The 56,779-nt window shown below is 67.8% G+C and carries 54 protein-coding genes and 5 pseudogenes (1 of these 59 cut by a window edge); 42 read left to right on the top strand and 17 right to left on the bottom strand.

From position 1 onward, the window contains the following. From tap to ACWCP6_RS28655, 3 genes are all read right to left on the bottom strand, one after another. Positions 1-763, bottom strand: the 5' end (the start) of a protein-coding gene (gene tap / locus ACWCP6_RS28665; protein WP_450935468.1) for a telomere-associated protein Tap. 1,346 nt of this gene lie to the left of the window's left edge; the window shows 763 of its 2,109 coding nt (coding positions 1-763); the start codon lies at positions 761-763; the stop codon falls past the left edge of the window. A gap of 247 nt (positions 764-1,010) precedes the next feature. Next, complete coding sequence (locus ACWCP6_RS28660; protein ID WP_450935467.1) at positions 1,011-1,673, bottom strand: nucleotidyl transferase AbiEii/AbiGii toxin family protein; 663 nt, start codon at positions 1,671-1,673, stop codon at positions 1,011-1,013. Next, entirely contained in the window at positions 1,670-2,032 is a 363-nt protein-coding gene (locus ACWCP6_RS28655; protein ID WP_450935466.1) for a hypothetical protein, read from the bottom strand. Before ACWCP6_RS28655 ends, ACWCP6_RS28660 begins: the two co-directional genes overlap by 4 nt. Positions 2,033-2,322: 290 nt before the next feature. On the opposite strand from ACWCP6_RS28655, the gene ACWCP6_RS28650 reads away from it, so the two are divergent. Further along, a complete protein-coding gene (locus tag ACWCP6_RS28650) occupies positions 2,323-3,204 on the top strand; it encodes a S41 family peptidase (protein WP_450935465.1) in 882 nt (293 codons plus the stop codon). Positions 3,205-3,405: 201 nt separating this feature from the next. Here ACWCP6_RS28650 and ACWCP6_RS28645 read toward each other — a convergent pair. Beyond that, positions 3,406-3,584: pseudogene (locus ACWCP6_RS28645) on the bottom strand (IS5-like element IS4811 family transposase); the annotation flags it as partial. 265 nt (positions 3,585-3,849) lie between these two features. Here ACWCP6_RS28645 and ACWCP6_RS28640 point away from each other — a divergent pair. After that, on the top strand, positions 3,850-4,959 hold the full coding sequence (locus ACWCP6_RS28640; protein WP_450935464.1) for an outer membrane protein assembly factor BamB family protein: 1,110 nt from the start codon (positions 3,850-3,852) through the stop codon (positions 4,957-4,959). 659 nt (positions 4,960-5,618) lie between these two features. Then, complete coding sequence (locus ACWCP6_RS28635) at positions 5,619-5,783, top strand: hypothetical protein (protein ID WP_450935463.1); 165 nt, start codon at positions 5,619-5,621, stop codon at positions 5,781-5,783. A gap of 242 nt (positions 5,784-6,025) precedes the next feature. Here ACWCP6_RS28635 and ACWCP6_RS28630 read toward each other — a convergent pair whose 3' ends face one another. Further along, complete coding sequence (locus tag ACWCP6_RS28630) at positions 6,026-6,547, bottom strand: NUDIX domain-containing protein (RefSeq protein ID WP_450935462.1); 522 nt, start codon at positions 6,545-6,547, stop codon at positions 6,026-6,028. A gap of 109 nt (positions 6,548-6,656) precedes the next feature. Here ACWCP6_RS28630 and ACWCP6_RS28625 point away from each other — a divergent pair. The 5 genes and pseudogenes from ACWCP6_RS28625 to ACWCP6_RS28605 form a co-directional block, all read left to right on the top strand. Further along, positions 6,657-6,761 (top strand): annotated as a pseudogene (locus tag ACWCP6_RS28625) (ATP-binding protein); the annotation flags it as partial. 105 nt (positions 6,762-6,866) lie between these two features. Next, entirely contained in the window at positions 6,867-7,169 is a 303-nt protein-coding gene (locus tag ACWCP6_RS28620; protein ID WP_450935510.1) for a hypothetical protein, read from the top strand. Positions 7,170-7,811: 642 nt separating this feature from the next. Next, a complete protein-coding gene (locus tag ACWCP6_RS28615) occupies positions 7,812-8,288 on the top strand; it encodes a DUF7919 family protein (protein WP_450935461.1) in 477 nt (158 codons plus the stop codon). Positions 8,289-8,841: 553 nt separating this feature from the next. Then, complete coding sequence (locus ACWCP6_RS28610) at positions 8,842-9,219, top strand: hypothetical protein (RefSeq protein WP_450935460.1); 378 nt, start codon at positions 8,842-8,844, stop codon at positions 9,217-9,219. Continuing rightward, positions 9,213-10,061, top strand: a complete 849-nt coding sequence (locus ACWCP6_RS28605; protein WP_450935459.1) for an ATP/GTP-binding protein — start codon at positions 9,213-9,215, stop codon at positions 10,059-10,061. Before ACWCP6_RS28610 ends, ACWCP6_RS28605 begins: the two co-directional genes overlap by 7 nt. A gap of 209 nt (positions 10,062-10,270) precedes the next feature. On the opposite strand, the gene ACWCP6_RS28600 is transcribed toward ACWCP6_RS28605, so the two are convergent. Further along, complete coding sequence (locus ACWCP6_RS28600) at positions 10,271-10,819, bottom strand: hypothetical protein (protein WP_450935458.1); 549 nt, start codon at positions 10,817-10,819, stop codon at positions 10,271-10,273. A 447-nt stretch (positions 10,820-11,266) separates the two neighbouring features. Between ACWCP6_RS28600 and ACWCP6_RS28595 the strand changes: the two genes are divergently transcribed. Further along, positions 11,267-12,814 (top strand): hypothetical protein, encoded by a 1,548-nt coding sequence (locus ACWCP6_RS28595; RefSeq protein ID WP_450935457.1) that lies wholly within the window; start codon positions 11,267-11,269, stop codon positions 12,812-12,814. A gap of 263 nt (positions 12,815-13,077) precedes the next feature. Here ACWCP6_RS28595 and ACWCP6_RS28590 read toward each other — a convergent pair. Beyond that, positions 13,078-13,182, bottom strand: a pseudogene (locus ACWCP6_RS28590) (DUF6009 family protein); the annotation flags it as partial. A 638-nt stretch (positions 13,183-13,820) separates the two neighbouring features. On the opposite strand from ACWCP6_RS28590, the gene ACWCP6_RS28585 reads away from it, so the two are divergent. Then, entirely contained in the window at positions 13,821-14,180 is a 360-nt protein-coding gene (locus ACWCP6_RS28585; protein ID WP_450935456.1) for a hypothetical protein, read from the top strand. Positions 14,181-14,733: 553 nt separating this feature from the next. Here the strand turns inward: ACWCP6_RS28585 and ACWCP6_RS28580 are convergent. From ACWCP6_RS28580 to ACWCP6_RS28555, 6 genes are all read right to left on the bottom strand, one after another. Beyond that, positions 14,734-14,994 (bottom strand): hypothetical protein, encoded by a 261-nt coding sequence (locus ACWCP6_RS28580; RefSeq protein ID WP_450935455.1) that lies wholly within the window; start codon positions 14,992-14,994, stop codon positions 14,734-14,736. Positions 14,995-15,687: 693 nt separating this feature from the next. Continuing rightward, entirely contained in the window at positions 15,688-15,933 is a 246-nt protein-coding gene (locus tag ACWCP6_RS28575) for a hypothetical protein (RefSeq protein WP_450935454.1), read from the bottom strand. A gap of 184 nt (positions 15,934-16,117) precedes the next feature. Further along, positions 16,118-17,416 carry a hypothetical protein gene (locus tag ACWCP6_RS28570; RefSeq protein ID WP_450935453.1) on the bottom strand — a complete coding sequence of 433 codons (1,299 nt, stop codon included), beginning with the start codon at positions 17,414-17,416 and terminating at the stop codon, positions 16,118-16,120. 659 nt (positions 17,417-18,075) lie between these two features. Then, on the bottom strand, positions 18,076-18,213 hold the full coding sequence (locus tag ACWCP6_RS28565) for a hypothetical protein (protein WP_450935452.1): 138 nt from the start codon (positions 18,211-18,213) through the stop codon (positions 18,076-18,078). Positions 18,214-19,797: 1,584 nt separating this feature from the next. Beyond that, a complete protein-coding gene (locus ACWCP6_RS28560; protein ID WP_450935451.1) occupies positions 19,798-19,944 on the bottom strand; it encodes a hypothetical protein in 147 nt (48 codons plus the stop codon). A gap of 3 nt (positions 19,945-19,947) precedes the next feature. Further along, positions 19,948-20,247, bottom strand: coding sequence for a hypothetical protein (locus ACWCP6_RS28555; RefSeq protein ID WP_450935450.1), 300 nt, complete (start codon positions 20,245-20,247; stop codon positions 19,948-19,950). Here ACWCP6_RS28555 and ACWCP6_RS28550 point away from each other — a divergent pair. From ACWCP6_RS28550 to ACWCP6_RS28515, 8 genes and pseudogenes are all read left to right on the top strand, one after another. Next, positions 20,241-21,035: a hypothetical protein gene (locus ACWCP6_RS28550; RefSeq protein WP_450935449.1), complete on the top strand. Its 795-nt coding sequence runs from the start codon at positions 20,241-20,243 to the stop codon at positions 21,033-21,035. The two genes, ACWCP6_RS28555 and ACWCP6_RS28550, sit on opposite strands and share 7 nt — an antisense overlap. A gap of 546 nt (positions 21,036-21,581) precedes the next feature. Beyond that, entirely contained in the window at positions 21,582-21,884 is a 303-nt protein-coding gene (locus tag ACWCP6_RS28545; protein ID WP_450935448.1) for a hypothetical protein, read from the top strand. A 518-nt stretch (positions 21,885-22,402) separates the two neighbouring features. Further along, a complete protein-coding gene (locus tag ACWCP6_RS28540; RefSeq protein WP_450935447.1) occupies positions 22,403-23,608 on the top strand; it encodes a hypothetical protein in 1,206 nt (401 codons plus the stop codon). Continuing rightward, positions 23,608-24,840 (top strand): cytochrome P450 family protein, encoded by a 1,233-nt coding sequence (locus ACWCP6_RS28535; protein WP_450935446.1) that lies wholly within the window; start codon positions 23,608-23,610, stop codon positions 24,838-24,840. Before ACWCP6_RS28540 ends, ACWCP6_RS28535 begins: the two co-directional genes overlap by 1 nt. Positions 24,841-25,113: 273 nt before the next feature. Continuing rightward, the gene (locus ACWCP6_RS28530) at positions 25,114-25,722 is read left to right on the top strand and encodes a hypothetical protein (RefSeq protein WP_450935445.1); all 609 of its coding nucleotides are present in this window, start codon (positions 25,114-25,116) and stop codon (positions 25,720-25,722) included. 327 nt (positions 25,723-26,049) lie between these two features. Next, positions 26,050-26,658, top strand: coding sequence for a DUF6545 domain-containing protein (locus ACWCP6_RS28525; RefSeq protein ID WP_450935444.1), 609 nt, complete (start codon positions 26,050-26,052; stop codon positions 26,656-26,658). 344 nt (positions 26,659-27,002) lie between these two features. Then, complete coding sequence (locus ACWCP6_RS28520; protein ID WP_450935443.1) at positions 27,003-27,635, top strand: hypothetical protein; 633 nt, start codon at positions 27,003-27,005, stop codon at positions 27,633-27,635. 9 nt (positions 27,636-27,644) lie between these two features. Beyond that, positions 27,645-27,731: pseudogene (locus tag ACWCP6_RS28515) on the top strand (AAA family ATPase); the annotation flags it as partial. Between the two features lie 21 nt (positions 27,732-27,752). Here the strand turns inward: ACWCP6_RS28515 and ACWCP6_RS28510 are convergent. From ACWCP6_RS28510 to ACWCP6_RS28500, 3 genes are all read right to left on the bottom strand, one after another. Next, a complete protein-coding gene (locus ACWCP6_RS28510) occupies positions 27,753-28,223 on the bottom strand; it encodes a hypothetical protein (protein ID WP_450935442.1) in 471 nt (156 codons plus the stop codon). Positions 28,224-28,639: 416 nt separating this feature from the next. Further along, on the bottom strand, positions 28,640-29,251 hold the full coding sequence (locus tag ACWCP6_RS28505; protein WP_450935441.1) for a nucleotidyltransferase domain-containing protein: 612 nt from the start codon (positions 29,249-29,251) through the stop codon (positions 28,640-28,642). A gap of 366 nt (positions 29,252-29,617) precedes the next feature. Next, on the bottom strand, positions 29,618-29,884 hold the full coding sequence (locus ACWCP6_RS28500) for a hypothetical protein (protein ID WP_450935440.1): 267 nt from the start codon (positions 29,882-29,884) through the stop codon (positions 29,618-29,620). A gap of 710 nt (positions 29,885-30,594) precedes the next feature. Between ACWCP6_RS28500 and ACWCP6_RS28495 the strand changes: the two genes are divergently transcribed. The 24 genes from ACWCP6_RS28495 (at position 30,595) to ACWCP6_RS28380 (ending at position 55,007) form a co-directional block, all read left to right on the top strand. Continuing rightward, positions 30,595-31,530, top strand: a complete 936-nt coding sequence (locus ACWCP6_RS28495; protein WP_450935507.1) for a conjugal transfer protein — start codon at positions 30,595-30,597, stop codon at positions 31,528-31,530. After that, entirely contained in the window at positions 31,527-31,868 is a 342-nt protein-coding gene (locus ACWCP6_RS28490) for a hypothetical protein (protein WP_450935439.1), read from the top strand. Before ACWCP6_RS28495 ends, ACWCP6_RS28490 begins: the two co-directional genes overlap by 4 nt. After that, complete coding sequence (locus ACWCP6_RS28485; protein ID WP_450935438.1) at positions 31,865-32,443, top strand: hypothetical protein; 579 nt, start codon at positions 31,865-31,867, stop codon at positions 32,441-32,443. Before ACWCP6_RS28490 ends, ACWCP6_RS28485 begins: the two co-directional genes overlap by 4 nt. After that, positions 32,440-35,136 (top strand): ATP-binding protein, encoded by a 2,697-nt coding sequence (locus ACWCP6_RS28480; RefSeq protein ID WP_450935437.1) that lies wholly within the window; start codon positions 32,440-32,442, stop codon positions 35,134-35,136. The genes ACWCP6_RS28485 and ACWCP6_RS28480 overlap by 4 nt, the downstream gene beginning before the upstream one ends. Continuing rightward, positions 35,136-35,492, top strand: a complete 357-nt coding sequence (locus ACWCP6_RS28475) for a hypothetical protein (RefSeq protein WP_450935436.1) — start codon at positions 35,136-35,138, stop codon at positions 35,490-35,492. Before ACWCP6_RS28480 ends, ACWCP6_RS28475 begins: the two co-directional genes overlap by 1 nt. Position 35,493: 1 nt before the next feature. Further along, complete coding sequence (locus ACWCP6_RS28470; RefSeq protein WP_450935435.1) at positions 35,494-38,118, top strand: hypothetical protein; 2,625 nt, start codon at positions 35,494-35,496, stop codon at positions 38,116-38,118. Positions 38,119-38,153: 35 nt separating this feature from the next. Beyond that, positions 38,154-39,266 (top strand): C40 family peptidase, encoded by a 1,113-nt coding sequence (locus tag ACWCP6_RS28465; RefSeq protein ID WP_450935434.1) that lies wholly within the window; start codon positions 38,154-38,156, stop codon positions 39,264-39,266. Continuing rightward, positions 39,263-39,877, top strand: a complete 615-nt coding sequence (locus ACWCP6_RS28460) for a hypothetical protein (protein ID WP_450935433.1) — start codon at positions 39,263-39,265, stop codon at positions 39,875-39,877. The genes ACWCP6_RS28465 and ACWCP6_RS28460 overlap by 4 nt, the downstream gene beginning before the upstream one ends. A 667-nt stretch (positions 39,878-40,544) precedes the next feature. Further along, positions 40,545-40,796 (top strand): hypothetical protein, encoded by a 252-nt coding sequence (locus tag ACWCP6_RS28455; protein WP_450935432.1) that lies wholly within the window; start codon positions 40,545-40,547, stop codon positions 40,794-40,796. Between the two features lie 65 nt (positions 40,797-40,861). Then, a complete protein-coding gene (locus tag ACWCP6_RS28450) occupies positions 40,862-41,431 on the top strand; it encodes a hypothetical protein (RefSeq protein WP_450935431.1) in 570 nt (189 codons plus the stop codon). Between the two features lie 13 nt (positions 41,432-41,444). Then, positions 41,445-42,101: an OmpA family protein gene (locus tag ACWCP6_RS28445; RefSeq protein ID WP_450935430.1), complete on the top strand. Its 657-nt coding sequence runs from the start codon at positions 41,445-41,447 to the stop codon at positions 42,099-42,101. A gap of 253 nt (positions 42,102-42,354) precedes the next feature. Further along, positions 42,355-43,248 carry a hypothetical protein gene (locus ACWCP6_RS28440; RefSeq protein WP_450935429.1) on the top strand — a complete coding sequence of 298 codons (894 nt, stop codon included), beginning with the start codon at positions 42,355-42,357 and terminating at the stop codon, positions 43,246-43,248. Positions 43,249-43,674: 426 nt separating this feature from the next. Further along, the gene (locus ACWCP6_RS28435) at positions 43,675-44,202 is read left to right on the top strand and encodes a hypothetical protein (protein ID WP_450935428.1); all 528 of its coding nucleotides are present in this window, start codon (positions 43,675-43,677) and stop codon (positions 44,200-44,202) included. Beyond that, positions 44,199-45,044: an ATP/GTP-binding protein gene (locus tag ACWCP6_RS28430; protein WP_450935427.1), complete on the top strand. Its 846-nt coding sequence runs from the start codon at positions 44,199-44,201 to the stop codon at positions 45,042-45,044. Before ACWCP6_RS28435 ends, ACWCP6_RS28430 begins: the two co-directional genes overlap by 4 nt. Positions 45,045-45,113: 69 nt before the next feature. Further along, on the top strand, positions 45,114-45,779 hold the full coding sequence (locus tag ACWCP6_RS28425; protein WP_450935506.1) for an SAF domain-containing protein: 666 nt from the start codon (positions 45,114-45,116) through the stop codon (positions 45,777-45,779). Further along, positions 45,776-46,597 (top strand): hypothetical protein, encoded by an 822-nt coding sequence (locus tag ACWCP6_RS28420; RefSeq protein ID WP_450935426.1) that lies wholly within the window; start codon positions 45,776-45,778, stop codon positions 46,595-46,597. Before ACWCP6_RS28425 ends, ACWCP6_RS28420 begins: the two co-directional genes overlap by 4 nt. Further along, entirely contained in the window at positions 46,587-48,098 is a 1,512-nt protein-coding gene (locus ACWCP6_RS28415; protein ID WP_450935425.1) for a CpaF family protein, read from the top strand. Before ACWCP6_RS28420 ends, ACWCP6_RS28415 begins: the two co-directional genes overlap by 11 nt. Next, positions 48,095-49,054 carry a type II secretion system F family protein gene (locus tag ACWCP6_RS28410; protein WP_450935424.1) on the top strand — a complete coding sequence of 320 codons (960 nt, stop codon included), beginning with the start codon at positions 48,095-48,097 and terminating at the stop codon, positions 49,052-49,054. The genes ACWCP6_RS28415 and ACWCP6_RS28410 overlap by 4 nt, the downstream gene beginning before the upstream one ends. Next, positions 49,051-49,935 carry a type II secretion system F family protein gene (locus ACWCP6_RS28405; RefSeq protein ID WP_450935423.1) on the top strand — a complete coding sequence of 295 codons (885 nt, stop codon included), beginning with the start codon at positions 49,051-49,053 and terminating at the stop codon, positions 49,933-49,935. Before ACWCP6_RS28410 ends, ACWCP6_RS28405 begins: the two co-directional genes overlap by 4 nt. 39 nt (positions 49,936-49,974) lie before the next feature. Then, the gene (locus tag ACWCP6_RS28400) at positions 49,975-50,178 is read left to right on the top strand and encodes a hypothetical protein (RefSeq protein WP_450935422.1); all 204 of its coding nucleotides are present in this window, start codon (positions 49,975-49,977) and stop codon (positions 50,176-50,178) included. Positions 50,179-50,180: 2 nt separating this feature from the next. Next, entirely contained in the window at positions 50,181-50,609 is a 429-nt protein-coding gene (locus ACWCP6_RS28395) for a TadE/TadG family type IV pilus assembly protein (protein WP_450935421.1), read from the top strand. Then, entirely contained in the window at positions 50,606-51,070 is a 465-nt protein-coding gene (locus tag ACWCP6_RS28390) for a TadE family protein (protein ID WP_450935420.1), read from the top strand. Before ACWCP6_RS28395 ends, ACWCP6_RS28390 begins: the two co-directional genes overlap by 4 nt. Next, positions 51,070-51,552 (top strand): pilus assembly protein TadG-related protein, encoded by a 483-nt coding sequence (locus tag ACWCP6_RS28385; RefSeq protein WP_450935419.1) that lies wholly within the window; start codon positions 51,070-51,072, stop codon positions 51,550-51,552. Before ACWCP6_RS28390 ends, ACWCP6_RS28385 begins: the two co-directional genes overlap by 1 nt. Continuing rightward, positions 51,552-55,007 carry a LysM peptidoglycan-binding domain-containing protein gene (locus ACWCP6_RS28380; protein WP_450935418.1) on the top strand — a complete coding sequence of 1,152 codons (3,456 nt, stop codon included), beginning with the start codon at positions 51,552-51,554 and terminating at the stop codon, positions 55,005-55,007. The genes ACWCP6_RS28385 and ACWCP6_RS28380 overlap by 1 nt, the downstream gene beginning before the upstream one ends. A gap of 536 nt (positions 55,008-55,543) precedes the next feature. Here the strand turns inward: ACWCP6_RS28380 and ACWCP6_RS28375 are convergent. Continuing rightward, positions 55,544-56,779, bottom strand: a pseudogene (locus ACWCP6_RS28375) (hypothetical protein); the annotation flags it as partial.

The raw sequence follows: 56,779 nt of genomic DNA, 5'->3' as shown, positions 1-56,779 counted from the left end.
TGAGCTGCCACTTCGCCTGGGTGATCTGCTTGACGACTGGGTGGTCCTCGGGGAGGCGCAGGGAGCGGCGCTGCTCGTGGCCCTCCAGGCGCTCGGGCAGCCCGACCTTCACGGCGGCCTCGGCGGTGAGCACGATCAGCGGGTCGGAGTCCTTGCCGTTGCGGTGCAGCTTGGCAGAGCCGAGGCCGGATTCCTTGAGAGTCCACTCCACTAGCTCCGGGATAGTGGTCGCGGGGCAGTCGAGCACGATGCCGCCCACTCCATACGCGGAACCGTCGCCGTCCAGCACGGCGAGCGGGCCGTGCGGGAAGCGTGGGTCGACGGCGGCCTTGGCGGCCTTCTTCGCGGCCGGACGGTGCGACGACGACGGGCGGCGCGAGGCTTGCCGCCCCAGCGCGGCCGGGGCGGCAGCTGCCTTCGTCGGGGCGACGGTCTTTGCCTCGGGCGCGGCCGTGCCGGTGAACATCTCGGAAGTCGGCTGGGGTTCGGCGGTAGCGGCGGGAGTGGCGCCGTGCGGGGGGTACTTCGCTGCCCAGCCGTTCAGCAGCCGCTGGTACGCGGACAGACGTGGCTCCTTGGGTTCGGAGCGGCCGTTCTCCCAGTTCTTGACGGTCTGTGTCGTGGACTTGAGAGCCTTGGCGAGGCGAGCCTGGGTGATGCCGGCGGCCTCGCGCAGGCGGGCGCGTTCCGCGGGGGGCGGCAGCTGAGGCTCCTCCTCCAGCAGGGCGTCCACGCTCGCGAACAGCTCTTCCTCGGATGCCATGTCTTCCTCCCACCCGAAACCCTACCAGCCTTTCCCCTAGATTTAGCCTTTACATTAACCCGATCTGAAAGTGTCGGTACGGTGCTTGCCACGCCCTGGGCGAAGGTGTCGACGTCCGAGCCGTGGACTGTGTTGCGCTGCTGGCCCCAACCGCGCGCCTCACAACATCGTCCAGGCCATCGGCAGGGCACTGCGGCACATGACCTGGCCCGAAGCCAGGCGTGCACGAACCGCAGCAGTCTCTCTGTCAGGCCCCGTCGTCTGCGCCGAGCCGCTGATCAAGGTCGTTCGCCCAAGTCTGCGCCCAGGCGCGCAGGTGTGTGATCTTCTCGGATCCGAGTCCGTAGGCGGCGAACTCCTCGTCGTCGTACCACTCGGTGCCGACGAGGCGGTCGCGGAGTTCGTGGAGGCTGAACTCGTCACGGCCGTGCCGCTCTCCGAGCCGTTCAAGGTCGGCGGTGGCGTGATGCTCTGCGGCGGCGTGCACGTCGATGAGGTCTCTCACGGCGCCTCGGTCCGCCAGCGCGCGGACTTTGGTACCGATGACGTCGTCGAGCGCGAGGACAGGGCCGTACTCGGTCTCCTTGGGCGGTGCCCAGAGGTTCTCCTTGAGGACGTCCACCTCGCAGTCTTCGCCGGTGGCGGGGTCAGCAGCCACCAGCCGCGCGGAGAGCGGGTCCGCACTGATGACCGTGACAGCCCAGCCTCGCCGGGTCAGCCCCTGCTCAAGATCATGGACGATGTCCCTCATCGGGGCCGGATTCTCGGTGGCGACGTCGAGGTCCTGGCTCAGGCGGTCGACGAGCCCATGGGCCTGGACGGCATACCCACCAGTGATCACCAGCGGATAGGGCGTGCCGATGGCCAGAACATCTCTCAGGAGCCGGCGGTGCAGGTCACTGAGGTTCACGCGGCGGCCGATGTCCGCCGGAGCGCGGGAAAGGCGTCCTCCCACACCAGACGGATGTGCCGGCTGACCAGTGTGCGCAGCACAGGCCACTGGGCGAGCAGCAGGTCCTGGTTGAGCAGGGTCGTCAGGTCATCGCGCTGGCCTTCGGCCAGGACAGTGCGGTACAGGCTCATCCGAAGGCGGGGCCGGTCCAGGTCGTAGGTGCGAAGACCGGACCAGGCGACATGCAGCGGCAGCATGACCTCGCCATGCACGGGCCCGGTGAGGTCATCGAGCGACCTGGGCAGACGCCGTGCATACCGGTCCCGCAGCACGTCCGCGGTGGCGAGCGAAGGGACGGGTGAGGACTGTGCAGCCATGGTCCCGATTATCTCAGCTCCACCCGGCGCCGTTACCTGACCTCCACCACGAACAAGTACCTCTTTCTCATCTGGGAACTCATCGGTGGCTGATCGCTAACCTTGGGGTTGCTGCTGCAAGAGGCCTGGGGGGATGGATGGGTCGGGGACGTTCACTGCGTATGTCTGCCTGCGCTGGGCTGGTCGGATTCGTCGTTGCAGTGTCGGGGTGTACGAGCGGTTCACAGGATGCGTCCAGCGACGGCATAACGCCCGCAGCGCGGACGTACTTGTCGAAGGCGCTGACCATCATGGAAGAGCACTCCCTTGCCCGTCATCAGGTCGACTGGGCAGACCTGCGGAGCAAAGCGTTCTCGCAGGCTCGCGGGGCGCGGAAGCCGGCGGACACCTATGGGGCGATCTACTCGGCATTGCGGACTCTGGGCGATGGGCACAGCACCTTCTGGGAGCCGGAGCAGGCCAAGGCGAACCTGGGGCCGTCCGCGGTGTCTTTTGACGGTCTCCAGGGCCGTTCCATGAAGAACGACATCGGGTATGTCTCTCTGCCCGGAGTGAACGGTTCCCAGAAGACGTACGACAAGTACGTGCGGCAGGGCCGCGACGCCGTAGCGAAGGCGGACCGCACGGGAGCCTGCGGCTGGGTGGTCGATCTGAGGTCGGAGACCGGCGGCGGCATATGGCCGGTGCTTGCCGTCGTCGGGCCCATTCTGGGCGATGGCAAGGCGGGCATGTTTGTGGACGCGGACGGCAAGAAGTCCGTTTGGTCGATCAAGAACGGCGCCCCGTACGAAGACGGCAAGTCGGCCGGCTGGAGCGACAGCCGACCCGTCGCCAGGAGCAGGCCACCAGTCGCTGTCCTGACCAGCAAAAAGACGGCCAGTGCGGGTGAAGCGGTCGTGGTGGCCTTCCACGGACGTCCGGACACCCGGTTCTTCGGCGAACAGACCCGCGGCGTCCCGACGGGAAACGACGCATACCGCCTCTCCGACGGGGCCATGCTGATCCTCACAGAAGTCAGAGAGGCGGACCGGACGGGCCGTACATATGACGCAGCGATCCCGCCGGACGAGGAGATCGTCAAGGACCCGCGCCCGGTAGCTCGCAACCGGGACGCAGTACTGGACTCGGCCCAGAGCTGGCTGCTCAAGCAGGCTGCCTGCCGGCGACCGTGATGCTGCCGGTCAGGCACCTCGAAGATCTCGTAGCTGAGTGATGCGAAGAATTACGGGTCTTTCCACTCGCGTCAGGCGGCGGGTTATGAGACGGCTTCGGGCTGGTGAGGGGCGAGGTGACGACAGGCGCCTCCCAAATGATCAGTCCGGTTGGGTTGCGCGGTAGTCCGGCTGGCCGCTTCTGCGGGAGGTTCGGCAGGCGATTCGCCCGGCCATGAGCATGATGGCCGCCCAGGTGATCAACGACTCAGAATGCTGGATAGCCGTTCATAGTCCGGCGCATGTTTGCGGGCATGCATGATCCAGGCCAGAGGCTGCTCGACCGCCCATCGGCGGGGAAGGACGACGAACCTGGCGGTTTTGTTGGGCCGACTGGCGGAAGGCCGACGTGCGCTGCTGCCCCGATTAGGGTGATCGTCTGTCGGTTTCCTGGAGAGCGGGGACGCTATGAGGCACGCACAACTAAGCAGCGCGGCAAGGTGGTTGACCGTCGCGGCAGTCTTAACGGCTGCTGTTACAGGGTGCGCTGATGACCGAGGCCATCCAAAGGCGACTGCGCCCACAGCCAGCAAGTCGGCTCCCAGGCCCCGTCCGGTCCATGATCCGCCAGCACGGTTCGCTGTCGAGGCAGGCAACGTGATGCCCATGGAGGCGACGTCCGGGCGGCTGACCCTCGGCGGCACACTCGATAGCAAGATTCCCGTTGCTCTCTACAAGGCCACGGCGTACGTGGCGGCACCCGACCGTGTGCAGGCTGTCGACACGGCTACCGGGCACATCACGGCCACCATCCGACCGCAGGGCGAGCCGCTGAGCGCGGTCGAGACCATGGGCGATGACAATCCGGCCCAGGCGCCTGCCGTCGTCACCCGGGGCACTCCCACCGTGGTTGCGCCCTTCCTGATCGAACAGGCCGGCACTGGTACCCAGGCGGACCACATAGCGCTCGAAGTCACTGGCAGCAACGCGGACACTGGTACAGCGCTGTGGCGGATGTCGCTGAGACTGCCCGCCTGGGCCGACGGAGCTCTTGATCTGCACACTGCCGTCGCCGGGACCAGCGGCGGCATGGGCGCTGTCGTAGTCGCCGGCACGTACCACTCGATCACCTACGGAATCGACCTGGCATCCCACCGCCAGGTTTGGGCGAAGGACGGGTTCGAGGCAGCCTCGGTCGCCGGCTCCACCGTTGCAGGGACAACCCTCGAGGCAGTCGACGAACATCAGAGGGCTGTCGGATACGACATCACCACCGGCAAGCACCTTTGGGATGGCCAGGACAGCTTCGAGCTGGCAGCGTATCCAGCCGGTCCGGACCTCGTCCTGGTCCAGGGCCGCGACTACGGCAGCGGCAACCACTACCACCGCCTCCTCGACGCTCGCACCGGCGCAACCAAGCAGGACATGCCGGCCGAACTCGCCGGATCCAGCTGCGACTACGACCTCAAGCGCACCCTCGTCTGCTCGGGAACGGGCTCACCAGCCGAAGTCGCTTACGCGTTCGACGCCACCAGCGGTGCTGCCCTGTGGCATCTGCCAAACAAACAGGCCGACCGCATCGCCCCGGAGGTCACCGCGGCCTGGCACGGCCGGGTGTACGGCCGCACCAAGAACGGTCCCGTCGCCCTCGATGCCCGCACCGGCAAGGACACCCCCGCACAGCCAGACCTCGCACCCATCCTGGTCGACGAATCCGCAGGACTCGCCCTCGACCATGCCGGCGACAATCTCATGGCCTACCCCACCACCGGCTGAGCTGCTCCAGCGCCGCGAGAGGAACACAGCGGCGCTGCACGGGGCACAGCCGGAGGCGTCCATACGCTCCGGCTGTTCAGCCAGGCAAGTTACGTGGCCAAGGCGCCAGCAGTGACGGCGGTGCCACTTCGTGGCCGTCGGCTTCGGGCTGCTCCCTCCGGCAATGCAGCTCGACGGCGACGGCCCTGGCCCACGGGCGTCATCGTGGTCGCTCACGGTGTAGGTGGCGACGTGGCTGGAACCAAACGGCTGTGTGGTGCACCCGACGGGAAAGCCGCTGCGAGCACTCGCATCACGATCGAATTGGGGGAGCTGCGATGAGTCAGTTGCAGAAGATGAAGGTGTGGCTAGGTCTGCCCGCGTTACTGGTGGCACTGGCCATCGCGGTCGCCGGCTGCACCCCCTGGCCAGGGGGCCGACACAAAGGAAAGGTCCAGGGGGCCGTGCCTGTGTCGAGGGAACGGTGGACTGCCATGACGACCAAGGGGTTGAAGAGAGTCCCTGACGGCTTGCCCGGCTCCAGCACGAGGGCTACCTCGGTTTCCTCGACCTGGATACATCCGATCCAAGCCCGGCCGGGCGGTCCATGGCGCCGGCAGCGGCGCTGCCCCCACTGGCCCCGTCGCTCTCGCCCTCGACCGTCACCGAAGGACTCGGCCATGACCGACGCCCGCACCAAGCGCGCCCAAACCCTCGCTGCCGCTGCGAAGGCGGGGTCGCAGGCCAAGACGGAGGCGGCGGAGAAGGCGATCGGCACTCTGGTCAAGCGAGGCGAGCCGATCACCTTCCAGGCCGTCCAGCGTCTCCCACTTCTTCCTCTATAGCCGCCCCGACCTGCATGGTCGTATTGAACGTCTGCGGGCCCGGGCTCGTCCGCTCCCCGCGCCGGCGCCTCCGGCCGATGAACAGAGCCCCCTCATCCTTGCGCTAACCAGCGGATCGGCCGCCTGAAGAAGCGACGCCGCGAAGAAGTACAAGCTCTGCGGGACGTGCTCGAACCAGCCCAAGGCGAGAATCTCGACCTCACCCGCGAACTCGCCCGCCGTGGAGGAACCTCACCAGTCCCTCAGTAGCGGCCCAATCGATCAGCCAACCATGCGGCATGCTGACGGATTCGGGATAGATCGTCGGGAAAATAGCTCTCCCAGCTCTCGTCCAACCTCTTCCAAGCCACCGGCTGCCCGGCCTCCGGGACAAACGAAGCCGCTGCATCAACGACAGCGGCATACGACAGCCCGAGAGTGACCGGCAAGTCCGGGTGATAAGAGCGAACCGCAACCGCTGCCGGCTCGGGCAGCAGTTCCGCCCGGAGTCCCGTCTCCTCGACAAGCTCTCGGGTCGCACCCTCCCGCGGTGTCTCGCCGGCCTCGACCTTCCCACCCGGAGGAACCCAACCCCGCCAACGGTGCTTCACCAACACCAGCCGGGCAAGATCCTTGTCGAACACCCAGACCTCGGCCGCAAGAGGCTCCATCGGTCCCTGCCGAGCAGCAGCCAGCCACCGGCAGGCCCCGTCGAACTCGGCTATCGCCTGTTCGGCATCGTTCACGGCTGCTTCGACGGCCCGCTCGTCGACTTTCTGAACCATCGGGCCAACATCCGTGGCTGCACTGACATCGCAGCCACGTCACATCGATCTCATGAAGGTCCCACCAGTGACAACATGCCGAATCGAATCTCGAACCGAACCCTCGATAACGCCAGGAGTCGGCAAGACCCACATCGCGGTTGCTCTCTCAGGCGCCGCCTGCCGGGGCGGCTTCTCCCTCTACCTCACCAGCCTCGACGACATGGTCCGCAGTCGTCGGCACCTTGGTCCTGAATCGCGCGCCAGGGCTGATCGTCAGTGGTTGACTGCTCTCCCGCTGCCGCTACAGCGGGAGTCCGTACTCATGTGGGGAGAGAAGTTGACCGCCGAACAGAATCGGGAGAAGTCCACCGTCGCCGACTGGTGGTGGATCGCAGCAGCCATCCTGAGCTCGGGAGCCATCGCGCTTGCCAACTTTGGCGGCAATTCCGGGGAGCGCGCCGCATGGGTGCTGTATCCGGCGGCATGGCTGCCGACGATCGCCGGCGTGGTGTGGTGCCGAAGGAACAATCGGTCGGACAAACTGCGCGATGTCCGGCAGATCATCGCGTTCCTGATAGTGACGGCGGCGTGCTCGCCCTCTTACACCGTGACGCCCTGCCGTTCTAGAACCCCGAACTGAAGGTTCGGATCCTCAACCCTCTCTGTCGATGCGGCCAAGGACATCACGGTCTACTTTTCCTCAATCTGACAACCAGTGCAGATCGCCTTCTGCTCCCCGCACCTGCGGAGATGGCCCGCCAGCCGGGATGCGGGAGGTAGAACTCCTGTTCCGCACATTTGCGAGGACGGCCCCGCCGGCCACCTTCTTGCCGCCTTCGCCGAATCTGCCCCCGCTGCCGTGGGGATGGCCCTCGACGTCCAGAACGGCGGCGCTCGGAACCCTCTGCTCTCCGCGCCGCGAGGTGGTCCCGCCGGAGCAACACCCTCGCGTTCCCCCATTGGAGCTGCTCCCTGGCACTCGCGGCGACACCGTCCATTTCCCGGACCCGGGGATGCCTCCAGGTAAGTCAGGTCGCTGATCACGCCGTTCGAGTGCTCCCCGCCCCTGTGGAGACCTGCGCCACATTGTCGGCACCCTCGAGGCTGACCACCCCACCCGAGCCGTCGCTGACAACCTCGACGCCCGCCGAACCGCCATACCGGCCGCCTGAAGGACGCCCACGCGCCATTCCCCCGGCCTGCGCCGCTACAGCGCCAACGACGACTACTGGCGCGCCCAAGTGGTTATGCCCCCGCCGACCTGTTCGGGGAGGATGCCCCAGTGTTCTACGAAGATCTCAGCGAGTACGACTACCTGGACGATGACACTTTCATAGACGGGGAGTCGGGCCTCTACGCGCTCTGGTACCGCCCGGAGTACACCCGGCTGAACATCGGATGGCTTGAGGCTGGCAAGCCGTACTCGACCGGAAGTGTCCCCACTGCGTTCGTGGAAAAACTGCAGGCGGTTCAGAGGACTCAGTGGATGAATGTCTGCCTCGGGGTGCACGAGTGCGACCTGTGTCCTGAGGACGAGGCTCCGGAGGGGAATGGCGAGATCCGGATCCCGGGCGATGCCAGCATCGCCTATGCCGCACCGTTCCTCATCACCCACTACGTCACCGCCCACAGCTACCGGCCGCCTCAGGTCTTCATCAATGCCGTTCTCACCGTTGACCTCGACGCGTGGGCTGCCGCGCGGTGGCCGGACGTGCCCTTCCCCTGGGTTCCGCATAACGCAGAACGCATGCTGGAGTAGAGGAGAGGGAGCTTGACGCGTGCCGACGAGGAGAGCCACGTGCCTGGCCATCGGACGCGGCCTACTTCTCGGGCGATGACTCACAGGACATCACTGCGCGTGTGGCTCACCACGGAGGGTTGCAGCTGCCCTCCGCGCGGGCGCGGCGCTTACCCGGCTCAGCCCATGCGGGCAAGCCGGTGCGGGTTGCCGATACCTCTGCGTACGCGATGCCGTACGCGGAGGTTGTGCACCTGGGCGGCGGGCGGCGGGTGTTTGCTCAGCTACTCCGAGATCTTCTGTGACTGGTCTCGTGCTGCGCGTTACGGTCATCCGGTTCTGTTCGCGACTGCACGGAGGTGGTCCGATGGTGGCGGCTCGACAAAGGCACGGTGCAGTGGCGCTCTGCGGCACTGTGGCGCTGGCTTTCGCGCTCGCGGGATGCGGTGGCAGCGACGGGGACGGGAAGGCCTCTGAGGACTCCTCGGCGACGCGTGCGGCATCGGCTGACGTGTCGCCGTCGGCTGGTCCTCAGAAGACGGACAAGGTGGCGGTGCTGGCTGTGTACAGCTCCATGTCTGCAGAGCAGATGAAGGCGTACCGGAAGGCCTCAGCCAAGGGCACCGAGGTGGAGAAGTACGCAACGGCCGAGGCGCTCGGACAGATCCGCAACGATCTCGCCCGGATGAAGGAGGCCGGGACTGTGGTGCGCGGGGAGATCAGACACCACGCGAAGGTGACCGGGCTCGACATGGAGGCCACCACCCCGAAGGCCACGCTGGCGGACTGCGTGGATCTGTCGAAGTACCAGACGTACGACATCAAGGCGCGGAAGGTGATCCCGCTGCCCTCCGCCCAGCCGCTGCGGTACGTCATGACCGCGAAGGCGGAGCGGTGGCACGGTCGGTGGATGGTGACCAGCCTCAATCCGCAGGGCGGGCCCACATGCTGAGGAAGGCGGCAGCGGCCGCAGCGCTTCTGGTGGGCGGTCTCGTGCCTGTCGCGTACGGGGCCGATGGCCCCAGCGCGGGCGTCTGCCGGGGTGCCACGCTCTTTGTCAAGGTGTGCGCCCAGGACGGCGGCAGCAGCCCAGCAACGGGCCGGCTACGGCGGGCCGGCGCTTCGGGCAGGGGCAAGTCGTCGGGGCCCTCCTGCACGTACACCAAGCTCGTTCCGCAGCCTCCGCCGGAGAACATGTACTGGCACGGGCACCAGAGCGAAAAGGGCGCGGTCTACGGGGTGAGCTGCCCCGGCACGGACACGGCGCGGACCGTTTTCATCCCGGCCGGGACCAAGGCACCGACCGGGCCGCAGATCGATCCGCAGGTGCTGGCCCGCCGGGCGGCTGACTCCATGAAGCTGGCGGGCCCGGACATCGCCAGCCCGAGGACCGGCGGTCGGTACGTGGTGGGCATGCCCATGTGGCTGTGGGTCAGGAAGTCGGCCACGACGTACGGACCGAACTCCGCGTCGGCGACGGCCGGCGGGGTCACGGTCACCGCCACGGCCAAGGTGTCGTCCATCGCCTGGGACATGGGCGACGGCACAACGGTCACGTGCACCGGCCCCGGCACCCCCTACGACGCCTCCCAGGGCAAGAACCCGTCACCCGACTGCGGCCACCTCTACAAGGCCGCGTCCATCGGGCAGAAGGACGAGAAGTACGCGGGGAAGGCCACGGCCACATGGACCGTCCAGTGGCGGGCGGCAGCTCTCGGCGACGCCGGAGAATTCACCGAGACCCGCACCACCCCGTTCAGCGTCGCCGTCCAGGAAGTGCAAGTCGTCAACTGACCGGCCAAGGCACACGGGATCCGGCGCCTTGATCCACTCGGGCCGCGTCTGGACGTGCAGCTGACCCCGCTCCCGGCAGCCGGGCCCGCCCCCGGGCTCCCTGGTCGATTCGAGTCCTGACAGTCCGCTGCCCGGGGTGGGGGGACATCCGGGCTTTCAGTTGGCCTCGTCCTGTCCTGGGCGGACAAAACCCCACGACAACAAGGGGTCTATTCGATTGCGGATGTAGCTGATGGCTTGGCAACGTTCGGGGCACCGTCCGCGTTTGAATCAGCAGCAACGACGAAGACCTCCTTGCCCGGGAGAAGGCGGTTGCCAAGGCCAAGCACGCCCGCTCCGGCTGCTCGTACCGGCTGACCATGCGGCGGCGGCTGCGGAAGGCCGGCGAGGAACCGGTGGCCCGCTACCTGATCCGCATCTCCGTAGACAGCTACCCCGGCGACCCCGAGCAGTCCAACGCGCATTGCCGTGTCCACCCGTTGCCCTTTCTGCCCCAGATAGGTGCGGATCGGATGGTCAACCATGTTCCATAGGCCGTGGGCGTCAGCGGCGCCCAGGGCGGAGCGTCGTCGAACAGTCCCTGCAGTGCGGTGCCGACGATGTCGCTGGCGGCGGCGAGGGGTCATGATGACCAGGCACAGTGCGGCCAGCGCGCAGATCGCCTTGGGCCAGTTCGCCGCGCCGTGCCATCCGGCGTGCCGGGCCTGCCGGAGGTCTTCCCACCGGCGATAGAGCACGCCGCCCTCGGCCCAGCCCAAGTTCGGACACACACCTGACTCACCCAAGGAGGAGGCGCACTCAGTGAGCAGAGTACGCGTTGCGGCGATCCCGCCGCTCCATCCACCGGGCAACGCCGCGGCGCCCGGCCATGCCACGCCTGACCAGGCCGGTGCCGTGCTGACGGCCCTGCCCTGACATGCCTGTGGCCGTCCCTTGGCGAAGGAACGGCCACAGTGACTCGCCCGAGTCAAACGCACCATCAGTGATCAAGGACCGAACCCAAACCCTGAGGGTGCTCCAGACGGCGTGTGCGACCACGCCGCTGCCAAGGATAAAACGTACCGACCGGTTTTCCATCTCACAGACCAGTCACAATGCGCGACCCTCGGCACTGGAGACCCCCTCGCTAGCCCGAAGGGGGAATGCCACGTGCATCTGCTCCGCCCCGCTCCCCGACCGGCCCCGGCCGGTACGGAGGCGCGCCCATGAACGACGCCCGAGCACGCAGCATCGCCCAGATGCTCGCCACCATCCGCGCCCAGGACACCGACACGGATCCTTTCGAGGTCGAGGCCGAGGACGAGCTGCCCTACGTCCAGCTCGGCCACTGGATCGGCCTGGCCGACGTCAGCGCGAAGGCCAAAGAGCTGTACTGGATCCTCGCCATGCACCTCAACTACAAGCGCGGCGACCGCTACGTGTGGCCCAGCACGGAGATCCTTGCCATGCTGCTCGGCTACTCACGCGGCGACAAGATCACCAGCTTCGCCCGGGAGCTCGAAGCCATCGGCGCTCTCAAGGTGATCAAGGTGCCCGACGGCAAGGGCCCCCAGAAGAAGAACGTCTACAAGCTGCGCCGCACCCCGCCCGACGGCTACACCGGTTCCCGGTCCCTCAGCGAGTTCTACGAGCGCCTGGGCAGGGCGTACGACGGTGCCGTCCTCGATGGGATCCAGCACGCCAACTCAATCAAATCTGCAGGTCAGAACGTATCCCCCGGATCGGGGGGATACGTCTCCCCTCAGTTGGGGGCAGATGTAGGCCCTCAGTTGAGGGGCCACGTGACCCCTCAGTTCGGGGGGATAACTACAAGAACCCTTAACTACAAGAAGGAGAACGAGCAGGCGCCTTCGGCGCGAAGCGCCGGTGACGCCCGCAGGGCTACTACAGGTAGTAGGACGTGCGAGCCCAGCGGCTCCGCCGTGACGAACGACGTCAAGGCACCTGAGCAGGCCACCAGCAAGAAGAACCAGGTGCGGATGACCCGGGAGCAGGCTAGGGCAGTCAAGCTCGTGGAGAGCGCCTACCCTGCCTCCCTCGTGGCCAAGATGCCCGCCTATCGCCCGCCGACGGTACGAGACGCGATCCTCGCGACCCTGGGGACCGGACCGGCTCAGCGCACCGCCGAACAGATCGCCGCCCGCCTCGAACGGCGCTGGTACGCCTGGAGCTTCGCGGACAAGGACCGGCAGGGCGAGATCAGGAGCTACCCCGGCGTTGTCGTACGGCTGATCAGCTCGCAGCCCTGCGGCAATGCACGCTGCGAGGACGGGATCGACATCGACGACGGCGAGCCGTGTCGGGCCTGCCCGGAACGGCAGCACGACCGGCGCAGCCGTCCGAAGAGCCCGGTCCCCGGCCCTCGGCAGCAGGAGGCCACCCGAGTCCGATGGGAATGCGCGGATGCCGACTGCCGCCGGCCAGGCAGGGGTGAGCTTCCGGCCGACGGACTGTGCCCTGACTGCCGGGAGCGTGCAGCCAAGGCCGCAGCCGCAGCCCAACGACTTGCCGGGGAACTCGCCCGCCAGAACGAGACGCGACGCCACCAGGCGTCGGAGGCTTGGCAGAAAGTCCTCGATGAGGCCTACGCCGAACACCAGGAACGCAAGAAGGAACAAGGCCGACGCCAGGCCAAGGAAGCCGAGGAAGTCGTGGCCACCGCTCAGCAGGAGTCGGATCAAGCGGAGACCCTGCGATTGCGCGAGCAACTGGCCCAGGAGTACCCCGAACTCGCTGAATACGCCCGCCGGTAGGCACCGGCGGGGTGGGGCAGGTGACTGCCCGCTGAAAGTCGCAGAGTTCCGGCGGCGTGGAGGGGACATGAAGTGTTGCGCAACCCCCTCCGCGCCGCGGGCCGGCGACCCCCGGGACAGCCACCTCCAGGACCACGGAGGTGGCTGTCCCACTACTTTGCAAGCCGCTGAACAGTCCCTCAGGCGCCCGCAGTCGGCGGCGCACGCGCCACGTAAACCGGAGACCTTGACCGGCGACTCAACGGTCCCAGATGTGTGGGGGCTCAGGACGCCGCAGGTGCTATGGCCGCCAGCCCCCGCTGGGAGCGAGGTGTTCTGACGCCGGGTCTCCGTGGCTCGATGGTCCGCGGGTCGACAGCCTCGCCGGGGGGATTCGTTGTCGATCAGTACGTGTTTCCGAACTGAGGGTGCTCCATGGGTAGCTGATCGTCAGTATTCGGTTCTCACGAACCGCGCCGGCAGACCACGGGGGATACAAGAAGTCCATCTGGTCGATCGAGCACGGCAGCCCGTACAGGGATGGCAAGTTGGTCGGCTGGGGCGACAGCCATGCGATGGCCAAGAGCGCCCCATCGGTCGCCGTTCCCACAGCCGGTGGGGTCATGTCGATCTCAGCGTCGGCGTCGGCGTCAGGGCCGGACTCAGGGCCGGCATCCAGCACCTCAGAGCCTGCGTCCCTCCCTCCCTGGGTCAACGCCGACGGAACCGTCGACAACAGCAAGGTGCCCGACACCGTGCCCGTCGTAGGGCAGGGGGGAGCCACTCAAGGACGCCCAGGGCAGGGAGCTGCACGTCAACCCGCGTTCCTTCGAACCAGGGATGGCTCCTTCGGATAAGCGGGCCGCCCCCGGCGAGAAGCGTTGGGCTAAGAAAGACGAGGACGGGCGAACGGTTGAGCACGTAGAGGACGAACCGACCGTGCCGGGCCGCTGCCAACTGATCCTACCGGCGCGGGACCGGTATAACGTCTCTGTTATACCGGTCCCGCGTGTGGGGAGCTTTCGCGATGTTCGTGGTGCCGTTGCTCGCTGGCCTCTGGATTCTCTTGATAGCGGTCGGCGTGATTGTCGAAGCGGTTTCCAGCAGTGCGTTCACCGTTGCGCTATTCCTCGTGGGGAGTGCGCTGATCGTCGCGGGAGTCCGTATGGCGGCAGGTAACGCGTCATCGGTGCGGTTGGCGCGTCGCAGCGCGGCATTCGGGCTGGCTGTTGCGATGTTTCCTGTCGTCCTGGTCGTGTTGACCTTTGCTTTTACGCGTGATGTGGAGCGTCTGTCGCTTGCTTCCGGCGTCCTGTGGTGGGGCGCTGCTGGAACGGTCCCGGCCCTGGCCGTCTTGCTGACATGCCGGGAGAGACGGGCGAGCTAGAGACCGCCCTAGCACTCCAGCCGGACTCCTGTATTTCTGCTGGTCAGCGGCCTAGCGGTGAGGAGCACGGCGAGGGTGTGCGGGTGTGCCATGCGTGGGACGGACTTGGGCAGGTTGCCCCACCAACGTGGGCCTGCGCCGCATGTAGTGACAGCGTCAGGCACGGGCCCGGTGGCGGCGGCGCCATCGGGACCAGTTCAGCACGTGGTCGCGGCGTGCAGGACGGTGGCGGGGTTCGGCTGCCAGCAGACGACGGATTTCGGCTGGTGTGAGGTCCACGAGGTCGGGTGTGTCGGCCGACTCACCCCTTTTTCGTACGGCCATTACCGCGAGGAACGCGTGGGCGAGCATGGCCAGGGTGATGTGCCGGTGCCAGCCCACGCCTTCCTCACCGGCCTCGCCGCCGATGCCGCAAAAGGGGCTGCAGAAACGCCCCCACCAACAGGGTTATTCCGCTCACCGTGGCAGAGATCCGCCGTGGTGCTGTCCATCGTCCGCTCCCGGGGTTGTTCTGGTCTGGTGGCCTGCCGAAGAACCTGACCTGGCGCAGCGGTCAATGCGCCTGAGTGATCATCCTGGCGATCCCCCCGGCGATGTACCACAACGCCCACAGCGCCGGGAGGGCGGCCACATACGCGAGCGGTCGTTCGTGGACCGGCCTGACCTCGGCCAGAGGCGTTCCGCTCCGGGGAACCGGATGCGGGAGCCTGGTGAACTTCCGGTAGGCGCGCAGGTTCGCCAGGAGCGTGAAGGGTGTGAATGCGATGAGCGAGATGGGGCTCCACCATCCTTGCCAGAGCGTCTTGGTGGTCATGTCCCGCGTCAGTGAGATCCCGCAGCTTCGGCAGAACGGTCCCGGCAGGGTGTGGAAGCGCATGAGGACAAGCAGCCCCTGGTGAGCCCGGATATCCGCATCGGCGGCTTCCAGAGCACCGCATATCTTGCACCCAACCCGCGGTGCGTATGGGAGTGCGGGGAGGGGCGAGGTGGTTCCCGCAGTCCACGAGGCGGTGCTGCTCTGAGCTGAGTGTGCGTGATAGCTGGGCGGCGCTGTGTAGGCCGGGCCGGGTGTGGGGGTGTCAGGGCGCGCATTGGGTGTGCTCGGCATGCAGGTCTCCTGTGCGGGTCTGCGGAGGCTGACCGCTGGTCTGGTGGAAGTGATGGTCAGGCGGCGTGAGGCGGAGGGCCGTCGGCCGGACAGTGGGGCTGGCGGTTGCTGCAGCTGTCGGGCGTAGTGCTGGGATCAGCTTCGCGGCCGGAGGTACGACACTTCGACCCGCCGATTCTTACGGCGGCCCCTTCGGCTGAATTGCTGGCCACCGGGTGCTGTTCGGCGTAGCCACGAAGCTGGGCACGCGGCTGGCCGCGGGCGGCAGCTTTGTGCTGGCGGCATCGGCCGGGGTGGTGGTTGCGCCGATGACAGTTGCGGCCACCAGCATGGATGCGGCAATGGCGGTTGGCGCGGTGCGGGCCCGGCGAGCGTGTGGCGGTCTGGTCCATGGCTGTCTCACTCGGCAATCGTGATGGTGCCGGCAGCGAACTGGGGCAGTTGGAAGGACACTTGCACAGGTACGAAGGGACACCTTTGCACCGCGTGCGTACAAGTTGGCGCCGCTTTGGAGGTCGGCGATGCATGCTTCTTGTCGTCGTTGTGGCCGCAGCCGGCCAAGCCGACGGCCAGTCCGACGGCGATGGTGACGGCAATCAGCCGCTGGCGTGTGGTCGTGATGGATCGCATGATCGTGAAGTCCATCTCTCTTTTTGAGTGCGTGGTGCCGCCCTCTGCCCTGGCCGTCAGCGGCATGGCGAGGACGCCATGCCGAGCGGCGGGCGGTTCAAGAGCGTGGTGGCCAACAGACCTGCGCTGTAAGGCAGGCGCAGGATGCTGCCCCAGCCGACGTGCTCGGGATGGGCTGGAGGGGCGGGAGCGGCGGAGCTCAGGATGGTTGTCGTGCAGCCCCCTGGTACAGCCCCAGGCGTTCGGCAGACCGGATGACCCGGTAGTCCTTGTCCACCGCCCGGCGCGTTGAGGCGGCCAGAATGAGCTCGCCGGCAACCGTGGCGGAGTCGACGGTGCGAGGCACCCGGGCCCCCGGATGCAGGTCGCCTACGACCGCCGCCACGGTGGGCAAAGTGATGATTGTGCGGAGCATCCGCTCATCGAGGACCCCGCCGTCCGGCGCGATCAGTGAGACACGCGCGATGTGGGGGCGCACCGAGCGCGGGGCAGCCGGGGGCAGACCGTGGAGGATCGCTTGGACTGTGTCGCCCACGTGGTCGCGGCCGGTGAGCATCCGCAGGACCGCGTCGGCCGCGGAGAGAGGTGGGGCCATCTGGGCACGTTCAAGGACGGGTCCGTGCCTGTCGGTGAAGGTGACGTGGCTGCGGACCGCTCCGGCCGCCACGCCCAGCGTGTCCAACACCCGCAGCAGGTAGGGGTAGAGGGAACGGGGGACCAGGCCCCGGCGGTCGAGGAGGTCGGACCGGTCCTGACACCCCTCGCGATTCCTGGTCTCGGCCCATATCGCGGTGATGGTGTGTTCCCGGGCCCCGTCCAGGCGGCGTCCCGTGACGGAATCGACCACGTACCGAGAGCCTGCCAGGACCTCTTGCACGACGACGCCCGGGTTCATGCCGTGGCGGAGGGCGGAACGCCGGACGTCCTGCCAGGCATCGGCGATGTTGCTGCTGGTCCGGCACAGACGGGCCGGTGCGTCGACGGCGGTGTCCGCCGGGGCCACGAGGTATGCGGGCAGTCCGGTCTCCTCCGCCCAGCTCAATACCGCGGTGAGACTGCTGGTACGGATGCTGCGGGGTGCCGGGATGCCCGCGCGCGTCAGGACCTCGGCCTGGAACCCGCGGTCCATCCGCACCAGCGAGGTCGCCGGGCTGCCGCCGGGAAGACCGAGGTGCTGCGCCAGCTGGTCAGCGAGCGCCACTCCGGCGGGGCTTCCTGCCACCACGGCGCTCACGCCATGGGTGCGGAGCGTCCGGGCGGTCTGCCGCAGGGAACTTGTGTGCTGAACGTGCACCAGGTGTGGGCCATTGGCAGAACGTGCCGTGGTGTGCGCCCGGAGACGCGAGGGCGGTGCGGGCGTGACCACGATGCTCTGCCAGCCGTGGAAGGCGGCCTCGCGCGCATAGGCGTCGTCGCCGTCGGGCGCCACGATCGCGGCGACACCAGGGGACGACGAAGTGTCAGCAAGAGCTGCGAGGTCAGTGGTGGGTAACACCATGGACAGGGCTCCCGAGTATAGGGGGCGACGCCGCTCAGCGGGTGCAGCTGGTCGCGTGGATGGGACAGGCGATGCGCGTCGTATCTCGGTCAGCCACTCCGCGCAGCCGTTTGGCGCACGCCGCGACGACCCCGTGACGAGACGGTCGTCGATGCCGGCGTGCGGCGGAGTCGATACCGGCCGGCCGATGGCCTGGTCCTCACGAATCGCTCCGGCCACGGCCGGTCGGTGGTGGCGCCGAGCGCCGAGCGCCGAGCGCCGAGCGCATCTCAACCCTCCCTGCTGCGGCCGGGTGGCGGCAGCCCGTGTCCCGGGCCCGGTCGGCGTCGTCGGGTATCACGTTCGCGATCACGGCGGAGATCGGGCGCGGGGCGTTGTAGAACGGCCTGGCGGGATACGTCCGACTCTGAAGAGGCACCCGACAGAGCCCCAGAGCATCGCGGCGAGCCGGGGCACGGTCACGGGAGCCCGGGGTGCCGTCGACCAGCGGCACCCCGGGCGGGCCGGACATCCGCACCACGGGATGGGTGGCGGGATTGCGCGCCACAACGACGTTGGCGGCCGGCCGGCCCCGGTCCGATGCGGGGGACACCGACCAGGGGATCAGGAGAAGGCCAGTCAGCTAGCGGCTGAGCGGGCCCGAACGGTAGGGCCGCACGTCACATGTAGCGCCCCGGCGCCGGGTAGGCGGAGTAGATCCAGCCATGGGATTCTCCGCCGAAGCTCCCGTAGTACCAGACGTTCCCGTGGTGGTTGGTGGCCTGGCACGTGACGTGGATTCTCCAGCCGAGTCCCATCCCGTACTGCTTGCGGAAATGGGTTCCCCGGGCCGAGGCGCGTGTAGGTCTGTTCGACGGCGTGCCGCCAGTGGTTGGCGATGTTCTTGTCGCACATGTCGCTGCCGTGGGCAGCGGCACCGGGCGCCGTGGCGAGTGAGCCTCCGAGCAGCAGCGCGGCCATGGCCGCCGCAGTGCTCAGGCCTTTCAACAGGCGTCGTTCGGCAGCCTCACGCCTGTGCGGGTGCTGTGCCCCACACCTATCGGGAACGGCAATAGCAAGTGGTGACATGGTTCACCCCTCGTGTGGACGAGGTGCCCTGGCCCCCACGGAGACCTGGATCTTGCCGGGGAATAGTGCCCGGCGAGACCTGGGCAGGTCTAACCTGGGTGTGGCGTGGTCGCACACGCCTGCTAGAGCACCCCAGTGTTCGGGTTTTCGGTCCTTGATCTGGTGGTGCGTTGACTCGGGCGAGTCCGTGATGGCCGTCCCTTCGCCAAGGGACGGTCTTTCACGTTTTGTGCCGGTGGTGCTTTCCGCCGAGCGACCGGTCGCAACAGTCTTCGAGCGGGGGTGCTTACGGTTCAGCCGCCGCGTGCGGTCGTTGCCTTCGACCGCACGCGATGCCTGGTTGGTTCGGCTGTGCTGGCGTGCCCTGTACGGCATCCTTCTGCAGGTGCCGTGAGTCCCATCCGGCGTCCCCCCGGAAGAAGCTGACGGGCAAGCCTCTGCCCGGCGCCCTCGCGAATCGTGGCCGCGAGGACCGAGCTCCCCTGAATGCCGTGTGTCACCTCAATCTCCCCGTACGCGCTGTCGGCAGCTGCCGATGTAGGCGCCCGTCGAGTAGGCCTGCACGGGCAAGGAGATGCACCTAGGCAGGTTGGTACGTCGTCGGGCTCGTACGACGGCCAGCTCCAACATCGATAGATCCTCGTGCAACAGCGGCCACAGTGTCAACAATTGCAGACACCTTGGGTGTTGGTGAGCCTTGAGACCACTCGGCCGGCGCCGAGAGTGGTGGACAGAGCCAGCGATGATCGGGGCATAGCGGCCCGAAGCGAGTGTGGACTCGCCAGTGAAGAGACTGCCGCCCACGGCAACAAGCCCCCACCGAACCCCGTCCTGGATTTGACATCGCGAACACAAATGATTCGCTCCGAAGTGAGCCAAGAGGCCACGATCCGGACCCGGTTCTTCCGATGGCCGAGACAAGATCACGACCAGACTGCAGAGCGGCACCGACGATCTGACCTCCCCCGACGCGAAAAATACTACTCAGGATTACCAGGGGATCACGCTAACCTCTGTAGTCCCAGAAGCTCAAGGCTAAGGTGCTGCAAGCACAGCTAGACAGGGGGAGTTGCTGCGTGATCACACATTCGGAGACTCCAGCTCCGTTGACTGGCGGGGAGGTTGCCCTTCGATGCGCACTGACCCCGACACACAGCTACGACATTGCCATTGCAACCATCGCTCGTATGCTGGACCCAGCGAGATCCGGCCGGGCCCGCGTGCTGCACCCGCAATGAGGGAGTCCCGTACGGCGAGGCCGGTGCTGCTCTGCCCGCTGATGCTGGTTGCCGATCTCCGGTCCGGGCGGCGCGCTACCGCTTCAAGCCGCTGGAGGCCCGGGTGGCCGGGACCGCGAGGGTGCCGTACCCAACGGTCTTGCGGACGGTCGAAACCAGGCCCTGGGAGACAAGGAAGTTCAGGCCGGCGCCGAGAAGCTGCGCCTCCAGATGGAAGGACACTGATCACGTGTATACGCTCACGCTGGTTGACGACATCATCCCCGGCGCGAATGCCACGAAGATCGACGGACTGACCGGTCCGGCCAGCAAGCTGTTCGGTACGGGCTGTGGCTGCTGGTCCTGGCGGGTGCCGGTGGCGTCGGCTTCGGTGTCTGCAAGCCGCCCATTGCGGACAAGAGCCGGCACGGCGGCGGCAGCAAGCCGTTCAAGTGGATGGGTGGGGGCATCGCCCCGATTCTGCTGGCCGGGTCGCTGATCACGATTCTCGACGGCATCGCAGGTTAGGGGGAGCGTACGTGTCACGCACCAGGGGTATGTGGAACACCAGGGGGATGTGGGCCGCGGGCGGAATGGTCGCGGTGGTCATGGCTCTGACGGGCTATCTGGCGCTGAACGGGGACGACGGGGGTTCGGACACGGCCAAGGGCGGCGGGAAGCCGGATGCCTCCGGTTCCCCGAGCGCAGCCCCGACCTACCAGGCACCGGACGGCTGGACCGAGCCGGACCGCTGGACGGTGCTTCCTCGAGGATTGCGGACGGACAGGCACGGCAGCCCAGTCGGCTTCCCGCACACCACCGAGGGCGCCGCAGCGATGATGGCGGCAGCGAACAACACCGGCATGGAGGGCAACAAGTCCGCCGAGGACGAGCAGCTGCGGATCTACAACTCCTACGTCGACAAGACCGACCAGACGTCGGACAACGCCGAGCAGATCGAGCTCCAGGCCATCCAGACCGACAAGCAACTCCACATGGACATGGGCGTCAAGCCCAGCGGACCGCTGCCGCCCGGGGCGTACGCGCGGAACACCGTGATCGGCTACAAGATCATCAAGAGTTCGCCGGACGAGGTCAGCGCGTGGGTGCTGGCCCGTGTCACCCAGAAGAACAGTGAGACGGCCAAGGAACAGAGCAGCTACACCCGCACCCTGGCGGGCGTCGTCTGGTCGGACGGCGACTGGAAGCTCTCCGGCGCCGCCACCAAGCGCGCCATGCAGGAGACCGCGAACAAGAGCGAACCGAAGATGGTCGCGCCCGGCGACGCCGCCTTCAACAGTGCTGGGTGGACCGCGATCAGGCAGGCGTCGTGAGGCGCAAGCTGGCGGCCCTGCTGCTTCCGCCGGTCACGTCTTCGGGATGTCGGTGTCCGCACCGCACCGCATTGATGCAGCGCATCCACCCGTCGAGCCGCCCACATGTCGCCGCCCGCTCGGCCCGACTCGTGGGGTGACTGCAGCCGCTTGCCCGTCCTGCGGGCTTTCGGCACGGCCAGTCTCCGGCTGTCTCAACGAACCGAGTCCACGTGCCTCATTCAAGCCGATCCACGCGGTCAGCGGCATTCGGCCGACTAACTTCTGAGACAGGGCAGCCAGGCCCTTCGCATCCCAGCGTGCGCGGGGAGCAGGCATCCCTCGTCTGGTCTCCCCCTCAACGGCGCGTCAGGGGCAGCGTCACCGCCCTGGTCTCCGGCCCCTCCTACAGGAGGCGCGGGGAGGGTTTCAAGCGGCAGCTGAAGAGGGTGAGAACGGCCTCGCGGTCCGTCGCCGTGAGTCGGACAACCTCGGGGTGGGCGACCGCGTCTCTGGCAACTGATCAACGATCGCCAGCACGACCAACAGCGAAGGGGCGAGGAAGCAGTGTCGGACAGCGCGGTTGAGAAGAACGAGCCGGAAGTGGTGCCGTTCATCGCGTACTTCTGGGCGACGGTGCTGACAGGCGGCGGCGCCTTCGCGCTGACGGTCCTCGACAACTCGGGCTGGCACCTCTATGTGCATCTGCTCGGGTTGGCGGGCGGCCTGATCGGCGTGCACGAGTGCGTGACGAAGGCACGCAAGGCACGGCACGCGGGATTGTCTCAGCCTTGGCTTCCGCCGACGGTTCTGGTGGGGTACGCGGTGGCTCTGGTCGTGGTGGTCGTGGTGGTACTGGCGCGACGCTAGGTGTTCTGCCCTCCCGGTGTGCATCACCCCCGCCCGAAGTACGAGGGCCCCGCCCACTACGGCGTAATCGGTAGGGCATCGGTCCGGGACGGCCAAGCCCGGCCCGACAGCGGGCAAGGCATCCGAAGGGAGGCCGACGGTTCAATGCAGCCCGACGAATGAGCACACGGATCGCGCCGAGCTCCGTTCGCTTCACGGCCGCGGGCCGCGAAGCGCCTTCTACGGCCGACGGCCCCCGTCCGCCCTGGAACGAGTTCAGGGCGGACCTGCGCTGACCAGCTCACACCCGCCTGCACATCGTCTTCAATTGTTGACACCCGGCTGAGGGTGCAGCAAGATCTCGGACGCAGCCGCCACGGAGCTTCCTCTGTCTGTAGCCGCCCTGGCGTCCAGGACGACTTGAGAAATTCGGTGTCATGACTGGCTTCCCTGACCCCTCCATATCTACGCCTGAGGAGCCGTTACCTCCGGCTTCCTGTCCTGCACACGGCGGAGCATGGCCCCTGACCAGCGCTGATATGCGTGAGGAACCGCACGAGCTGTACCGGCGGATGCGGGAGCTCTACGGCAATGTGGTGCCGGTGACGCTGAGCGGGGTACCTGCCTGGCTCGTCATCGGCTATGCCGAGATCAAGGAAGTGGTGGGCGGGGAGCCGTACGCCTTCAGCCGGGACCTGGGCTTGTGGCGCGAGCGGGACCAACTCCCCGAAGACTGGCCCCTGGAACTGCACACCCGGCCGATGAAGAACGCCCTCTTCGCGAGTGGAGGTGAACACCGACGGCTTCGTGGGGCTCTGGCAGAGAGCCTGACACGGACGAGTACTGCGCGAGTCATCCGGTACACCACGGATACGGCGCACCACCTGATTGACGGCTTCTGCGAGGCAGGGCAGGCCGACCTTGTCGCCCAGTACGCAGCGCCCCTGCCTCTGCTGGTCCTTATGCGGCTCTTTGGCTTCCCCCTTGCAGACGGAGAGCTGCTGTTGTCGCAGATCCCGGCGCTCCTGGAGGGCGGCGAGGAGGCTGCGGAGGCAGACCGGCAGATCCAGGCGATCATCGGGGCCCATGTGGACCGTCGCCGCGTCGAACCTGCAGCCGACGCGATGTCCTGGCTCATCAGCTCCGAGGCGGCACTGAATGACGAGGAGATTCGCGCGCAGGTCTGGCTGGCGCTGAATGCCGGAATGCCGTCCGCGTCCAACTGGATCGCCAACACCTTGGAACAGCTGGTCACGACGCTGAAAATGCAGCAGGAACTTCTCGCAGGGTGGATGGCCATCGAGGGCGTAATGCAGCGGACGCTCTGGGAGAGGCCACCCGTGCAGAACGTCCTCGGTCGCATCGCCGTGCGCGATGTCCGCCTCGGTAAGGCTGACATTCAGCGTGGGGAGCTGCTGATACTGGGCCTGGCCGCCGCCAACATCGACCCGCGGCTCAACTCGCCCAGCCAGCCGCGCGGCTCGTACACGGGACACAACGACTCACACCTCGCCTGGGGCGCCGGCGCACACGAGTGTCCGGTCCCCACCCTGGCGCACACGATCGTGCGATGCGCGGTCGAGTCTCTGTCGGAGCGACTGCCGGTCATGACCCTTGCCGATCCCTACGGGCCGCAGAACTGGGGACCGAGCATCATCGTGCGTGCTCTGCACTCGCTGTCCGTGTCCTTCACTCCCCGCGCGCCCCGCTCGCGCACCCGCCCGACGTCGGCTGGAGGCAGTTGATGACGAACCACCTCTTGAGCCTGGACCCGCTCGCCACCAACGTGTGGGAGGAGGGCGAACGGATCCGCAAGTCAGGATGCCTTGTCCCGGTGGCACTTCCGGGGGGCTTGACAGTGTGGGCCACCGCCGACCGCGGCACCGGCTCACTGGTCTTCGCCCACCGCGACTTCCGCAAGGATCCCCGCCACTGGGCAGCGCTGCAGTCCGGCGAGGTACCCGGTGACTGGCCCCTGCTGAAAATGATCACTCTGGGGATGCTCGCCAAGGACGGCGCCGATCACCGGAGGCTCAGATCGCTGGTCAGCTCCGCCTTCACCCCCCGCCGCGTGGAGCGGCTGCGCCCGCTGATCGAAGACATGACTCGCGAGCTGGTAGACAACCTGGGCGCCATGGCGCCGGGTAACCCGATCGACCTGCGCAGCACGTTCGCCTTCGAACTGCCCATGGGCGTCATCTGCAGTCTGTTCGGACTCGAGGACCGCTCGGTGCGCAAGAGACTTGCCGCGGACTACACCGCTCTGATCGACAGCCGTTCCACCCCGGAACAGGCCCAGGCAGCTGAGGCCGGCATCGGTACCGTCATCGCCGAGCTGATTGCCCAGCGACGCGAGAGGCCCGGCGGCGATCTGACCACCGCGCTCCTCGCCGCCCACGACGCTCAGGACGGCAGTCTTGACCAGCAGGAACTGATGGAGACGCTGTTCTTGTTCCTCTTCGCGGGCCATGAGACGACGCGGAATCTGATCACGAACGCTGCCAAGAACCTGATGGCGCACCGCGACCAGCTCCGGCTCGTCCGCAGCGGAACGGTGAAGTGGTCCGCGGTGGTGGAGGAGACTCTGCGGCACTACAGCCCAATCAGCACGGTGATGTTCCGGTACGCCGCCCGGGACATCGAACTCCCGGACACAGGCGTGACGGTCCGCCAAGGCGAGGCCGTGCTGGTCTGCGTCGCCGCGACGGGCCGGGACGAAGACCACTTCGGCCCGCAGGCCGATGCCTTCGACGTCACGCGTCCGCCGGGCGGCCACCTATCCTTTGGACATGGCCCCCATTTCTGTATAGGTGCTCCGCTAGCGCGCATGATGGCTTCTACAGCACTCGATCTTCTCTTCACCCGCTTCGATCTCAGTCCCGCCCCCGGTTACCCGACGGCCGAGTCCGAGCCGTCGTTCTCCTCCAACTGCGACCGCGAACTTCCGGTTCTTCTGACTCCGTTCGTGTCACCCTGAACAGGTTTGCGGGGCGGTGCTTCACCAAACACCACTCCGTATTTCCGCCCCCTCAAGGACTTGGACGTTGTGACTGCCCGGGCTGATACTGTCTCGTCCCAGGTCAACAGACAGTCACAACCTGTCACCACGTCAAGGGGGACGTCGAGCATGCGCCGACCAATGCTCACGGACCAGCAAGTCCTTCACCTCATGCCAAAGGCGATCAGGGGTCAGCAGTGGTCGCATCGTGCGGAGCTGATGCCGACGGCTTTTCGGGGGGAGTCTTAACCCATGCACACCCCCGGCGCATCAGCCAACGCACGCCGCGCCGGCGTCTCAAGCGCGATGCAGGCTTTGTCTCGACTTGGCGGGTCCCTGAGCGAGAATCTGGCCTGGGCCCGTGAGAGCCGACGAGCCCGGCGGCTCTACCACGATCTGGGCATGAGGCCGGGTCACCGATTCCAGGACCTGGTCGACGCCGTTGCCCATCGCCGAGGACGCGACATCCTCTTCCTGGAGCTGGAGCTCCCACCGCACGTGAGCGGTTTCTGTGTGCTCGCAGACTCGGACTTCATCGTGACCAATGCGCGCGACAGTGAAAGCCAGCGGCGGCACACAGGGGCCCACGAGCTGCGCCACCTGCTGGCTGGCGGACCCTCCCATGCCGCGGGCGCCGAAGTGACTGCAGGCTCATTTCTCGATCTGCCTTCCCTCCCCCCTGGCGTGGCGGAGGAAGTCCTGACGCGGCCTGCGCAGCTGCGGTCGTGCTACGGCGATGAGGAGGAATTCACCGCCGAGGTCTTCGCAACGGTCGTGCTGCCGCTACTCGACCCGGACAACAGCAGCGCTGCCACAAACTCCATGACGAGCAGCTTCTCGAACCGCCGCTCGGAGATCTGATCCCATGCGGTAAGGGGCGCTTACCACATTCAACTTGATCACGGCCATGTTGAGTCTGTGCCTCGGCGTGGTCAAAAGCGATGGTGGCTCGCCGGGAGCTGGACCCGGCGCTACAGCTGACCTCTTCTGCGCTCGTGCACGCCGGCGCCGTCTTCCTCCTCGCGACGCCCGCCATCTACCGCGCCGTCGGCACCATGCTCCATTCGCCGAATATTGCGGCTCTGCTCATCCACGCGGAGACGCCTCTGTGCGTCGGGCACGCCCACGTGATGACGCAACTGTGGCAGCCCAGCTGGTGCACACGCCCGGCTCTTCGCCGATGGGTGGTTGCGTGGCTCCCGCTCCATACGTCGCCGATCGCCGCCATGGCGGTGCTCTAGGCGCTGGCTGACCTGCGAGGCCAAAGCCGGCCTCTGCGGTTTGCTGCGGAGTACGCTCAGGTGCCCCAGGTCGTTGCGCCGACTGTCGAGCGGACTGGACACCCGGCTCTCCCTGCGACGACGGCGCATCGAAATCCGCGACGGCGCCCGCCATCTGACCGCATGGATGAGCACCGCGCCCGTCCGCACGCTCGAAGACCTCATCCGCCAGACCCCGTCGCCCGACGTCGGCCTGGTGGCCGCCCAGGCCACCGTCACGCTGCTGCACGCCCGACGATGCCAGGTGAACGGCACGCCCCCGTGGCCGAGTCACTGCGCGTGCCGGCCCTTCCCGGCACCGATGTACCCGAGAAACAGGAGTGTTCTCACCTCGTCAGCGTCGCCGACCACATGGGGCAACCGCTCGTGCAGCGGGCTCTTGAACTCACCGCTGGCGCTGCTAAGGCAGAGGCTCCGCCCTGGTGAGCCCCGCTGTTGTGCGGCACCGTGTCAACGCCGCCTCAGTCAGCTGGGCCTTACGGCGCCTACGTGTCTCCAGGGGTGTTCTGGGCAGTAATCACCCCCGAGTGGCGCGGATACGAGGAGGTGCAGGCTGCCGTGCCCGATCAGTCCGGCTGGGCAAAGCGGTGTTCACGACGCCGTGTCGGTCTCCGCGGAGGCAGACGCTTGGCGTGGAGACAGGACAGGTAGCTCCGCGGCCGCAACAGCGTCAGAGGAGCATTGACGATTCACCGATCTCCGATGCTCACGCACATAGCCACCCGTGCTTCACTGGTCAACTATTAAGGAACCAATGGTGGCCTGGACCACTTGGGATATACGCTTCCTAGGCACTGCTGAGTGCCGTGGCCCCCTTGGAGAGAACCTCAGGTGAATGAAGCCGCCCTTGAGCCGGCACCCGTGCACAACATTGCCGAGCTGCTCAGTAAGGTCGACGCCTACGCCCAGCAGCTCGGCACCAGCCGGGACCGGCTCCTGGACGTCACCCACATCTCGAAGAGGACCGGCATCGAGCCCCAGCGAGTGCGCGCTCTCCTGGACGGCGCTGCCCCTGAAGCGGAGCCGTCCGAGAAGAAGGCCAGGGAGGCATTCCGTCGGAAACTGTTCCAGAACCGGCTCCAGTTCCTGACGCGTACACGTCTGAACAACGGCCGGGAGTACTCGCTGAGGGAGATCGAGAAGGGCACGGGCATCTCCTTCCAGCACATCCGGCTGCTGCGCAACGGTGATCGCAGCGCGCGAGCAGACCACGCCACCAGGCTGGAGCTCTTCTTCGATGTGCCGGAGGGCTGGTGCTCTCTGACCGAGGGGGCGGCACTGACCCAGTACCTGCAGCGCATGGTGTGCGAGGATCTCCCCAAGCTGGCCATCGAGGATCGCCTGCGCCGCATCCATGGCGTCTCGCTCACGCTGCGCAGCACGGGCGAGGGAGGCCAGGTGGATGTCCTCAAAGACCTGCTGCCGGCGCTGGATCAGGTGATCGCCCAGGCCAGGGCGCAGGGGCATGTCGGGGGTGGCCAGCGCCGCGACTGAAGCGGAGCCAACTGTGAGGTGATCTCGATCAATGGCCCCAGCTACCGGCTCAAGAACCGGCTCGCCGCCATCGAACGGGAAACCCAGGTGCTCTGACCAGCGATAACGGGGAGTCCGTCACCGGATGACAGAAATCTCCGGCAGCGGCTGCTGCCACTCACCCAGTTCGGCCACAAGTACCCGGCGAGCGGCCAGCCGGGCCTGACTCCACCCCTCGTCGACGGACAACGCCTCCCTCGTCCATCGATCAGCGTTCTCCGCACCGCTCATCTCGCTCAAAACGGCGTCGATCTCCTGCAGGTCAGGCAGGACACCGTGACCGAGCCGCCCTTCATCCACCAGGACCTCAGCCATGCCAAAGGCGTGCTCGAAGTCCAGGGCAATCTCATCCGTCACCACCTCGTGCTTGGCCAGCCAGGCAACCTGGGACTGGGCATCAGCCGCCAGCACGGTCAGCGACTCAAGCAACAAGCGCCGACGAAACAAGGGACCAGGACTCTCCATAACACAATGGTCGCACGCGTCCACCTGCCCGAGCCCACAGACGAACACCCAGCTGGGCACCTTCATCCGTACTTCGTTGAGCACCTTCACAAGTACGCCGACACCAGCCGAACCGGCAGACCGCCGTCTACCTGCGCGACCTCCTGCTGGACAGCGGCGTGCTGCCTCGCCTTGACCGGCGACTCCTGCTGTCCGAGCGGTGGCTCACCCAGCGGATTGCCGCCACTGAAGACGCAGAACACGCTCGGTTGCTCGAGTACTTCGCCACCTGGCATCGACTCTGCAAGCCCCGTGCCAAGGCAGCCAAGAGCTCTCCGGGCATCAGCACGACGCGGGGATGCCGCCAGCAGACCACCCAGGCTGACGACTTCCTGGTCCGGCTAGCCACCCGCATCGCCACCGATGCCGGAGCCACCTGGAAGAACTACGCACCCGGCAGCCCCAACCAGCGATCTCCACGACTCCCGTGAGGCACCGGCCAGGTGAACTGGCCTGCAGGGTCACGCCTGCAGGCGCTCGATCCAAGGGTGCGGTCCATACGTCTTGGAGATCGCCTCGACAAGCCAGCGTCGCTGCGGATCCGTGAGCACGGGCAGCACAGCCTCGAAGTCCTCTTCATCCTTCAGCCGAGGTGTCTTGGCCTTGTAGTAGAGCTGCACATCCGGAGCCAGATACGGAACGCCGTCAGCCGAGGTCATCCCGAGAGTGCTGATCGGCCTGCACACCCGAGGGTCACGCCGTGACACCCATTCCTGGCCGCGGGACTCATCAAGCATGACCTGAATACGCCAGGGGTCGTCTGGCCCGGGCCGACACCAGATGTCGTGAACTCTCAGGGGCAGGACCTCGCCCCATGCCCACGGACGCAAGCTCCCCGGTGGATCAGCGGCCCACCATTGCCAGCCCGCCAGAACCTGCTGGGCCTCTCGCTGGTCACGCCGCAACAGCAAGACGTCGATGTCCCCGTGGCTCCGAATGCGTTGCCCCACCGCGAGCTCGATCGCAAAACCTCCAGCCACCCACCAGCAGGACTCCAGGCCCGAGAACCTCGCAACAACTTCGCTCAGCGACGCGGGATCCCACCTGCCAAACGGAGCCTGGAGACGTGTCATGCCGCTCATTCTCCCCTGGCAGCCCTTGAGCCGAAGCACACCGCCGTTGCCACTCAGCGCGAGTCTCGGCGGCGATCGCGGCTCCCGCCGACCGGCGGGGTATCGGCCCAGCCGTTGCGAGGAGAGCAGTGCCGCCAGGGATTCCAACGAGTTCTATACATCTCGCTGCCAACCAGCGGATGGTCGGCCAATAGTTCTCCGGTGGAGACCGGGACCGCGACCGTACCCACCGCATCCTCCGCGTTGTCCGTCTCCTCGCGTGGTCTCACGCGGACTCCTGGTTCGAAGCGTCGTGCGGCGGAAGCACCGCTCACTCGCTCTGATGCAGACACGAATCGCGTCCGATGCATGCCCCTGGCTCGTCGTTCACCCCCGACGGGACGTGAGACGCGCGAGCGTTTCTGTGGGCCAGCAGAACCATTCGAGAAGGCGGCTGGTGATCACGAAGTAGTGGACGCTGACCCAGCCCCGTTTCTTGTCCAGGATCTGTGGGGCCTTGTCCCGGTGGACGTAGCGGATGTATCGGTGCCGGATTGGCGCTCCGGCCATCAGCAGCACCGGGGCGGAGAGGATGATGACCACCGGGACCAGGGCTCTCACGACGGTGAGCTTCGTCCTCTCTTCGTATCGCATGCGCTCAGTGTGCTGAACTGCGCATTGGCTTGTCAGCCTGCCCTGCGGGGTTTGGTACCGCGTTTGTGGCGGGCAGTGCGGCTGCAGGCCTCGCCGGTGACGAGGACTTTGCGAGATGCATGCCGCCGACTCACGCCCAGTCCTGACCGGGCCGGCGGCCACAGCACCCAGCCATAGGCCACGATCTGGCAACGAGCCCCTTACCTGCCGTGGTCGGGCTCATGGTCGGGCCGACCCCATGTGCCAAGCCCGTGCGACAAGTGGATACGCAACCGCGGCAGCGCAACGAAGCCCCGTGCCAGATCGGCATGTGGCTGCGCATCGAGTCCGAGGTCCTGCGCAGTCCACGTGTACGGCCGGTTGCGCAGACCGACCGGAGACGCCCGCCGTAGGGCTGCGCAATCGATAGAGGTGCGCAGTCGGTGTGCGTGCTGGCTGGTGGGACGCTGCGCGGCGCGGCAGCGGCAGGACCCTCATTCTCCGTGTCGTCCTGGGGCACTGCCTCGAGCTGGTCGTCCCCATTGCTCTGGGGACATTGGTGGGCTCGCACCCGCGCCCGGTCGGACGCGTGGTCGGGGTTGCAGCCGGGCCGAGCACGGCCTTGTGCCCTGATCGTGATCGTGGTCGGGGTTGTGTGGTCGGTGGCCGGGTCGGAGCGCGCGGGTTTGCTCAAGGCCGGCAAGTACCTGTTCCGACCTGGGAGTTTCACCATGCCACCACACAGGCAGGCCTCCGATGGCGAGGCCACTGCTGCAACGGTCTCGGGCGCCCGTCTGGAGAGGATGCGGCAGCGCGTACGTCTGTCGCGGCTGGCCCTCTGCACGGCCATCGCGGCCGGCCCCATTGCTCTGGGCACCGCGGTGCTGTCCGGACCGACCACGCTCGTGGCTGCCCCCGCGACCAAGCCGACCGCCATGCGCACTACGGCGGTCAGCGCCGACCCGGCCGGCTTTGCGCAGCTGTTCGCTCGTGCGTGGCTGCGCAGCAATGCCGACGACACCACAAGTGCGCAGGCGCGGCTTGCGCAGTCGATGGGGCCGGACGTTGATCTGCCTGAACCGGCCGGCGATGCGCAACGGAGGCTGGAGTCGGTGACCGCGGTGCGCAGTGCGCAACGCGAGTCCGGCCGGTGGGCGGTGACGGTGGCTGCGCAGTACGCCGACGGCAAGGTGCGCTACTTCATCGTCCCGGTGGCCGCCGACGCCAGCGGCGCCTCGTTCACGGTGACGAGTGCACCGGGGGTGGTGGCGGGCCCGACCCGTGCCGCAGTGGCCAAGTCTCCGTACTCGGTGACGGTTCCCTCCGACAGTGACCTGTCCTCGACCATCGGGGAGTTTTTCGGCGCGTACCTGACGGGCGCCGGGGAGGTCGAGCGCTATGTCGCGCCCGGGGTGAAGCTGACACCGGTCTCCCCCGCCCCCTACACGGCGGCCGGCGTCCAGCAGGTCCTCGGTGCTGAGGCGGCCGCGGCCGCCGAGCATGTACCGGCAGACGGGATCACGGTCCGCGTCCATGTCCAAATCGAGGCCCGGGACGGCGACGGGCGATGGCCGCTGGCCTACCAGCTCGGCCTCAAGGCCCGGTCGGGTCGCTGGGAAGTGGCGGCGCTGGAGTCCGGCACCGTGAAGAACGGGGGCCAGTCGTGACGACAGTGCACAGTCTCCTGCTCGCCGGGCAGCTGAACGACCTCGGCAACTCCTGGATCACCATGTTCAGGGATTGGGCGACCAAGGGCCTGCAGGCCGGCCTGATCGTTCTCGTGGTCGTCATCATGATCCAGAAGTTCAGTCTCAAAGCAGGCATCGGTGCGCTGCTGCTGATGGTGATCGCCCTGGGGTTGTACAACTCGCGCAACGAGCTGGCGAACATGTTCGCGGACGAGGTGAAGCACTCGTCCAAGGGCGCGCCCGCCGTTCCCGGCGTCGTACGCAGTGTCGATCCGGTCGCCCACGGGCACTCCGCCGACGGGGAAGGCCGGCTGTGAGCGCGGCGGCCGCGGGCCGGGTGGGGCGCTACTACACCGCGGCCCGGCGCCACCCCTGGGTGCTGGGGAAGGTCGCCGACTGGCGTATTCCTCTGGGCCCGTACACGCCGGCGCAGATCGTGGTGGCTGTCGGCGGCGGCTTCCTTCTGGTCAAGACGATCCCGTGGTGGTCGTGGATGGGCCCAGTGCCGATCGTGGCCTGGGTGCTGGCCGTGTGGGCGGTGCGCCGACCGAAGATCAAGGGGCGTGCCCCCATGCAGGCGGCATTGGGCTGGGTGCTGCTCGCCTGGCAGCCGCGGGGTGGCCGGATGGGCGGGCGGGCTGCGCGGGACCGCGCCTCCCACGCGCTGCTCGGCGGATTCACCATCGAGGGCACCCCTTCCCCTCTGGCTTCCATGGCTGATCCGGGCCGCGCTGCAACGACGTCTGCCGACCGGACGCCGCGCCGAAGCCCGGCATCCCGCGTTGCCGCACAGCGAGGCCGGAGACCGGCCGCGCACCGGGAATCAGCGCGTCCGGTGTCGGGGGTGCAGCAGCTGATTGCTCTCGTCGAACAGAGCGGAGGTGGGCGGTGAGGGTTCCGATCCGTCACATTGCCGGACATCTGGTGTGGTCGACGCAGGGCAGCGTGTGGGCTGTTTACCGGCTGCATCCCGGCCCGGATGTGCAGGGCCGTCGTGAGGAGACCGTCCAGGGCACCTACGTGCCGGCGGCAGTCCGTGACGAGCAGCTTGCCAAGATCACCCATCTGATCCGTTCTCTGTCGGGGGCGCCGCGGCTGTTCGGTCTGTGTGCGCAGGTCGATCCGGGCGAGATCGCCCTGCGGATGATCGAGGGCATCGAGCCGTCCGAGGCGGACCAGGGCGAGGGCTCGCATCCGTGGGTGGAGAACGTCGAAGCGACGCTGGATCTTCTGGATGCTCAGGAGATGCACCGCCGCACGCTGTGGCTGGCGGTTCCGCTGCAGACCGAGACAGCCGGCCTTCAGGTGGCAGCGTCGCTCGGTGCGGCGTGGGCGGAATTGTCCCCGATGCTGGGCATGCGGCCGACACCCGTCGCTCGGCGTGAGGTGACGGCCTACCGCGAGCAGGCCTTCCGGGTGGAGGCCGCGCTCGCCGGAGGCATCGCCTTCCGCCCGGCCCGACCCGCAGAGATTGTGTGGATGATCCAGCACGCCCTCCACCGCGGGCTGCCGGAGCCACTGCTCGCGGAAGCCGAAGCCAGCGATCTGTACGGAGGGCAGGTCCGTGATGACGTGCTGCGCTCTCCCAGCTATGCCGACCTCGGCCAGGTACGTCTGCAGGAAGGCGGCATCGACCCTGCTCTCGACGATGTCGACGACTTCAAAAGCACGGGGCGGATAACGCGGTCGGGACGCAAGGCCTGGTGGCGGCTGAACACCGCCTCCCCGCTGCGCAGGCGCTGGCTGCAGGTCGAATCCGAAACCGGGGTGGGCTACCAGGCACAGCTGGCGCTGGCCGAATGCCCGCCCGCGGTGAGCCAGGAGGCTGCTGACCTGTTCTCCCAGCTGGAAACCCTCGACTTCCCCGTCGACTACACCGTAGACCTCACGCTGGTGCCGGCAGAAAAGGCCCGCGAACAGGTGCGGCGCAAGAAGAACGAGCTGATCGACCAAGCCGACCAGTACGACGCACGCCCCACCGGGATGCCTGCCTCGCTCACCGAGGCTGCCCGCGACCTGGGCGAGCTGGACGCCCGCCTGTCGCGCACGTCGGTCGAGGTCGAAGTGCAGTCCGTCACCGTGCTGACGGTATGGGGCCCGACCGCGTCCATCTGCGATGTCCGCGCCCGGGCCCTGGCGGCGCTGCTCGGCGGCGCCGACTACCGGGCCGTGCGCCCGGCCGGCCTGCAGGAGGCGCTGTTCGCCCTCGGCTTGCCCGGAACCGTGCGGCCCGGAGTGGTGCGGGAGTTCACCCAGCATCAGGTCTCCGAGGACTGGGCTCTGGGCGGCGCATTCACTGCCTCGGAGGTCGGCGATCCGAACGGGATGTTCCTCGGCGTCGATCTGGACTGCGGCACCACCCGCCCCGTGATGATCAATGTGGCGGATGCGCCCAAGGTGGATGCTTCCGCGTCCATGGGCATCGTCGGGGACCTGGGGGCGGGCAAGAGCGTCCTGCAGAAGCTGATCGCCGAGGCGGTCTGGGCGCGCGGCGGCTGCGCGATCTGCATCGACCGCACCCCCGTACGAGAGTGGGCCCGCTTCGCCCGCGTTGCAGCGAAAGGTCGCGTCCAGATCGTCGATGCTGCCCAGGCGAAGGTTTCCATCGACCCGCTTCGGATGTTCGACGGCCCCGAGGGCCGGCACTACGCCTTGTCCTACCTCACCCTGCAGCTCGGCATCGGCCCGATGAGCACCAGCGGCGAGGTCTTGCACCACGCCGTCGAGCAGGCCGCGGCCAGCGAGGCCCCGTCCATGCACCGTGTGCTTGAGGTCCTCGATGAGATGGCCACGAGCGAGGCGGGCAAGCGGCAGGACGCTGCCGCCACCCTCGCAGGACTCATACGAGTCGTGGCCAGCAACCCGCTGGCGGCGATGGTGTTCGATCCGACGCTGCCGCCGGTACGACTGGACGCCTCCAGCGCCTCCGACATGATCGTGGTCACCACGACAGGCCTGAAGCTGCCGCCGAAAGCCGCGTTCGACAAGCCGGAAGTCCTGCACCAGCAACCGCTGGAGGCGCTGATCGGCCGCGCCGTGCTGTACCTGATCGCCGCGATCGCCCGACAGACCGCCTTCGAGGACCCCGAGCGGTTCACCGCGGTGGTCCTGGACGAGCTGTACTGGCTCACCTCTTCCGCGGAGGGCACAGCTCTGGTCCACGAGATCCTCCACGACGGCCGCAAGCACGGCGCCGGTCTGCTCGCCGGCTCACACGACTCCGAAGAACTCGGCCCCGACCGTGGCCTGATGGCCTACCGCGCGCTGGCCCGCACGGCCGACCGCGAGCGCGCCCGCCGCGGCCTGGAGTTCGTCGGGCTCGACCCGAACGACCCGGAGCTGCTGAGGCTGGTGACCACCGGCTTGTCCCCCGTCGGGCAACGCGGCCGCGAGGGCGAGTTCCTGCTGACCTGCCCGCGGCAGAACACCGGCCGGGTCAAGGTCGGCATCCCTCGCATCGCGCGCATCACCACGTCCATCACCACCACACCAGGACGCCGCGCAACTGCAAGCTCCCAGCCAGGTTCAACGGTAGTGCCGCCCGCTGGTCAAGCCACTGGTGGCCGCCCGAAGGAGCGCATCTGATGATCTCCTCTTCCTGGGACGACCCCCGCCGCGTCGCCGCGGCCGCGAGTGTCTTCACCACGGTCGCCGTCATCATCGGCGTGCTCAGCCTGGCCGACGGGACGAGTGCTCCGCAGGTGCGGTGGCCGCACACCGGGCCAGCCTCCGCTGCCAACACCCGCCCCGCCCACCAGGACCCATGCGGCCGGATCGTGGGCCCGGCCGAGGCGTACTGCGAGCGCGGCACCACGAAGTCCGCCGCTGCCGAGCAGCAGGACGTGACCGATGCCGCCTGGAGGCTGGTTCCCGCCGGCGCAGGGCCGGCCGACCCGATGGCCTGGCGGTGCCGGAGTACTGCCGGGCAGAGGCGGCGCTGACATGTTCCGTCCAGACCGCGGCACCCTACGCTCAGCCGGCTTCGTCGTACTCCTCGCGGGCGTCTTCATCCTGGTCAACACCCAGGTTGTGTACGCGGCCAGTGGCAACGGCGAGAGCGGGGACCTGCTCGCCCCGTTGAACATCACTTCCTCCGAGGGAGTGCCGATCAACAACTACGAGCTGGACGCCGAAGGCGGCGGGTTCTTCGCCTTCAAATCGCAAGCTCTCGCCTTCGCCCTGTCGGGTCTGTTCACCCTCATTCGGATGCTGGTGGGCCTGGCTGGCTGGGCCATCGAGGTGGCTCTCCGGTTCCCGCTGCTGAAGATCCTCGCTGCTCCTGCGGAGAAGGTCGCCGACGCCTACGACACGCTGGTCGTCGACACGCTCGGGTTGAAGGGTCTGCTCCTGGCCTGGGCGTTCGTGTTCGCCGCGTTCATGATCGTGCGTGGCAGGGTCGGCCGTGGTCTGGGCGAGATCTTTCTGACTCTTCTCATTGCTGCGTTCGCCGCTTCCGCATTCGTCCGCCCCGACTATCTGCTCGCCCAGGACGGACCTCTGGGGCAGAGCCAGCAGGTGGGCGCCGAGGTCGCCCAACAGAGCGTCAACTCCTACAACTGGGGCGGCAAGCTCGCCAGCACGGATCCGTGCGACGGCATGGTCGGCAACGCCGAAGCCAAGTGCCTGCAGCGGGAGGGCGAGGGCCCTGTCTCCGCAAGCGAGGTCGCCCGCCCGATCCAGCACTCGATCACCAACGCGCTGATCGTCAAGCCCTACATGCTGCTGCAGTACGGACGCACCCTCGATCCTGCCAAGCCTGCCGACCGCAAGGCCTACGCTCTCCACCTCAAATGGATCAGCGGAGGCTACAAACCGGAGACTGAGGCTCCCAAGAAGCAACCGCGGCCTAAGAACGATCCCTGCCGCGCCATCAAAGGCCCGGCTAAGAAGTACTGCGAAGCAGGCACCGGACCGGCTTCCGGCGTTGACGGGTCTGCGCCGTATTACGCCGACTTCCCTTTGCCGGACGAAGACCAACAGTTCGGGATGTTCCTGAGCGAGCTGCGTGAGTCCGGGCCCGTCGGCAAGTCGTGTGCCGACTACGCCGAAAAGCCCACCTGGTCGCGTGTCGCCGGCGCCGCGCTGCTGCTCGTAGCCTCGCTGTTCATCTGCGGCATGCTGCTATCCGCTTCGATCGTCCTCCTTGGCACCCAGGGCATCTGCGCAGCGGCCGCGGCTGCCGGCGGGGTCACCTTCATCGCCGGCATGCTGCCCGGGCCTGCCCGCCAGTCGGTGTGGAAGTGGCTGTCGCTGTGGGGCATCGCGGTCCTCACGCTGGTGGGGGTCTGTGCGTTCGTCCCGTTCTTCGGCATTGCCGTGGACGCCACCATCACCAACGGCCCCGATCTGATGGTGGAGCGGATCCTGCTGATCGACGTGCTGGCCATTGCCGGCGCGGCCGGACACCGCAGGCTGCTGACCGGCATCGTGTCGTTCGGCCGGCGTATGGCCATGCGGATGCGCCACGCGAAGGTCGGCGGCACCCAGATGCCCGGCGATACCTCCAAGCACGGCGGCGGGCTGCGCGCCTTCACTGGCGGCGGGTTCGGGAAGCTCGGCACCCGCCAACAGCTGATGGGCGCTCTCACCACGCTGTTCGACGGTACGGGCATGCCGGGGAACCCCGGAGGAATGCTCGCCGACGCCACTGCTGAGGCCAGGCACGGCCTCGCACCGCTCGCCGCGGCAGCCGCCGCGGGCGGGATAGGCACGCGGCTCGGCGCAAAAGGCGCTCATTGGCTGCTGATCGGCAAGCGGCCGGACAAGGAACAGCTTGCCAAGTGGCGCAAGCCCACCGCCGACGGCGACCAAGGCCCTGGCAGTCCGCCGGCAGGTGGGCCAGGTGCTTCGGGCAGCGGCGGGCCCCGCAAGCCCGGCGGACCCGGCGGGCCTCCCGACCGGTACCGTGACGGACAGGGGCAAATCGTCGATCGCGCCTCAGGCAAGGTGCTGCACGACCAGAACACCGACCGCACTCTGCTGTCGACCCGCGCCCACAACCGACTGGTCCGCTTCCGCGGGTACCGCATCCTGCACCGGGGCGGTCGGGCTGCGTACGGGGCGACAGCCGGCCTCCCGGCCACCATTCGCCAAGCCCGGACCGTCGGCTCGCGCTACTCCCAGGACGCCCGCCAACAGGTGCGGGTATGGGGCAACACCGTCCGCGAAGACGGCCGGGCCTGGGCCGAGACAGGGCGGCATGTCTCCCGTGTGTTGCCGGAGAACAACGACGACCGCGGCGGGAACGGACCATTCGTCAGCCGTCGGCTGCCGACCACAACAGCCTCCGGTCGGCCGCGCACGCCAGCGCCTCCGACCGGAGGAGGCGCCGCCCCAGCAGGCGCGCCCACGGCCCCGAACCGGCTCGCAGGCGGTGGCAATCCGCGTCCAGCGAGCGCAGCACCGAGCAGGAGGGGCCCGGGACTTGCTGGTGGCGGGAGTCCGCGAGGCGCCACGCGCGACCCGCATGCTCGGATGCAGGAACTCTTCAGGGCCGCGTCGGAGGCTGATCGGCTGCGCACGGAGCGGAACCGGCAGCAGCCGACCGGCGAAGGCGAGGAGGAGTGAAGCGGGCCCGGCGCCGCCTTGGGCGGTGGGGGTGCGTGACGGTGGTGCTGCTGTTCGCCGCCGTGTGCTGCGCGGCCCAGGTGTCGAATTCGATCAGCGCGTTTGTCGCGCTGCAGAGCAGTGCCCAGGACGACGGCGGGATAGCTGAAGGCGGCTCGGCTGCGGACATCCCGCCGCGGATGCTGATGGCCTACAAGACGGCCGTGCAGTTGGTTGGACGGTATGCGCCCAAGTGCCGGGGGATGCACTGGCCCGTCCTCGCCGGCATCGCCAAGGTCGAGTCCAATCATGCTTCGGGCCGGAACATCGCGACCAACGGAGACATCCGCCCGAAGATCTACGGAGTGCTCCTCAACGGCTCCGGGGCCGGCGGGAACACCAGCAGCTTCCCCGACACCGATGGCGGCAAGTGGGACGGCACCGCCCAAGGGGAACGCGCTGTCGGGCCGTTCCAGTTCCTGCCCTCCACCTGGGAGAGCATCGGCAAGGACGCCAACGGCGACAAGACCGCCGACCCGCACAACGCCGACGACGCAGCGCTCGGCGCCGCTCTCTACCTGTGCGGCAAGGGCCGCGATCTGGCCCAGCGTGCCCAGCTCAAGGCCGCGATCCTTCAGTACAACCACTCGAGCGAGTACCTGGCCAACGTGTTGGGGTGGATCGATCAGTACACCGCTGCCGCCAAGGGTCCGGATCTGAGGAGCGTGTCCGCAAAGGCCCGCACGGTGATCGAGGCGGCGCTGTCGCAGCGGGGTGTGCCCTACTCCTGGGGCGGCGGCAACGCCGATGGCAAGTCGTATGGCGTGTGCTGCTCGCCGAGCGGGAAGACCGGCGCGACCGTCAAGGGGTTCGACTGCTCGGGGCTGACCACGTACGCCTACGCCCAGGTCGGCGTCCACCTTCCACGGACGGCAGCCGCTCAGGCGTCGGTCGGCCGGCGCATCCCCGCCAGCCGCGGCACAAGCGCCCTCCAACCTGGTGACCTCGTCTTCTACGCCTACGCCCCACACCGCGATTCGGCGATCTACCACGTCGGGATCTACATCGGGGGCGGCCAGATGATCAACGCCCCACGCCCCGGCACCGTCGTGCGCACGGATGCCGTCGATGCGACGTCCGGCTACGCGGGAGGAGCCCGAGTCCTGTGAACCCACATCCGCCGCGCTCGCCGCGTCTCCTGCTGATCAGCACCGCATTACTGGCCATCAGCGGCGTGGTCCTGCTGTCCATGCGTCCCGTCCCCGCGCCGTCGGCCCCGGCTGCGCAGACGCCTGTCTCCGCCAAGCCGAACCCTTCACAGGGCGGTGCACACGCGGGCGGCGCCGAGGCCGTCGCCTCGCCTGTGCCGGCCACCGCATCTGCTCTGCCGCCCCACGGTGAGGGTGTTGCAGGTGACCGGGCTATCCAGAAGGCGCTGGAGGCGGCCTGGCCAGCCGACCTTGCCGCCCGGGACCAGCAGCGGCTGGTCGCAGCTGGCAGCGACCTGCTGCGCGCGGACGCCACCGGGATGGACCGCGCGAAGTGGCCGGGCATCTTCGGCAAAGTCCATGCGACCGCGCCGGCATACAGCCGGTTCCGCATCCAGGCCGCCATCGCACGGCGCGACGGCCCGGACGACCGGGCGGTGGTGCACCTGGTGTGGGCGGGCGCCGACCACGGCGGCACCTACACCGACGGCCGCATCACCGACTGGCACTTCACCCGTACAACCTCAAAGAAGGAAGGGGGCTCACCGTGGACTCCGCAGCCCCGTACCTGACCCATCAGGCCGACCAGACAGCGTCCGGGCCGGTACTGAGCCTGCTCACCAACCCCACCCAATACGTTCAGTGGCTGGCCGGCCATCGGTACCTACCCGCATCGACTGTCGCCCTCCCCTTGGCAGTGAGCGAGATCGTGGGGCACCGCTCGGCGGTCACGGCCTCGGCCGAGCGGATGGCACCAGAACTCGTCCTCACTCGGCGCTTGGGTCCGAGACCAGAAGCCCTCCTTCGCCACGGCATGCATCTCGCCCGTGCCCCCAGGGCGCGCCCATGGTGGGCGCCGCGCCGCACAGACAGGGTGCAGGTCCGGCTGAGTGAGCCATCGGCTGGGCGCACGCAGACAGCGGGCTGCCCTTCATCGACCCGTACCAGGACTCGCGGGACAGGGCGAGCCCCACCAGGAGGAGCACGGCACCACCGCTGACGTGTGGGTGCGGCTGGCGGACGGCAAGCCGGCCCCTTGGACTGAGCCGTGACGCCACGGCGCGCCCTGTCGGGAATGTTGCAACCGTGTCACACCACCCACACCCCTTGCGCTTTGCTCATGCGAACATATAATTTTCCCACTGCAAGGCGTGATACGAGAGGCATCTACCTTGCATATCAATCGACTTCCAGGACGAGAAGATGACGCGACCTCAACCTGATATTCACAGACTCGAAGTGTGCAACCACACGCGGCGCTGCCAGAACCGCCCGGACGAGCCTCGGCCGGCCGCGGAGCCTGGAGGCGAATGGCCGGCGAGGACGCGAAGCGTCTCCTGGGTCGCCGGTGCCGTTGTCGTAGAGAGCGACGACGACTTCGACGAGCAGGACCTGTACCTCGTCCGCCACCGCTTCCCGAACCGGCACGTCACCCTCGACGGCGACGTGATCACCGTGTGGCCCGCGTCCAGGCCTGGGCCTGGCCAGTGAGGGCAATCCGCCTCCGCCCCGAGGCCTCTCCTCGACCCCCGTACCCCCACCAGGAAGGAATGAGCATGACCACTTGGACAACATCGCCCTTCGGCAGGCGATTGGCTGCGCTGACGCTCGCGGCAGGCCTGGCCCTGGGCGCGGCAGGCTGTTCGGACGGCGCTTCGCTGCGCGAGCACGCATTGAGCACAGCATCGCAAGGCAACGACTTCGCCCCGCAGCAGGGACGGGCAAGCGCGCCGCTGGCTGAGCTCAAGGGCCAACAAGGCTTGGATCTGACGCTCACATCGGCCGAGCGGGACCCAGCCGGATACCTCACTGTCCGCGGCGTGCTGAAGAACGATGGCGCCGACACGGCCGTGGTTCCCGCCGAGCTGCGGGGCAGCGAGCTCGACGTCATCAGGACAGGACAGTCGTTGGGCGGAGCAACCGTCGTGGACTTCGCCGGCAAGAAGCGCTACTACGTGCTACGCGATACCGATGGGCACCCGCTCACCACGACCGGCCTCTCGTCTCTCGAGGCCGGCGAGAGCGTGCGCGTCTTCATGCAGTTCCCCGCTCCGCCGGCGAACACACGGTCGGTCGGCTTCCAGATGCCCCTGTTCGACACCGCAACCATAAAGATCTCCGGGTGAGGTGGGAGTCCGCATGCATTCGATCCCGTCCCGGCCCAGCGGCGCGCATCTTGCATTGACCAGCCTGGCAGCGATCCTGAGCCTCGCCTTCAGCATGCCCCAGCAAGCAGCCGCCACCACGAGCCCGAGTGAGCACCGGGCTCATGCGTTTACCCGGGTCAGCGACGTCAACGTGCACAGTTCCGGCCTCGCGCTCCGCCGTGGGGCGAAACTCGCTCCTCCGAAGATCCTCGACCTCGGCTCGGACACCGTCGGTATCAGCGAGGTTGTCGGGGACCAGCACGGCGCCGAACGCCGAGAAGAGACACCGAGGAAGGTGACGTTCCAGCTCCAAGCAGGGGTGCTGTTCACCAGGGACAGTGCACAGCTGAGCAGCTCTGCACGGCTCCGTCTCGCCTCGATCGCCAGGGACATCAACACGCAGCGTGCGGGCAGGGTCACCGTCTTCGGTTTCACCGACAACCTCGGCTCCGCTGCCCACGGCGACGTCCTCTCCCTGCAGCGCGCCGAAGCCGTGCAAGCCGTACTGGCGAGAGAACTGCGCACCAGAGCAGTCCGCTTCGACACGCGCGGGTTCGGGGAGAGGCACCCCGTCGCGTCCAACACCACCGAGGCCGGCCGTCAGAAGAACCGACGCGTCGAGATCTCTTTCTCGCGAACAGGCGGCTAACCATCCTGCGCTGTGGAGGTGGACCGTACGACGACACAGGACCATCGTCCGGTCTCCACCCCACAAGTGACCGGATACCTCCCGCGTCGTGAAAGTCAACTCAACCACCGCACTGGGAACTTGACTTGCCCATCCATAATCTTCCGATCACGGAAACGCACACCCGCAGCTCGACCAAGCCGCATTCCTGGGCTGCCCCAGGTCTGCGACCCGGCAAGCGGTCGTGCCACACCGCGCCAAACGGGGAGACTTCATGACCTGTGCACAACGACGCTCGTTCGGGCTTGCCTCTGATCGCGTACGAAAGCATGCACTCGGACTACTCATGGTGGGCAGCCTTGTCGTCCTGACCGCCTGTGGCGGCAGCGACAGGTCCAGTTCCCCCCATCACAGCGCAACGCCTGGTGGCAGTGCTTCGGCCGCCCCATCGGCCAGCCCGGACCCCCGGGCCGCAGCCAAGGGCGACGTACTCAGGACCTACGGGCTCTTCTGGGATGAGCAGATCAAGGCGTACGCCAAGGGCGACATCAAGGGAACTGATTTCCGCGACTACGCCGCGGCCCTGGCTCTGTCGAGTACCGAGAGCGATCTGGCTGACCTGCGGTCCAAGGGCAGCAGCCCAGTGATCGATACCTTCGTCGCCGGCGCTGGTACAAACGTTCCTGCCATCGATCCCGCCGTGGTGGCGCGGCAGGCGGTGAGCAAGATGAAGCTCTCCGGCCCCGACATCGCCAGTCCACGCACGACTGGCAAGTACGTCCTGGGCGTGCCGATGTGGATGTGGGTGCACAAGAGCCCGACCACTTACGGCCCCAACACGACGAGTGCCACAGCGGGCGGCGTGACTGTGACGGCGACGGCCAAGGTCACCCAGATCGTCTGGTCGATGGGTGACGGGTCGACGGTGACCTGTAAAGGCCCCGGCACGCCGTACGCCGCGTCCTACCGCGAGCAGGGGTCGCCGACCTGCGGCCACACCTACGCTCGCACCTCGGCAACCCGGCCGGGCAAGAAGTACCCCGTTTCGGCAACGGCCACGTGGTCGGTGGACTGGCAGGTCAACGGTGGCGGCCCGACGGGCCAGTTCACCGAGGTCAGGCGATCGAACATGCGGGTGGCAATCGGTGAGCTGCAGGTTGTCGGCTGACCGTCGCGCGTGAAGCGTGGTGAGGCGGACCGGAATATGAAGCGACGGGTTGAGATCTCGTTCCGGCGAACCGTGCGGTGCCCGGATCCAGCGCCAGTGGGCCCGGACCACACAGGATCGAAATCAGCCAAACCCTATGACCGGAACTCGAAACATCACGTTTGCGATGTGACCAGAGCGGTCCCGAGTTGTATGAGTGAACTCGCTTATTGCACTGGAGGGTTGAGTGAAGGTGCGTAATCTTGCGGCAACGCAAACGCATAGCCGCAGCTGGAGCAGGCCGCAGTTCAGGGCCGTCCTACATCGGAGGCCCAAACAGCCAGACCTACCACACCGCGTCGTACGGGAGACAACGTGACACCTACACAACGACGCTCGTCAGGGCCGAGGATCGCCGCCAATCGCGCCCGGAAGCACTCAATTGCGATGCTCCTCGCAGGCAGTCTGGTGGCACTTGCCGGCTGTAGCGACAGTGACGCGGATGCAGCGCCGTCCCCGCCGAGCCGTACTCAAACAGGCAGCACGTCGTCGTCCCCCAATTCCACCGCCGAGGACACCGCTGCCGTTGCGGCGTACAGCCGCTCCTGGGATGCACAGACGGAGGCCTACAAGAAGGCTTCCTCGTCGGGAACCGGCCTGAAGAAGTACACGACGCTCCAGGCTCTGTCGGACATCGAGAGCGATCTGTTGGCGATGCGGAAGGCCGGACAGGTCACGACCGGGAAGCCGGTGATCCATCCCAAGGTCATCAAGGTGACGAACGGAGAGATCCCCAAGGCCACGGTCGCGGACTGCGTCGACACCACGCACTGGACGCTGATCGACAAGGCCTCACGGAAGAAGGCCCCGCTGCCATCGGAACGCCTCGCCAAATACGTCAGCACCGCAACGCTTGAAAAGTGGGGGACGAAGTGGATGGTCACGAAGTTGACCGCTCAAGATCAAGCCTGTTGACCAGACGTCTCGCTGTACTCGCCGGCGCCCTCGTACTCGCCCCGGCAGGCATCGCGTATGCCGGCATCGGCCCCAATGTCGGTGCAGGCAAATGCCATGTCATCAAGTTCTGCGTCGGCGTCGGCGTGGACACCAAATATGGCGGCAAGGGCGGCCACTCGGGCTCGGGGGCCAACGGCGGCAAGAGCAAGTTGCAGTGCAAGCTGACCAAGGTAAGCCCGAAGCCGCCCGCCAACCACCCCGCCTGGCACGGCGCGGACCCTAAGAAGAACGACCTGTACTTTCGTGCCTGCACGGACGGGGGCGACAACAACCCGGGCGGCTTCGTCGTCGTGCCGCAGGGCAAGCCCGCACCGCAGGTAGACCCGCAGGAGCTGGCGCAACGCGCGGTCGATTCAATGACACTGCTCGGGCCGGACATCGCGAGCCCGAAGGAGGCCGGGAAGTACACGGTGGGCGTGCCGATGTGGTTGTGGGTCAACCAGAGCCCCACTACCTACGGGCCCAACACCGCCTCTGCATCGGCGGGCGGAGTGACCGTCACTGCGACCGCAAAGGTCTCCAAGATCGTGTGGCAGATGGGCGACGGGATCTCCGTGACCTGCAACGGGCCAGGCACGCCATACAGGGCCTCACATGGCATGGCCGAGTCACCGACCTGTGGCCACGTCTACTCCAAGACGTCCGCCAGTGAGCTGGCCGGAAAGTACCGGCTGACCGCCACGTCGACGTGGACCATCAACTGGCGTGTCACGGGTGACGGCGGGGAGACAGGCCAGCTCACCGAGATCCGGCAGTCCCAGGTGCAGGTGGCGATCGGCGAGGTGCAGGTTGTCGGGTGATCGTCGTCCTGGAGGGAAAGAGCGTTGAGCAAGACCAAGGAACGCACAGATATATCCGCCCAGAATGTGATGCCGCCGCAGGGGCGGGGGGCAGGGCCGGTGGCGCCACCGCGGGTCTCGGCCCGAAGGCGCAGGCCCGGGATGATCGCCTTGTCGCTGGCCCTGATCGCGGCAGGTGGCGCAGGTGTCACGGTGCTGTTGCTGCAGGTGAGCCATCGCACCCAGGTGGTGAGTGTGGTCCGCGATGTCCAGGTGGGCCAGGTCCTCACCGAACAGGATCTGGGGAAGGCGTCGGTCGCCCTGGACCCGGCGTTGAAGGCCGTGCCCGTCGATGACCTGGATTCCGTCGTGGGCAAGCGGGCGGCCGTGGAGCTGAAGCCCGGATCTCTCCTTTCGGCGTCGCAGGTGACGAAGGATTCCCTGGTCAAGCCGGGTGAGCAGTTGGTGCCGATCGGGCTCAAGCCCGAGCAGGTGCCCGCTACGACTCTGGTCCCGGGGCAGAAGGTGGAGCTGGTCCATGTCCCCGCTCAGGGTGATGCGGACACGGGCAAGCCGTCCGGCATCGCGCCGCGGACGATCGTTGGACGGGTCGTGAAGGCATCCAAGGCTGCCCCGGGCACCGGCGTCGTCGTCGTTGACGTCGCCACCTCCGCTGACGATGGGCCGACCGTTGCTGCCTGGGTGTCTGCCGGCACGCTGCGCCTGGTCCTGGCTGCTCCGGACGGTAGCCGATGAGTGTCATCGCACTGGCCGGCTGCAGCGGCGCGCCGGGCGTGACAGCGAGTGCCCTGGCGCTGCTGCTGTCGTGGCCGCTGGAGCCGGGCCGGAAGATGATCCTTGCCGAGTGTGATCCGGACGGCGGGGCGGTGCTGCACGGGCTGCTGCTGGGCCAGCTCGGGGACCGGTATGGGTTACGAAACCTTTCGATCGCTGCACGCAAAGGCGAGTTCGGGGATGCCTTCTGGCGGCAGTTGATCGATCTGAGCAACGAGGACGGCAAGCAGAGGTCTCCGCGTGACCGACTGCTGTTGCCGGGGCTGACCGAATCCGCCCAGGCGGCAAGTCTGCACCCGGTGTGGAAGGCCCTTGCGGTGATGTTTCGCGGCATCGATACCGAACACGGCCACGACGTGCTGATCGATCTCGGGCGCTCGGGCGCTTTCGGCCCCTCCGCTGTCCTTGCCGACCAGGCCGACGCCGTCCTCGTGGTCGTTCGCAATACCCTGCGGTGCCTGCAGGCCGCCCAGTCACGGGTCGGCGCGCTGGAGGAACGGATTGGCAACGTGGGCCTGCTCATGATCGACGAAGGCCCCTACCCCGCCGGCGAGGTCCAACGCGTGCTGCAGGTCCCGGTGGTGGCGACCCTTCCGTATGCGCCCAAGGAGGCTCGTGTCCTGTCCGACGGTGCTGAGCAGCCGCGCCACTTCACCAAGACGTCCCTGATGAAGGCGGCCCGGACGAGCGGCACGGTGCTCGCGCAGCGGGCGGCCCTTCGCAGGGCCCGTCTCGCGCCGCGCAATCCGGCCCGCGAGGAGGTCGCCCATGCGCGGTAGGCCTCTGCATGACGATCCCGTCGTGGCTCCGCCGCCGGGCCGTCCTCAGCGCGCCGTGCGTGGTCAGGCAAACGGCACGCCGGCCGGCTACGCCGCGAGTGTCCAGCCGCTCGGCGCTTCCGCCCCTCAGGTCACCATGGACTACAGGGTGGCGCGGCACATCGCTACTCAGGTGGCCCGGCAGCGCGAGGAACTACTCAAGACGAGTGCGGGAGTTGACCGCGCGACCGAAGAACAGCACTGCCTGAACTGGATCAATGAGGCAGTGGCACTGTGGTCGGACGCGCAGGGTGTCGAGCGCGGCATGAGTACCACGGCGCAGGAGGATGACGCGCTGCGGCGTGCCGTCTATGACCTGCTGTACCGGGCAGGGCGCCTGCAGCCCTACCTGGACGACGAGCGGGTTGAGGACATCATCGTCCAGGGCCCCGGCGAAGTGTGGCTCGACTACGGCGACGGCCAGCGTCGCAAGGTAGGTCCGATTGCGGACTCCGAGGAGGAGTTGCTGGAGATGCTGCGGGAGCTGGCCCGGGACTCCGGGCACAGCGAGCGCACCATCTCCACCGCGAACCCCACGCTGGCGCTGTCGTTGCAGGACGGCTCGCGTCTGCAGGCGATTACCGGGCTGGGCCCGATGACCTACGCGGTCATCCGCCGGCACCGGGTCTCCCACGCCGATCTGGACGACCTGGTGAAGCTGGGCACGATCGACCCAGTCCTGCGGGAGTTTCTCGGCGCGTGTGTCCGTGCGGAGAAGAACATCATGATCGCCGGTAAGCAGAAGGCCGGGAAGACGACCCTGATGCGGGCGATGCTCAAGGAGTTCGACCCCGAGTGCCGGTTCGCCACGATCCAGACCGAGGACGAGCTGTTCGCCCACTCCAACGGGTACCACCGCCAGGTCGTCTCCCTGGTGGGGCGTGAGTCGAACGGGGAGAAGGACGTCACGGGACGCGGCGCCGGCGAGGTCACGCTCCTGGACCTGATGCATCCCGCACTGCGGATGTCGCTCGAGCGGATCGTCGTCGGCGAGGTGCGGGGCCCCGAAGTCGTGGCCATGATGCAGGCCCTCACCAACGGCGCGGGCGGGAACCTCTGCACCATCCACGCCCGGCGGCCGGACATCATCTTCGACCGCATCGCCGAGCTCTACGCGCTCGCCCAGGGCAATCTCTCGGAGCAGCTCGCTTACCGGCAGACCGCGAACGGCCTGGACTTCGTCGTATACGTCGACATGACCGACGAGACCCGGATCGGCGGCCGCCGCCACCGCTACGTCTCCCACATCCTGGAGCTCACAGGGATCGGGGAATCCGGCCGCCCAGCCACCAACGAGATCTTCTCCCCTGGAGTGGAGTTCGGGGAATTGCGTGCGGTCCCGCGCATGGACCCGGGCTGCATCGCAGACCTGCGCCGTGTCGGGTTCGACTCCACGCTGCTGCAGCAGCCCTATGGGGCCTGGCAGGCCCCGCTGTCACTGAAGGTGCAGGTGGCCCGATGACTTTGCTGTTGGCTCTCCTCAGTGGCATGGCCGTCGCCGGAGGTCTGATCGGCGTTGTCGCCGGCGTCGTAGGGACGACCGCACCGCTCAGGGCGCCACTTCGTCACCGCTGGCACGCGCTGCGCGCCGGCCAGGAGCAGACCGCGGATGCCCGGCTGCGGCGGCGCACGCTCGCGGCTGCGGCAGTCGTGGTGTTCCTGGCGGTGTGGCTGATGTCGGGGAACTTCGTGGGCGGCGCCCTGCTCGGTGCTGCCGTGGTAGGCGTTCCCTGGCTGATCACGCCTGCGCAGATAGCGCAGGAGCGCATCGGCCAACTGGAGGCGTTGAGCGAGTGGACCCAGCGCCTGGCCGGGCTCCTGCGGCTGGGCATGGGTTTGGAGCAAGCAATGATCAACAGCCGGAAGGGCGCGCCGGAGGAGCTCGCCGAGCAGATCGCAGGCCTGTCCGACCGGCTCCGCCTGGGCTGGCGGCCGGAGGACGCCCTGCGGGCCTTCGCCGACGACCTGGACGACGTCACTGCCGACAAGGTGACCGCAGCTCTGATCCTGTCGGTCAACGACCGCGGTCCGGGTCTGGCCCAGGCCCTCGAGGACCTGGCGGGCACGGTCCGCGAGGAAGTCGCCAAGAAGCGCGCCATCGAGGCGGACCGCGCCAAGCCGCGCACCACGGTGCGGTGGATGACGTTCATCACCGTGGGCATCGTCGTCGCCGGGTTCTTTGTCCCCTCCTACACCAAGCCCTACTCGACGCTTCTCGGGCAGCTGGTACTCGGCTTCCTGACGGCCGGCTTCGTAGGAGTGCTGGCGATGATGCGGCAGCTGGGCGTGTTCCGCCGTATCCCCCGCTTCCTCTTCGCTGATCCGCGGAGCACGGTCCGCCTGCCCTCCCCCGCCGCCGAACCGGCGGCCCTCAAGATGCCCGCTGTCAAGCGTGAGCCGGAAGGAGCCAGGTCATGAACCTGTGGCCCGTGGTGCTCACCGGCGGCGCCGTCGGCGGCGGTGTGGCCCTGCTGGTCCGGGAGATGCTGCGCCCCCAGCCGGCGCTGGCTCCCGCGCTGCAGCGCACGTCCCTGGGGCAGCTGTCGATGCCTGAGCCGGAGTTGGACCGCGAGGAGGTATGGGGCCGGTGGCTGCGGGCCCGCCTCGAACGTCTGCCCGGAGTACGTATCCCTGCGAAGAATCTCGCTCTGCTCGGGCAGGGGCCGGGTCAGTTCATGCTAAGGAAGACCGCGCTCGCCGCGCTCGGTCTGCTCTCCCCCGTGCTGGTGACCATTCCGTGGATCATCGCGGGCGTCTCCCTGCCGTTCTACGTGCCGGCCGCCGTGGGACTTGCTGTGAGCGGGCTGCTGTTCATCACACCCGATCTGGCGGTGCGGGACCAAGCCAGGCGGGCACGGGAGGAGTTCGCACACGCCCTGTCCGCCTACCTGGACCTGGTGGCGCTCAAGCGGGCCGCGGACGCGGGCCCCACGGAGGCGCTGGAGAAGGCCGCCGCGGTCGGCCGCGGCTGGCCCTTCCTCTACCTGCAGGGAGCGCTGCGGCGGGCCCGGCTGGAGAAGATCCCGCCGTATCAGGCACTGACCGAACTCGCCGACACCTACGACCTGCCGGGCGTCGATGACATCGCCGACATCATGCGCGGCTCGGCCACGGACGGTGCAGCCGTCTACAAGGCCCTGCGGGCCCGCACGGCGGCGCTGAATACCGAGCTGCTGGCCGCGCAGGCCGCCGAGGCGAACACCGCCAGCGAGAAGATGACCGCCCCGGGCGCTCTCCTCGCCGTGCTGGTGATGTTGCTGATGGCCTTCCCCGCGGTGATCCGCATGCTCACCGTCTAATCAACCACACTCACCCAACTCACGGGGAGGAACACCCTCATGAAGCACACCGCAGCCCGCACTCACTGTGCTGTCCGCTGGATGAACACTCGGCTGGAGGAGCTCTCTCGCAGGCGGGACCGTGGCGACATCAGCATCACCACCGTCATCATCTGGGTCGCAGCCGTCACCGGCGCCCTGGTGATCGCCGGGACCATCGCCGCGGTCATCGCCAAGTACAACGGACACCTGGCCGGCATCTGACCATGGCCCTTCCGGCACGGCTTCAGACCTGGTGGCAGGGGATCCGATGGCGAGACGACAGCGGGGACGCATCGGTCCAGATGGCGATCGTCTTCCCGTTCATTCTCCTCGCCGCAGTGGCCGTCATTCAGGCTTCCATGTGGTACTACGCACGGGCGATCGCGCTGACAGCTGCCCGCGAAGGGGTAGCCGCCGCCCGCGCCTATCACGCCTCTCCGGCCGATGGTGCGGCCCGGGCACGCGAGGTGCTGGGACGCACAGCGGGCGACAGCCTGCTCTCCGCCGGCGTCTCAACCGCCGACAGCAATGCCCAGCAGGTGCGGATCCAGGTCTATGGCACGGCGCAGTCGATGATTCCGGGCATCGGGGGTCTGCGGATTACGCAGTCGGCCTCCGGGGCCGTGGAACGCTGGACGCTTCCGGGAGAGTGAGGCGCGTGCGCAGAACGGCTCGACACCGGGTGACCAGAGCCCGGCGGGATGAGGGCAGCGTCGCAATCGAGGCCGCAATCATCGTGCCGTCCCTGATCCTGTTCGTGTGTCTGGCGATCGCGGGCGGCCGGCTCGTCATGTCGGGCTCGAAGATTGATGCGGCGGCCGAGGACGCAGCCCGGGAGGCTTCCATCCATCGCACCGCGGCCTCCGCGCAGGATGCGGCTCACGCGGCAGCCACCGAGACCCTGAACGACCAAGGCCTCACGTGTGCGTCCACGAGCGTCAGCATCAACACCGGTGGCCTCAACGTACCTGTGGGCCAGGTGGGGACGGTCACCGTGACCGTGAGCTGCACCGTGAACCTGTCAGACCTGCTGCTGCCCGGCGTGCCCGGTGCTCGCACGCTCACGTCGACCGCGACCTCGGTCGTGGACCAGTACCGGCAGCGGGGGGACTGATGACCTTCTGTCAGGCAGGCGTGCGTGTGTGGGGCACCTGGTGGTGTCGCCGGGGGTCTCGTCTGGACGATCGCGGGGGCGTCACGGTGTTCGTCGCCGTGTGCGTCGTCGCGCTGATCGGCATCATCGGTGTGGCTGTCGACGGCGGCGGCAAGTTGCGTGCCACCGAGCGAGCCGACTACGTCGCCGACGAGGCCGCCCGGGCGGGCGGCCAGGCCATCAACCCGGCCCAGGCCGTCACCGGCAAGGCGATCGTGGTGGATCCGCAGGACGCACAGGCGGCCGCCCAGGCCTACCTCCGATCGGCGGGAGCCACCGGCACCGTAGGCGTGTCCGGCGACGGCAAGACGCTCACCGTCACCGTCACCGGCTCCTACAGCACCAAGTTCTTGCCTGTCGTCGGGATCGGCTCGCTGTCGGTGACCGGCCACGGCAAGGCAACCCTCCTGCACGGCGTCACCGCACCCGACGAAGGAAACTGATGCGCACCGCCCCCTCCCCCGCCGCTCCCGGACGCGCCCTTGCCCGGGTTCTCAAGGCCGTGGGCAGTCTGCTGGTCCTGGTGGCAGCGGTCGTCGGACTTCCGCTGCTGCTGGTGTGGGTGACCCCGGTCATCTGGCAGGCCGGCCACGACGACCTCGCACACTTGCTGGACCGGCAGGACACCGGCTCGGCATTCCTGCTGCTGCTTGTCGCCGTGGGCTGGCTCGGATGGGCGCAGTTCACGTTCTGCGCAGTGAGGGAACTGACGGCGCAGCTGCGCGGCAGGACCTGGCACGCTCCTCGCGGCCTGAGCTCTTCTCAGCGCGCGGCGGCCGTCCTGATCGGCAGCATCCTGGTGCTTCTGCCCACCAGCTCGGCACTGGCTTCTCCGGCCCGGGCGACGCCGGCCGCGAGCTCAGCCCACGTGCCTCAGCAGACCCACGCACGGGCTAGCGCCGGTCGGACGACGCCCGATGTCACAACGCCCAGGGCGCGCAGGTACACGGTGCGGGAGGCTCGGCCGGCGGAGAGCTTGTGGAGCATCGCTGAGAAGGAACTGGGTGACGGCGAGAGGTGGCGGGAGATCGCCGCGCTGAACGAGGGCCGCGCCATGGGCGACGGCCAGGTCTTCAGAGCCAACAGCTTCCTGCAGCCCGGCTGGGAGCTGGACATGCCGGAGACGTCCTCGAGCCCTGCAGCACCCGCGATGTCAGGAGGGGCTTCTTCGCAGCTCGACGAAAGTGAGGCTGCCAGTTCCGGCCAGGAGGAACGTGTGGTCACCGTGCACTCCGGTGACTATCTGTCGAAGATCGCAGAGAAGGAGCTCGGGGACGGGGACCGGTGGCCACGGCTGTTCGAGGCCAGCCGGGGCCAGCCGCAGCCCGGCGGCCTGCCCGAGATCACCGATCCCGACGTGATCTACGCCGGGCAGCGGCTCACGGTCCCGGGCGCCACCACCGGCCGGCACGACCGTCCGTCGGACCACGGAGAGGCCAACACGACCGGGCGGCCGGACACTCCCCCGGCCCACGAACATCCGCACCAGAGGCAGGAGCGAAGCGACACCCCGGCTGCCTCCCCGAGCGCATCGGCCACACACGCACCGGAAACGTCGGCACCCGGCGAGCAGACCATCCGCCCCACCGACAAAGCCACCAGCCCCAACCATCAGCACGCGCCAAGCCGGAAGGGCGACGCTGCGACCGCCACATACGACCCCGGTGCCAGCGCGTCTGCGACTCCTGCGCCGTCTGCATCCGGCGAGGGCTCCCCCACAGCCACGGCCACGGGGGCGCCGCCGTCGCAGCCGGCCGCCAGTCCCCTGCAGCTGCGCACCGTTCTGGGCGCAGGCGCCCTGCTGGCAGCCACGATCACCGGGGCGCTCGCGCTGCGGCGCCTGTTGCAGCGCCGCCGCCGCAAGCCCGGACAGACGATTGCCATGACGCCGGAAGTCTCCCCCGCCGAGGCGAAACTGGCGGCAGCCGCCGAGCCCGATGGCGCCGCCCGTCTGGACGCGGCACTACGCACCCTGGCGCACCTCGCCGCCCAGAAAGGTGACAGCGGAGTGCCGGCGCTGCGGGGCGCGCGGATCGGTGCCCGCTTACTGGAGGTACTGCCGGAGGACCTCGCCCAAGAGCCACGAGCACCCTTCATCACCGGACAGGCCGGATGGTGGCAGCTGCCTGCCAACGCCGACCTCCTCAGCGAAGATCAGGCTTGCGAGGTGCCCGCTCCGTACCCGGGACTGGTCACGGTGGGCACCACCGAGTCGGGTGACCTCGTACTGGCCAACCTCACGCAGCTGCCCTCCGTCCTGCTGGACGGCAACCCGGTGCACCTCACGGAGGTGTGCACGTCGCTGGCCCTGGAGCTCGGGATGAGCCCGTGGGCGGGCGACGTCGAAGTGGTGACGATCGGGTTCGGCGAGGACCTGCCGCAGTTGCTGCCCACCTGCCGGATCGCCCACATGCGGCAGCCAGCCCACGCCCTGCGGGATCTGACCGAACGGCTGCTGGAGGCGCACCAGATGCCCGAGACCGAGCATCAGCCGTACCTGCTGCTGTGTGCCGCCACTATGGATGCGGATACGGCCTGGCAGCTCGCTGAGGTCATCGACAAGGCCGGACGGGTCCCTGTCACGCTCGTTGCCCCGGCATCGTCCGCAGCAGCGCATTTCCCCGACGCGCAGATCCTCAACGCCTCCATCAGCACACCACAGCGCTTCGACTACCTGGGTGTGGAGATCGTTCTGCAGCGTCTGGAGCATGCCGCCTACCAGCAGATCACCGCGGCGCTCGCCCTGTCCGGGCAACCCGCGGACGGGGCTGAGGGATCATGGCAGGAGGTTCCGGACGAGCTGGACGTCGAGGCAGACGCCGAGCCGGACCTGACGGAGACGCCGACAGCCGCAGAGGCTGAGGCTGACAGCGCTCCGGCCGCTTCGGCATCCGACGGTGTGGACGACGGCGCGATGTTTCCAGCGCTGCTGGCGGCCTCCGCCGATCCGTCCTCGCTGCGGCTCCTGCCCGACCCGAATCACAGCCAGACGCATGGTGACTGCATCGCCGACGAGGAGCAGGCCCCACCGACCACAGAGCCTGAGGCCAATTCAACGAAGACCGCAACCGAGAAAGGTCCGGTGCCCCCGGCCCAGAGACCACACCCTGCCGCGGCCGACGACAAGGACTCCGGGGCGCACGACCTGAACGCGCCGGAGATCCGAGTACTGGGCCCCGTAGAGGTAGACCGGGTCAGCGCTACCGGCCACGGCCCGCGCATCGCCCAGCTCGCCGCACTCATGTTCTTCCGTCCCGGCCGCACCGCCGACGCACTGTGCGCCCACATGGACCCGCTCAACCCTTGGTCGGTAGCAACCCTCAACGCCCGGTTCCAAGGCCTTCGGCGCGCCCTGGGCAACGACGCCTCCGGCAATGCCTACGTGCCACGCCGCCGCGGAGGCGACGATCCCTATCTCCTCTCCCCCGCCGTCCGCTGCGACTGGACCAGGTTCCTCCACCTCGCCGAGCGCGCCCTGCCGCAGGCAGCAGCCGGCCTGCCGGACTTGGAGAAGGCCCTCTCACTCGTACGCGGGCGCCCCTTCGGCACCCGGCCGCTCCCGTGGGCCGAACCACAGCAGCAGGAGATGATCACTCGGATCATCGATGTCGCCCACACGGTGGCGACCTACCGCACCCCGGCGGGCCCGAACCAGGACCTCGGCGCTGCCCGGCAGGCCATCGCGACAGGACTTGAGGTCGACGAGAGTGCTGAACTGCTGTACCGGGACTGGATGAGGATTGAGGCTGCGGCTGGGAACCGTCAGGGCCTGCACATGGCGATCTCCCGCGTCCAGCAGGTCAACCGTGCGCTGGACTGCGACCTGGAACTCGAGACCGAGCAGCTCATCAGTGACCTGCTCAATGGCTCGGGGCCGAGCCTCCGCAAGGCACTCTGAGGAGCCAGAGGCACGCCGCGCTCGCCACGGGCTGACGCTGACACGCGTGCGCGGAGGCGAGGAGCTGATCCGCGGCGGCTTCCATGGATGCGGACGGTCGAGGCTGCCACTGCGCCGAAGTTTCGCGGGCGGTCCGTGCAACGGTGCGAGCGGACGGCACCAAGCCGTCGTCGCAGGCTGCCACTCCCCCATCTTCCGTGCGTCCGGTCAGCACGACGGTCATGCATGGTCCGGTCGACGGCTCCACCCGATGCAAGGAGCACACGGATCGTGGCGTGCGCATCGGTCTCCGCTCACGCGTTCGCTGAAGGTGATCTCGAGGCCGATGCGCATCGATCGCATGAGTCCTGCTGTCCGGTCCGGGCCGAGGGTGGGCACCCCCGCAGGTGCGCGGGGCGCCGGCCGCCCCGCCGGGTGCGCACGGCATGCGCAATGATCAAGATGGCTGCGCATTGCGCATCTGACCAGGCACTTCGCTGATTTTCTGTCCGGCTTGGCGGGGGCTTCCGACGCGCATCCGGCCCGACGAATGGCTACTACTGCGCGTTGGCGTGATACCGGCTGACAGTGCGCCAGCGTCGTTCAAAGTCTTCGGTCTGCTCGGTGACATGGCCGGCAGTGATCGGCTTGTTGTACTGGGCAGTGATCCCGCGGGCTGCGCAGTCCTGCGCAACGGCGTCGACCGAAGGCGCTTCGGTGCGCAGGCGGTGTTCGGCCCAGACGTTGTAGATACGGAAGGGGAGTCCGTAGCGGCGCAGCGTGGAGGGACTGACCGGGTTCCGCCCCCGCCCGAGCATCCCCTTCTCTGCAAGGAATGCAGACAGTTCATCGGCGCTGGGCTCTCGGCCGTGCTGCGTCTGGTACTCCATCCACTCGATGTAGTACCGGTCGACGACGGTGAGGTCGCCCCCCTCGACTCGTTCCCGTGTGGCGGGCTGCTCGTCGACCTTGGCATCGATCCTCGGGCCCCGCTGCTCCTTGGCTGCCTGCGCGCCAGCACCGGCGGTCGCCCGCTCGAAGTCCGGTTCCAGCAGGCCTGGGGTGCCTGACTGCGCGCCGAGATATGCGTGGCCGTCGTCCCCGGCGGCCGGGTCGTAGAGGGATGCGCCGGTGCCGAACTCGCGGTCATGGAATTCGGCGACGTAGTCCTGAAGTTCGGCTGCGGTGACAGGTTCGCCGCCGGCTCCCGTGATGCCGTCGAGTTGGTAGATGTACTCGGCAAGGGCGGCAGCATCGGGGTGGGTACCGCGCTCCTGGGCGTAGGTGAGCCAGGCGTTGTAGAAGTAGTCGCTCCACGTCAGTCCCTCGTCCATGCCGGGTTCGTCTTGATCGGTGGACGATTCGTGACGCGGTTTGAGGACAGGCAGCGGGGACTCCAGTTGTTCGTCGGACAGTGGTCCGCCAGCAGCGGTGGCGATGCCGTACTGGTCCTGGAGCCAGCGGGCGAACTGCGCGCTCGTAGGCTCGAATCCGAAGGCGGCGAGCCAGGCCTCATAGGCGTCGGCGAGGTGCCGGGCGCTCCCATCGTCTTCCGTGCCGGGTTCGAGCGATGAGCTGGGAACTGAGCGCGGCGCCTGATTCATCGGCCGAGACCCGGCACCACCCAGCGCCGCCGACTGCTCCTCTTGCCTGACTGCGGCCTCGAGTGCAGGGCTCTGTCGCTGTGCCGGGGCGGCAGGCGCCGGGAGTTCGATGCCCGCGGCGGCGAGGCCGTCCGGGGCGGTCTGGGCGAGGGGGACGCCGTAGCGGGCCAGGCGCAGCGGCATCAGGGA

It is taken from the genome of Streptomyces sp. NPDC002004 (assembly GCF_053593975.1).
The sequence above is the reverse complement of the archived record's forward strand: the minus strand, read 5'-3'. Positions and strand labels throughout refer to the sequence as shown.

Coding starts and splice junctions, on each gene's coding strand:
- ACWCP6_RS28655 (WP_450935466.1), bottom strand. CDS start 2,032: ATGGCTGCACAGTCCTCACCCGTCCCTTCGCTCGCCACCGCGGACGTG.
- ACWCP6_RS28650 (WP_450935465.1), top strand. CDS start 2,323: ATGGAAGAGCACTCCCTTGCCCGTCATCAGGTCGACTGGGCAGACCTG.
- ACWCP6_RS28640 (WP_450935464.1), top strand. CDS start 3,850: ATGGAGGCGACGTCCGGGCGGCTGACCCTCGGCGGCACACTCGATAGC.
- ACWCP6_RS28635 (WP_450935463.1), top strand. CDS start 5,619: ATGACCGACGCCCGCACCAAGCGCGCCCAAACCCTCGCTGCCGCTGCG.
- ACWCP6_RS28630 (WP_450935462.1), bottom strand. CDS start 6,547: ATGGTTCAGAAAGTCGACGAGCGGGCCGTCGAAGCAGCCGTGAACGAT.
- ACWCP6_RS28610 (WP_450935460.1), top strand. CDS start 8,842: ATGTCTGCAGAGCAGATGAAGGCGTACCGGAAGGCCTCAGCCAAGGGC.
- ACWCP6_RS28605 (WP_450935459.1), top strand. CDS start 9,213: ATGCTGAGGAAGGCGGCAGCGGCCGCAGCGCTTCTGGTGGGCGGTCTC.
- ACWCP6_RS28595 (WP_450935457.1), top strand. CDS start 11,267: ATGAACGACGCCCGAGCACGCAGCATCGCCCAGATGCTCGCCACCATC.
- ACWCP6_RS28585 (WP_450935456.1), top strand. CDS start 13,821: ATGTTCGTGGTGCCGTTGCTCGCTGGCCTCTGGATTCTCTTGATAGCG.
- ACWCP6_RS28580 (WP_450935455.1), bottom strand. CDS start 14,994: ATGACCACCAAGACGCTCTGGCAAGGATGGTGGAGCCCCATCTCGCTC.
- ACWCP6_RS28575 (WP_450935454.1), bottom strand. CDS start 15,933: ATGGACTTCACGATCATGCGATCCATCACGACCACACGCCAGCGGCTG.
- ACWCP6_RS28570 (WP_450935453.1), bottom strand. CDS start 17,416: ATGGTGTTACCCACCACTGACCTCGCAGCTCTTGCTGACACTTCGTCG.
- ACWCP6_RS28565 (WP_450935452.1), bottom strand. CDS start 18,213: ATGGGACTCGGCTGGAGAATCCACGTCACGTGCCAGGCCACCAACCAC.
- ACWCP6_RS28540 (WP_450935447.1), top strand. CDS start 22,403: ATGCGTGAGGAACCGCACGAGCTGTACCGGCGGATGCGGGAGCTCTAC.
- ACWCP6_RS28535 (WP_450935446.1), top strand. CDS start 23,608: ATGACGAACCACCTCTTGAGCCTGGACCCGCTCGCCACCAACGTGTGG.
- ACWCP6_RS28530 (WP_450935445.1), top strand. CDS start 25,114: ATGCACACCCCCGGCGCATCAGCCAACGCACGCCGCGCCGGCGTCTCA.
- ACWCP6_RS28505 (WP_450935441.1), bottom strand. CDS start 29,251: ATGACACGTCTCCAGGCTCCGTTTGGCAGGTGGGATCCCGCGTCGCTG.
- ACWCP6_RS28500 (WP_450935440.1), bottom strand. CDS start 29,884: ATGCGATACGAAGAGAGGACGAAGCTCACCGTCGTGAGAGCCCTGGTC.
- ACWCP6_RS28495 (WP_450935507.1), top strand. CDS start 30,595: ATGCCACCACACAGGCAGGCCTCCGATGGCGAGGCCACTGCTGCAACG.
- ACWCP6_RS28475 (WP_450935436.1), top strand. CDS start 35,136: ATGATCTCCTCTTCCTGGGACGACCCCCGCCGCGTCGCCGCGGCCGCG.
- ACWCP6_RS28470 (WP_450935435.1), top strand. CDS start 35,494: ATGTTCCGTCCAGACCGCGGCACCCTACGCTCAGCCGGCTTCGTCGTA.
- ACWCP6_RS28450 (WP_450935431.1), top strand. CDS start 40,862: ATGACCACTTGGACAACATCGCCCTTCGGCAGGCGATTGGCTGCGCTG.
- ACWCP6_RS28445 (WP_450935430.1), top strand. CDS start 41,445: ATGCATTCGATCCCGTCCCGGCCCAGCGGCGCGCATCTTGCATTGACC.
- ACWCP6_RS28440 (WP_450935429.1), top strand. CDS start 42,355: ATGACCTGTGCACAACGACGCTCGTTCGGGCTTGCCTCTGATCGCGTA.
- ACWCP6_RS28435 (WP_450935428.1), top strand. CDS start 43,675: ATGCTCCTCGCAGGCAGTCTGGTGGCACTTGCCGGCTGTAGCGACAGT.
- ACWCP6_RS28425 (WP_450935506.1), top strand. CDS start 45,114: ATGCCGCCGCAGGGGCGGGGGGCAGGGCCGGTGGCGCCACCGCGGGTC.
- ACWCP6_RS28420 (WP_450935426.1), top strand. CDS start 45,776: ATGAGTGTCATCGCACTGGCCGGCTGCAGCGGCGCGCCGGGCGTGACA.
- ACWCP6_RS28415 (WP_450935425.1), top strand. CDS start 46,587: ATGCGCGGTAGGCCTCTGCATGACGATCCCGTCGTGGCTCCGCCGCCG.
- ACWCP6_RS28410 (WP_450935424.1), top strand. CDS start 48,095: ATGACTTTGCTGTTGGCTCTCCTCAGTGGCATGGCCGTCGCCGGAGGT.
- ACWCP6_RS28405 (WP_450935423.1), top strand. CDS start 49,051: ATGAACCTGTGGCCCGTGGTGCTCACCGGCGGCGCCGTCGGCGGCGGT.
- ACWCP6_RS28400 (WP_450935422.1), top strand. CDS start 49,975: ATGAAGCACACCGCAGCCCGCACTCACTGTGCTGTCCGCTGGATGAAC.
- ACWCP6_RS28395 (WP_450935421.1), top strand. CDS start 50,181: ATGGCCCTTCCGGCACGGCTTCAGACCTGGTGGCAGGGGATCCGATGG.
- ACWCP6_RS28385 (WP_450935419.1), top strand. CDS start 51,070: ATGACCTTCTGTCAGGCAGGCGTGCGTGTGTGGGGCACCTGGTGGTGT.
- ACWCP6_RS28380 (WP_450935418.1), top strand. CDS start 51,552: ATGCGCACCGCCCCCTCCCCCGCCGCTCCCGGACGCGCCCTTGCCCGG.